Here is a 57,408-nt window from a genome sequence, read left to right on the forward strand (position 1 = left end):
TCGATCCCGAGGCGCCAGACTACGAGAGGTTCCCGCTGGCGCGCCAGGCCGCCACGGTCGAAGTCATCGTCAATCCGGGCGACATGCTGTATGTGCCGGCCGGCTGGTATCACCAGGTGCGGGCGCTGACGTTTTCGCTGTCCTCGAACCGCTGGTCCCGGTCCATGCCGATTGTGCTGAACGGCGATCCGTCGCTAAGGCCCGCTGCGGACTGACTGCTTGGCTCCGTCGCCCGAATCGCGCTGCATCCCGTCAATCCAGCGCCAGCGTCTGGGCCAGATGGCCGAACACCGTCGACACGCGCCGTAGATGGCGCGATTCCGCATGGCTCATCAGCCATAGCTCGGTTTGCGCCTCGTCCAGCACACCGCCCAGTTGCGCCAGATCCTTGCGCTGGCGCGCCAGGAACAGCGGCAGTATGCCGACGCCCAGTTCCAGCGCCACCATCTCGGCCACGCTCAGAATGCTGTTGACGCGGAATTGCGGCGTCACCTTCGGATGATGTTTTTTGCGCCAGATGACTGAAGGATGTTCCGGCAGCGCGTCGTCCGGCGCGATCCATGGCGCCTTGCCGGCGTTGGACTTCTTCCATTTCCCGCCGCGCGCGGCGAACAGCGCCACGCGGATCGGGCCGATATGTTTTCCGACCAGGTGCGCCGGCGGCCGGTTGGTGGCGCGCACCGCGATGTCGGCCTCGTGGCGGCTCAGGTCCGCCAGTCTGTTGCCGGCATCCAGCTCGTAGGAGAGCAGAGGATGGCTGGCCTGCAGATCGCGCAGCGCCGGTGCGACCAGTGCGTGCAATATCGTGTCGGTGCTGGTGATGCGTACCGTGCCCTCCACCTGATCGGGGCTTTGCAGCGCAGCCGAACGCGCCGCGTCCAGCTGCGCTTCCACCAGTTCGCCGTGCCGCGCCAGCGATTGCGCCAGCTCCGACGGCCGATACCCCAGGCGCGAACGTTCGAACAGGCGTGTGCCCAAGCCTTGCTCCATCCGCTGCACCGAACGGAACACGGTGGAGGGATCGACAGCCAGCCGCTCGCCGGCTTCCGCCAGCGTGCCGCCGCGTACCAGCGCGAGGATGATTTCCAGATCCTGCGAGTTCAGTTTGTATTGCGGTTTTGCATAGCCCATCTGCGTGATCGCCTATTTTCATTGCATGTTCGAAATCGTATATTAACGCCATCGACATTCAGTGCGGAGTAAAAAATGGATACGGTCCTGGTCAGCCATCCCTTGTGCCCTTATGTGCAGCGCGCGGCGATCGTGCTGGCCGAGAAGGGCGTGCCCTACGAACGGCGCGATATCGACCTGGCGGCAAAGCCGGATTGGTTCCTGGCCGTTTCGCCGTTGGGGAAGACGCCGGTGCTGCTCACCGGCGGCGCGGCGCTGTTCGAATCGGCGGTGATCTGCGAGTATCTGGACGAGACGCATGCCCCGCGCCTGCATCCGCCGGACGCCCTGGAGCGCGCGCGGCAGCGTTCCTGGATGGAGTTCGGATCGGCGCTATTGAATCTGATCGGCGGATTTTATAACGCCGCGGATCAGCAGGCGCTGGCCGCCAAGGCCGCCGAGATCCACGCGCGCTTCGAGCAGGTGGAGGCGGCGCTGGGGGAGGGGCCGTACTTCATGGGCGGGCATTTCGGCATGGTCGACGCGGTCTTCGGCCCGGTGTTCCGCTATTTCGACGTGTTCGACACGATTGCGGATTTCGGCATGCTGGCCGGACTGCCGCGCACCGCCGCGTGGCGCACCGCGCTCGCCGAGCGGCCATCTGTGCGGCAGGCTGTTTCGGCGGCTTACCCGGACCTGTTGCGCGCCTTCCTGTTGAAGCGCGGCGCGGCCTTGTCGGCCCGGATGAGGTCCGCGCGTGTATTTTTGCGAGATTTGCAATGATATTTTTTTGATATTATCCAGCTCCGTTCCTTCAGGAGTCAGTCATGCGCTTTGCCCCACTCAGCTGCCTTGCCTTGCTTGCCGGTCTTGGACTGTCATGCCACGCGCTTGCCATCCCCGGCAGCATCAAGCCGGTCCACCCGCGTTTGTATGCCACGCAAGCCGATATCGAACAACTCAGGCAGTCGCTGCCCCATGGCGGCCCGTTCCCCCAGAATAAGGGCACGATAGAATTTACGCTGACTGCCGCGCTAAAGGCGGACGGTGATCCGCAAGACGCCATGCTGCTGGGGACCGGCACCACGGCCACAAACGCCATCATGATCCGTCACGTGGACAACGCCGTAGCAGAATCGGGCGAGCATAAATTGAGGATACAGGTTGCGCTCATCAAAGCCGGAGCGGGCTACTTTGCGTTCTCCAATGTCTACGTCAAGCCCGGCGAGCCGACCAGAATCAGGTTGAGCTACGATAGCGTCGCCCGGCATTTCGATGTGTCGGCGGACAAGGCCATTTCCGTGGACGTCGTCAAATATCCGGCTTATGATCCCGCCTACATCTGGCAGCCGGCTAATCAGCGGTTCGATTTTCAGGGGCGCCGGGGCGACGTCGTCAGCGATCTGGTGGTGCAGGATGGCGCCGGCATAACGGTTTGGGGTATGGATCGCGTAGACTATGAATTGGGGAATGCGCGCGTCTCGTTCCTCGCCAATGCCAGTATGATCGCCGGCCGCATCAAGAATACGTGCGCGGTGTCCGCCAGTCCGGTCAAGAATCCTGATGCGCCGGAATGCGATGTCGCGACCGGAGGCCGCAACGTCATCCTCGAAGCAGCCAAGACCCTGGGCCTGGCCTACAAACTGAGCGGCGATCCGCTGTACCTGGAGGCCGCCCGCAAGTATGTCAGCGTCATCTTTGGCATCCAGGACTATCTGGTCGGTGGAGAGTGGTCGATGAACCCGCGTGTCGCGGCGCTGGGAGTGATCTACGACTGGTTCTTCCCGGAGCTCGATGACAAAACCCGCGCCGATATCCGTAGCTATATCCGCAACACGATCAGCGCGGATAACCAGACGGAGAAGGCAAGCAATGATGACCTGATCGCGATGATTTGCGGCAGCGCCGTGAAGCTGAAGACGTCGACCGCGACGCTCGATTGCGACGGCGAACCCGATATCTCCCGCTTTTATATCATGGGCCACAATGCCAGCGCGATGACCGGCGCCGCGCTCGGTCTGCTGGCGATCGTGGACGAAAGCGCCGCCGACGGTGTAGACGTACGGCCGATGATAGACCGCATCTACACCCACCTGGAGAAGGGACTGATCCCGGCGCGCGACTATATCTCGGTCGATGGCGGCCACCAGACGATGTCCGCCTATAACTCCACGGTCGGCGAGATGATAGAACGGCTGATCATGTGGCGGCGGGTGCTGGCGCCGCCGACGGACGCGGCGATCGCCCCCACCCGGTTCGAGTCCAAGGTGATCGAGCCCTTTATCTACGCCTTGCGCGGCGATGGCTCTTTCCCCGCCGGCAGCGATAATTTTGATCTGACGGTCGGCATGCCGTTCGTCGGCTACATGAGCCTGGCCGCGGCCGCCAACGGCGTAGGGACGGGCACCAGTTTTTATCAGCAGTACGTGAAGTCCGCGAGGACATGGGGCGCAGGGCAACTGCTGTGGGATACGCTGTACTTCCCTGGCGCGCGGTCGAACGCGGTCGAGTTATCGACCTTGCCCCTGTCGCGCCACTTCAGCGTCGCTGGCAACGTCTTCATGCGCGACAGCTGGGATTACGCCAACTCGACCCTGCTCGATTTCAAGTCGACCTCCTTCATCAGCGAGAACCACCAGCATCTGGACCAGAACAGTTTCTCGGTGTTCCGGCACGCGCCGCTGCTGGTCGATTCGGGTATCTACGATGCCTACGCCAGCGCCCATTGGAACAACTATTACTACCGGACCATCGCGCACAACAGCCTGATCGTGTTCGATGCCAACGAGGTATTCTCCGACGGCAGCAAGACTTTCAGCAACGACGGCGGCCAGTGGTTCAAGAACGGCCAGTCCCGCTATCCGACGATGGACGAGATCAAGCCGGGTGCGGTCAACGCGCTCGACGGCGTGACGCAGTATGAAGAGGGCGGCGCTTACGCCTTCGTCACCGGCAATGCCAGCAAGGCATATTCGAGCAAGCTGGATCAGAGGGATGGCTTCTTGCGCAGTATTTTCTATCTGCGTCCGAAGGTCGCCGGCGGCAAAACATCCATCCTTGTTTTCGATCGCGTTCACACGGCGGGCCTGCCGGCGACGTCGCTGTTGCACACGGTCGACAAGCCAACAGTGCACGTCGCCTCGACCGCCGGCGACGCGGGTCGCGTCAACCTGGCCGCAGCGCCGGACAACTTCCCGCTGCTGGTGCGTAACGGCAGCGGCATGATGACGATTGAGCCGCTGCTGCCGAAAAACGCCAGCATCAGCATGGTCGGTGGCGAGTCCGGCAACAAGTGCATGCAGGTGACGACCGATAACGTGCCGGCCGCCAGTCCGTACGATTGCCGTTTCACCGTCCGGCAGGCCATTGGGAACGGTCAATTCGCCTGGTACAACTACGCCCCGAAGGCTGGCTTCGACAAGGTCGGCCGGACGGACTTCGGCGGGTGGCGGCTGGAGATCGCGGCCGGACCCGATCAGGGCGCGTCGGCCAAATATCAATGGTTTCTGAATGTGCTGCATGTGGAGGATGAGCGGCCGGAAGCCGATCCGACGGTCAACAGTTCGGTGCTGCTGGATAGTAGCGATGGCAGCGCGGCCGCCGTCGCGGTCGACGCTGGCACGACGGTGGTGTTTGCGAAGTCGTCGGCGCCGGCCGCTGCGCTGCGCTGGAAGTCATCGGCTGGCTACCAGGGCAGCATCCTCGTTGGCGGGCTGCTGCCATCGATGGCCTACGTCCGAAGCTTCGACGTTTCGAAACAGGAAATCGTGCTGCTTGCGGCGGCCAACGCCGGACCCGAGGTGCCGCGCACGTCCAAGGACGGCGTACTCAGTTTGAACATCAATTGAGCTGGCGGGCGGATCGAGGTCCGCTTGCCGGGCGCTGCTGGGCAAGCCGCTGCGATAAGCACTACGGCTTGCCGTCCTTGGCGACATAGCGTCGCTCGCCGGTGCCGGGATCGTACAGGACTTCCATCGCCGCGCCGGATTCGGGGTCGATGAACTGTTCGCCGGTGGCCTGCCAGTTGCCGCCGGGGGCTGGCGGCTTTTGATAGCGCCAACGTTCGAAAAGCACCGCCAGCGCGATCATGACGCTCCAGACGGCGCCCGGCGTCGCCTCCGGGTGGCCGCTCAGCACGGCGATCCCCGCGCCGATGGCGACCAGCAGTGCGATGGCGAGTAAGGCGTTGCGCAGCATGTCAGGCTTTCTCGACCACGACGACCGTGCCGTAAGCGACGATCTCGCTCATGGTCTGGCCGATCTCGGAAGAGTCGAAGCGCATCATGACGACCGCGTTGCCGCCCATTTGCTGCGCGTTCTTGACCATGCGGTCGAGGGCATGGCGGCGCGTCTCTTCCAGCAGGGCGGTGTATTCCAGGATCTCGCCGCCGAAGATGGAGCGCAGCCCGGCCATCAGGTTGCCCGCCAGCCCGCGGCTGCGCACGACCACGCCGAATACCTGACCCTTCACTTCCACTACCCGGTAGCCTGCGACGTTTTCTGTGGTGGTGACCAGCATGACTTTCTTTCGGTGGTTGATAACAGATCTACTTTAACGCATGCCATGGCCGATGCCACGGCAATCGCTTGTGGCTTTCACCGGAAAGTGAGCCGGCGGCTGACCTGACCGGCATTACGGTCATGAAGTTCGCCAAATCGGTCGATGTAGTGTACAGGACCAAGTAGGCTGCTACCTGCAGTTTTGGTCGATGAAGCTGAACACGTCGGCGAACCATATCTCCGCGCCGCGATAGGCGAAGCTGTGGCCATCGGCGGCGCTTTTGCCGAAGGCATCGTAGGTTTTTACCACGGTGATTTTTCCGGCCTGCGTCCGTTCGGCGGACAGCACCTGGCTGGGCTCCAGATTGAAATCGTTCGCGGCCTGGAAGAACATCATCGGACTGGCGGCGCTGCGGACGGCGGCCTTCATCGTCTGCTGAAGCTCGGGCGATTGCGACCAGCTCTCGGCGCCGCCGGATGCGACAACGGCCGCGCAGTAGGGCGCCTTGGCGGCGCCCAGCACCGCCTCCACCCCGCCGAAGGAGTTGCCGGCAACAGCCACGGTCTTCCCGCGCGCGTAGGGCTGCGATTGTATCCATGCCAGCGCGGCCAGCTGGTCGTCGAGATGTTCGGTGCTGAGCAAGCGGGTCATCGTGCGCGAAGCCTCTTGCATGCCGCCGCGCTCTTTCGCCGCATTGATCTCGTCGCCGATGTAAGGGCCGGCGTCGGCGCTGTAGCCCTGGCCGCGCCGGTACGGCATGAAGAATAACCATCCCCGCGCGGCGAACAGAGGTCCGATGATTTTTGCGGCCTGGCTGTTCAACATGCCCGCCGCGCTGCCGTGGTTATACAGCAGCACAGGGAAGGGGCCCTCGCCGGACGGCCGGTATAACTCGCCGCCCAACGTGCCTGACTTGCCGGCGAAGCGGACAACTTCCGGTTCGGCCGCTTGCGCGCCGGCGGCCAGGGCGCAGAACAAGGCAGGCAGGATGACCCGATAGCGCATCGGGCGCATATCAGGCTACAGTCACGCGCGCCGCGCCGTCGGCCATGCGGCCGATGACGGCGGCCTCGCCGAAGCCTTCGCGGCGGAACAACGCCAGCACTTCGTCGACGCTGCCGGCGTCGCACGACACCAGCAGGCCGCCCGAGGTCTGCGGGTCGGTCAGCAGCATGTGCTGCGCCTGCGACACCGACGGCGACAGCTCGACATCCTTGCCGTACGCTTCCCAGTTGCGGCCCGAGGCGCCGGTGAAGTAGCCGTCGTGCGCCAGCTGCTCGACGCCCGGCAGCAGCGGAATCTTGGCCATGTCGAGATGCGCCGTGAGCTTGGCGCCGCGCGCCAGTTCCAGCAGGTGGCCCAGCAGGCCGAAGCCGGTGACGTCGGTCAGCGCGTGCACGCCGGCCATCTCCGACAGCGCCTTGCCCGGTTTATTGAGCTTGGTGGTGTTGGCGATCATGGCCTGGTAGCCGGCGGCGTCCAGCTTGTCCTTCTTCAGCGCGGCCGACAGCACGCCCACGCCCAGCGGTTTGCCCAGCACCAGCACGTCGCCGGCCTTGGCGTCGGCGTTGCGCTTGACCTTCGATGGGTGCACGAGGCCCAGCACCACCAGGCCGTAGATCGGTTCGACCGAGTCGATGGTGTGGCCGCCGGCGATGGGGATGCCGGCTTCGGCGCAGATCGATTCGCCGCCCTTGATGATCTGGCCGATGGTCTCCAGCGGCAGTTTGTTGATCGGCATGCCGACCAGGGCCAGCGCCATGATCGGCGTGCCGCCCATGGCGTAGACGTCGGAGATGGCGTTGGTGGCGGCGATGCGGCCGAAGTCGAACGGATCGTCGACGATGGGCATGAAGAAGTCGGTGGTGGCGATCAGCGCCTGCTCGTCATTGAGCTTGTAGACGGCGGCGTCGTCGGCGGTCTCGATGCCGACCATCAGCTCCTTCGGCACCGGGAAGCCGGATGAATTCTTCAGGATCTCGGACAGCACGCCCGGCGCGATCTTGCAGCCGCAGCCGCCACCGTGGGAGAAGGAGGTCAGTTTGATTGGGTCATTGCTCATGATGTCGTTCCTTGTTTAGACTTGTGCAGCAGATTATCCACCAACTCCAGCAAAGCTGCCTGCTCGGCCGCCGGAGCGAAGAGGGGAGCCCGCGCGTCGCACTGGGCGCGCAGCAGGGCGAGGAAGTCCGGTTCGGCCAGCGCGCGGTCGATCAGCCGGGCCAGCGCGGCGGCGTCGCCGGGCGGGAAGTAGCCGGCGTAGCCGTCGCCCAGCATGCCGCGATTTCCTGAAATGTCGCTCGCCAGCACCGGCACGCCGCTGCAAACGGCTTCGATGATGACGTTGGCGCCGCCCTCCATGTGCGAGGTGATCGCCATCAGGCAGCTGCGCTTGAGGCGCTGCCGTGTGGCCGCATGCGGCAGGGCGCCCAGCCACTGGTAGCGCGGATAGGTGGCGGCCGTGGTCAGCGCGGCCTGTTCCAGCGCCGGCTCCAGCGCGCCGCCGATGTGGACCATGCGCGCCTTGGGTGCGGTGACCAGCGCGGCGGCGCGCATGAAGGTCAGCGGATCTTTTTCGGAGCGCAGGTGGCCGACCATGGTGACGTCCAGGTGCCGCCGCGTCGCGTGCGATGCGTGCGCGGGCCGCAGCGTGGCCGCCGACTGGAAGATCACGCTGGCCTTGGCGCGCAGCGGCGCGGGCAGGGCGTCCATGCCCGCGGGTTGCAGCAGCACCAGCGCGCTGGCCTGGCGCAGCGCCTGCTGCGCGCTGGCGTCGGTCTGGATGTCGCGATACAGGTCGGTCCCGGTCAGCAGCAGGATCGATGGCCGCTGCGGATGCGCATGGACGTAGGCGTCGAGCGACGGCGCGGAGCGGCGCGCATGCAGTGCGATCAGCAGGTCGGGCGCGGCGCCGCCGGCTTCGGGCCACTGTTGCGAAATCGATACCCGATAGCGCGTGCGCAGAAAACGCGCCCAGCGGCTGGCGCTCTGCCAGTTGCCGTTGTTGGCCCGTGCCGAGGCCGGGCTGACGATCCAGATGTGGGGTGCGCTCACTGGTGTTTTGGCTAAAAATCGTTACAATCGGCCCATGACTTCCAACCCAACTTCGTTCAGGACCGCCTCGCCGCAGCAGATGGCGCTGGCACTGCGGCATGCGCGGGATTATACGCTGTCGCTGTTCGACTGCTTCGCCGCCGCCGGCATGGACGTGGCCGAGCGCGTGCCGCAACTGCGCATCGTCAATCCGCCGCTGTGGGAACTGGGCCACACCGCGTGGTTCGCCGAATGGTTCATCCTGCGCGCGGCCGACTCCAGCCATCCGGCCGACGCCCACGGCCACTGCCTGCTCAGCAAGGGCGACGACTGGTTCGACTCTGCGCGGGTGCCGCACCGCAGCCGCTGGTCGCTGGACCTGCCCAGCACCGGCGCGTTGAAGACCTACTGCCACGAAGTGCTGGACCGGGTGCTCGACAAGCTCTCGCGCGAACCGAACGACAACGCGGCGCTTTATCCCTATCGGCTGGCGCTGGCGCACGAGGACATGCATGGCGAGGCGCTGCTCTACACCTTGCAGACGCTGGGCCTTGCCGCGCCGGAGCAGGCCGCGCACAACGGCCAGCCGCTGTTCGCGCCGTCGGAAATCGGCTTCCCCGGCGGGACCATCCAGCTGGGCAGCGCCGAGGGCAATGGCTTCACCTTCGACAACGAGCGCCAGGCGCACGCCTTCCGCGTGGCGCCGTTCACCATCGACAGCGCGCTGGTGACCAACGCGCAGTATGCCGATTTCATCGGCGACGGCGGCTACGACAACCGGCAGTTCTGGAGCGGCGCCGGCGCCGACTGGCTGATGCGGCAGGAGCGTTCGGCGCCGCGTTACTGGCAGCGCGACGGCGGCCAGTGGCGCACCGTGCGCTTCGGCCAGCCGGCGACGCTGGCCGGCGCCGAGCCTGTGCGCCATCTGAACCTGTACGAAGCGCAGGCCTATTGCGCCTGGGCCGGACGCCGCCTGCCCACCGAGGCGGAATGGGAATATGCAGCGCTGTCGGGCCATCCGGCGTTCCGCTGGGGCCAGTTGTGGGAGTGGACATCGACCCCGTTCGAGGCTTACCCTGGCTTCGCGGCGGATCGCTACCGCGAATATTCGGAGCCGTGGTTCTCCACGCACCAGACCTTGCGCGGCGCGTCGTTCGCCACGCCGCAGCGCTTTGTCTCGGCCAGGTTCCGCAACTTCTTCCTGCCTGAACGCGACGACATCTTTGCCGGCTTCCGCACCTGCGCATGGCCCGGATAATTCAACAATAAGAACGTTTTTTTGCGGGCGCTCTGCTATTCTTTTCTTTTCCTAGAAAAGGGCGTCCCGATGAAACTCAAGCATCTCCTGATTTCCGCCACCGTTGCGGCCACCCTGGGCGCGGCCGCGCCATCGTTCGCCGACGCCGGCAAAGTGGTGGCGATACGCGCCGGCCGGCTGGTCGACGTGGTCGCCGGCACGGTGCTCAAGGACCAGACCATCGTCATCACCGGCGAGCGCATTACCTCGGTCGGCCCCAGCGCCTCGGCCAAGGTGCCGGCGGGCGCGCAGCTGATCGACCTGTCGTCGCAGACCGTGCTGCCAGGCCTGATCGACATGCACACCCATCTGACCGGCGACCCTTACCTGGGCGGCTACAACGCGCTGGGCGTGTCGGACACGCGGGCCGCGCTGTACGGCGTGCGCGCCGCGCGCAAGACGCTGGAGGCGGGCTTCACCACCGTGCGCAATGTGGGCGCCGGCGGTTTCGGCGACGTCGCGCTGCGCGACGCCATCAACGACGGCGATTTCGTCGGCCCGCGCATGCGCACCGCTGGTTACGCCATCGGCATCCAGGGCGGCCACTGCGACGAGAACCTGCTGCCGGCCGATATGAAGTTCACCAGCCGCGGCGTGGCCGACGGGCCGTGGGAGGCGCGCGCCAAGGTGCGCGAGATGGCCAAGTACGGCGCCGACGTGATCAAGATCTGCGCCTCGGGCGGCGTGCTGTCCAAGGGCGACGAGCCGGGTGCGCAGCAGTACACGCTGGAGGAGATGCAGGCCATCGTCGGCGAGGCGCATAAGCTGGGCCGCAAGGTGGCGGCGCACGCGCACGGCACCAGCAGCATCCGCGATGCGATCCTGGCCGGCGTCGATTCGATCGAACACGCAAGCCTGATCGACGACGAGGGCATCAGGCTGGCGCGCGAGAAGGGCACTTATCTCGTGATGGACATCTACAACGACGACTTCATCCTGCAGGAGGGCGAGAAGGCCGGCATGCTGCCCGAGTCGATCGCCAAGGAAAAGGTGATCGGCCAGCTCCAGCGCGACAACTTCCGCAAGGCCTTCACCGGCGGCGCGAAGATGGCCTTCGGCACCGACGCCGGCGTTTATCCGCACGGCGACAACGCCAAGCAGTTCGCCTACATGATCAAGTACGGCATGACGTCGATGCAGGCGATCCAGGCGGCCACCATCAACGCGGCCGACCTGCTGGGCTGGAAGGACCGCGTGGGTTCCCTCACCGCCGGCAAGTTCGCCGACATCATCGCGGTCAAGGGCGATCCCACGGAAAACGCGACGGAGCTGACCAAGGTGACCTTCGTCATGAAGGGTGGCGAGGTCATCCGAAAATAAGCGCTTGCCGGCGGCCGCCATGGCGTGTTCTGAGCCGATGGTTCTGTTGCAAACTGTCAACGTAGATGGAAATCCGGGCCTCGGCGCTTGCTAAACCCGCCGCCGCAACGTACCTTGAAGTTGATGAATTTAGTCAACGTGGACGGGGGCGGGGAATGAAAAACATCATTGCGTTATCAGCGATCGCTGTTTCGCTGCAAGCGGCTGCCGCGGAGCCGCCCAAAACCCTGCAGCTGGCCAGTCTGGAGTGGATGCCATTTAGCGGGTCGACTTTGCCGGGCGACGGATTGTCCAGCACCGTCGTCGCGGAAGTGGAAAAGCGGCTGGGCAACAACATCAAGGTCAAATACTTTGAATGGAAGGACACGGTCGCCAAAGGCGAAACCGACCCCGAATATGCCGGATATTTTCCGGTGTATTACACGGCGGAGAGGGCGGAGACCAAATGCTACCTGTCGCAGCCGATAGGGAAGAGTGAAACCGGTATCGGCTATTTGAAAGACACCCCGGTGCTCTGGAAAAAAACCAGCGATCTGGCGGCATTCAAGATCGGCGTGGTGGAGGGCTATGCCAACAGCGCCGAGTTTGACGCTGCCGTCAAGCAGGGGAAGCAGGCGGTGGATGTGGGCAGCAGCGATACGAATAATGTGCGTAAGCTGGTCGGCAAGAAAGTGCCCGGCATCGTCGTCGACAAGCTGGTGCTGCGTTACCTGACGATGCATACCGCAGTCAAGGACAGCGTGATGTTCAGCGACCATCTGCTGACTGAAAACACGCTGCATGTCTGCTTCCGCCGCTCCCCCGCCGGCAAGGCGCTGCAGGAGGCTTTCGACGCCGAACTGAAAAAAGTCGATGGCGCCAAACTGGAAGCGGCTTATCTGAAACGCCTGGAAGCGGGCGCCAAATAGTGCGCGTCTATTCAAGGAAAAATCATGCGCATGAATTTAACCAAGGGTTTTTGGGGCGGTGCGTTGTGTGCGGCGACATTGGCTTGCGGCGCGGCGCGCGGCGGGGACTCGATCCCTTCGCCCTTGAGCATCGGCGGCGCGATACGGTTTAATTACGTCTACAAGAACTGGCAGCCCGACCATCCGCACGGCTTCTTCGGACTGGATACCGCGCGCCTGGACGTCAACTACGACGACGGCCGGTGGATCGGTTCGGGCCAATATCGCTACAACGATTTTCCGCAAGGGCAGGGCGACTACACCGAGCATTTCCTGCATCATGGCTGGATAGGCATGCGCTTTGCCGACAAGAGCACCGTGCATGTCGGGCTGGATAAAATCCCGTTTGGCCTGCAGCCGTTTGCCTCCAATAATTTCTACGAATCGATCGCGTTTTACACCGGGTTTGAGGACATGTATGACCTGGGCGTGACCTACGCCAGTAAGCCCGGCCCGCTGGAATGGCAGCTCGGTTTCTATCCGCGCGATGGCGGATCGTATGGCGGCAGTTCCAACACCGCCGGCGCGTCGAATCGCTACTCGTTCAACATCGTCCCGGACGATAACGCGCAGGGTTACGCCACCGGTCAAAGGGACAGCGAGCGCAATACCTTGGTCGCGCGCGCCGCGTGGCATCTTGGCGCCGGCGAAAAGCAGGAGGTCGGCCTGTCCGGCCTGACCGGCGAAATACGCAACGGCGCCGGCCAGAACTCTCGCCGCAACGCGCTCGCGGTCCACTACAAAGGCGCGTTTGGGCCGGTGGGCGTGATGCTGGAAGCGCTGCGTTACAGCTACCAAACCAGGCACGCGCCGAACCAGACCTACGCCGGCCTGGACCCGAACAGCTTCGTGATGCTGGGTGCGTTCGGTTATCCGTATCCGGTCGCGGCCAAGGGCGATATCTATGTCGCCAACATCAGCTATGACATCCCCGGGACCATCGGGCCGTTCACCGGGTTTAAGATATACAATGACTACAGCGTCCTGAGTAAGCGCATCGGCAATTACAAGGACTCGCAGCAGAACGTGACAGGGCTGAGCTTCGCCGCCGGAAAATGGTACTTCTACGCCGACTTCATGGCGGGCAGGCACCAGCCGTATATGGGACCGGATTTTGGCGGCCTGGGTTCGACCTCCACCAAGTATGATGGTGTTACCCATCGCGTCAATCTGCAGGCGGGCTACTATTTTTAGTTCTTCCCACACCCGGTTGACAGCCTATGGAGATGGCATGATGCGCTCGATGGCGGCGGCCCTGTGTTTGATGCTCGGCCTGAGTTTTGCCGGGATGGCTCGGGCGGAAACGGTCACCATCGCCACCGGCGAATTCCCGCCGTGGACCACCGGCAGCGCGAAGTATGGCGGTTTCGTGAACCGTGTCGTCGCTGCGGCGTTTGCCCGCAGCGGGCTCGATGTCCAATTCACCTATATGCCGTGGAAGCGTGCCGAAACCGAGACCAGGCTGGGACACTACGATGCCAGCGCGGTCTGGTTTGCCAGCCAGGCCAGCGAAGCCGATTTTGTCCTGAGCGAGCCGATCTCCAACCACAAGGAAGTGTTTTTTCATTTGAAGTCCAAGCCGTTTCCTCATTGGGCAAGCCTGTCCGATCTGCGCGGCGTAAAACTGGGCGCCACCCTTGGCTATACCTACACCGGCGATTTCTGGGCGATGGCGCGTTCCGGCAAGCTTCGCGTGGAGGTGGCCACCCGCGATGTACTGAACCTGAAAAAGATGCTGGCCGGCCGGATTGATGCCTTTCCCCTGGATGAGGTGAGCGGATGGCTGCTGCTGGCGAACCCCGAACTTTTTCCGCCCGGGACCAAGGATTTGTTTGCAACCGGATCGCCCCCCTTGCGCTCTACCCCGGGCTATCTGCGCTTCCCCAGGAATCAGGCGCGCACGCCTTATCTGGTGGGGAAATTCAACGCGGGTCTGCTGGAACTCAAGAGCGATGGCAGCTATGACAGGTTTTTCCAGGAGATGATTGCCGGGGTCTATTGAGGTCCTGATCGGCGAGACCCGGCCGCTGGCCGATCAGGTCATCCCGCTGGCTCGCGGGGCCATGCTGTTGTGGCGCGGATGGTATGGGGAGGGGATTGTTTTTCTATATACTTTTCGCTTTCAGACAGTGCACTGTGAGCCAGTATGCGTTTTCAAGCCTTACCCCGCCATCTGGCCTTGCTGGTGCTGGCCTCCGCGTTGAGCGCCTGCGGTGGCGGCGGTTCGCCTGGCGCCACGGCGCAACCTGACGCCACGTCCGCCACCTTCGTCGGCACCGCGCCCGACACCTCCGGCACGATCGCCATCGACGGCGTCCGGCAGACGGTTACGCTGCCGGGCGGCGCCGCGTTGAAAGGCATGGGCGATGCGCTGATCATCGGCGACCATATCGTGGTGCGCTCCTTCTCCGATACGACCGTTATCCAGAACGGCAATCAGGTGCATCCCCGAACGCGATTGAGTGTGCTGGACAAGGACGGCGCTCTGGTGTCCTCCATCGACTACGGCTTCACGCTGGCCGCCGGCTACCTGGGCGAGTGGCAGATGCTGCCGTCGCCGGACGGCTTTGTGATGGTGCAGTCAGGTCCCGGCGCCAAGTTGCTGCACTTCGACGCGCAGGCGAAGCAGATCGGCGGCGCCATTGACCTGTATCCGGCGGTCGCGCCCACGTCGACCACCGAACTGGCCGCCGCCGAAAGCAGCGGTGCGGTGGACGGCAACGGCTTCTGGCTGGTCACCACCTTCTCGCTGCTGCCGGTCACGGACAAGACCCAGTACATGCTCAAGCTGTGCAAATTCGATTTCGACGGCCGGCAGTTGACGCCACCGTTCGAGATATCGACGTCGGCGCTGCATCCGCGCGTGGCGGCGGCGGCCGGCGTGGTGCTCGCCACTTGGCTCGAAGGCGGCGGCGCCATGGTCGGCATGTGGCCCAAGGGGCTGGGCGCGCCGATCCTGCATTCGCTGGGCACCAGTGGTGCGCTGCCTTATCCGGTCGCGCTGGACACCAGCGGCAAAATGGGCGTGCTTTGGAACGGCAAGGCCTCACTCTCCAGCCCTGGCGGCGTAATGGGCGTGGCGCTCGACAAATCCGGCATCGCGGTGCTGCCGGCCGGCCGTACCGACCTGGGTCAGGAAACCCTGTCCAAGGGATGGGCGGGCAGCGGCCGTTCTCCCGACCTCGACGCGCATCTGTACAAGGGTAGCCTGCTGCTGGCCGATGTGGTGGTCGGCTCCTATAAAGTCGGCGATCCGGTGGGCGATGTGCTGGTGCTGGCCGATTACGGCGTCGGCACGGCGGCGCTGTCGGCGCAGAAGTCGACTGTCCTGCGCATCAAGCTGACCGGCACGGACACCGAGTTTGGCGGCACCGCAGTGATGCGGCAGATGGTGTTTGCCGACCACGCCGTGCTGCTGGTCGGCGATGAGCACCGCCTGGTGATGATGCGGATTAACCGCAGCTGAACCGCCTTCGGCTGGCGTTTGAGCTTTTGTTGACATGGTCGAAAAGCTATGCAATGCTTGGGCCATGATGCTGATTGCCCGCCAATACTCGAAGCTTGCGATTATTACCGCCATTTTTCCGATGGCGGGTTAGCTTTTTGCAGCAACGAGGAAGCCCGCCCTGGAGGCGGGTTTCTTTTTTGGGAGCCTGGTCTCCGGGGTTTTAAACCAAGGAGAGTCCCATGAAAACAGCAGTGCCTGAGGTAGCCGATGTCCCGACCCTGCATCTCGTGTGCGGGAAAATCGCCGCTGGCAAATCCACGCTGACCGGCGCGCTGGCGAGTCAGCCGAATACGGTGTTGATCAGCGAGGACAAGATGCTGGCGACGCTTTATCCCGGCGAGATAAAGTCGCTGGCCGACTACGTGCGCTGCACGGCCAAGTTGCGCAGCGCTTTGCATGGCCTGATCCGGGATATCCTGTCCGCGGGCAGTTCGGTGGTCTTGGACTTCCCGGCGAATACGATTGCGACGCGAACCTGGATGAAGTCCCTGCTGGCCGGTACGCAGGCCGCGCACTGCCTGCATTTTCTGGATGTCAGCGATGAGGAATGCAAGCGGCGCCTGAGGCTCCGCAATGAAGAAGGTGTCCACCAGTTCAGCACGAGCGAGGCGGAGTTCGATTTGATTACCCAGTACTTCGTTCCGCCCACGGATGCGGAAGGCTTCAACGTAAAAATCTCTTGAAAGGGCGGGATATGAAAGTCGGCGCGGTGGTCTTGGGAGCTTGTTGCGCCATGGGGCAGGCGCTGGCGGTCGATATTCCGATGGACGCCGGGCTGGCGGCCGGGCGGCTTGAATCCAGGACCTGTTACGCGGTGTTGAAGTACAAGGGCAAGCTGGTAGGCTATGAACTGGGCGGCGATCTGCTCGTTTCGTCCGGCGGCCGCCTGACCACTGTGCCCTCGGCCAGCAGCCACGATGTGGGCGACGGCCAGCCGCGCCGCTACGAAGGCGGCGGGCTGAGTTTCGATATCAAGCCGCTCAGCGACGAGAAGACCGAAACCGTCAAGGACATTACCTACACCATCAAGGAGCGCGCCGCCGCCGTCCTGGTCGAGAAGGGCAAGCGCCGGCGCTTCAGGCTCGATGTGCTCCTAAGCTGCGCCTGATCAGATCAGCGATTCGGCCAGGTCGCGCAGGTCTTCGGCGTATTCCAGCTCGATCAGCTCCTTGCGGGCGACGCCGCTGCGCCAGGCCGCAGTGGCGACCTTCGGCGTGACGCCGCTCAGCAGGCGCGGGTCCAGCAGACCCGGAACCACGTAGTCCTTGCCGAAACGGGCGTCGCTGCGGGCGATGTCGGCCAGCGCCACCACGCAGGCGCGCTTCATTTCCTGGTTGATGGTCGAGGCGCCGCAGTCCAGCGCCGCGCGGAACAGGTAAGGGAAGCACAGCGCGTTGTTGATCTGGTTAGGATAGTCCGAGCGGCCGGTGGCGATGATGGCGTCCGGCGCCACTTCGCGCACCAGTTCCGGACGCAGCTCCGGCTCCGGGTTGGCCAGCGTGAAGACGATAGGGTGGGGCTTCATGCGCTCGATGTCCATCGGCGACAGCACGCCGGGACCGGACACGCCGAGGAACACGTCGGCGCCGTCCATCACCTCGGACAGCTTGCTGGCGCTGGTGTCCTGCGCCCACGCGGCTTTTTCGCCGTCCAGTGCGCGGGCAGTGGTCAGCACGCCTTTGCTGTCGCAGACGTAGATGTTCTTGCGGCTCGCGCCCAGGTCCACCAGCAGTTCCAGGCAGGCGATGGCCGCCGCGCCGGCGCCGGAGCAGACGATCTTCACGCTGGCGATATCGCGGCCGGTCATCTCGATCGCGTTCAGCATGCCGGCGCCCACCACGATGGCGGTGCCGTGCTGGTCGTCATGGAACACCGGTATCGACAGGCGCTCGCGCAGCTTGCGCTCGATGTAGAAGCATTCCGGCGCCTTGATGTCTTCCAGGTTGATGCCGCCGAAGGTCGGATGCAGCGCGGCGACGATGTCGATCAGCTTATCGGGATCGGTTTCGTCGATCTCGATGTCGAAGGCGTCGATGCCGGCGAATTTTTTGAACAGCACCACTTTGCCTTCCATCACAGGCTTGCCGGCCAGCGCGCCGATGTTGCCCAGGCCGAGCACCGCCGTGCCGTTGGTGATCACGCCGACCAGGTTGCCCTTGGCGGTGTACTCGTAGGCCTTGGCCGGCTCGCGCTGGATTTCCACGCACGGCGCGGCCACGCCAGGCGAATACGCCAGCGCCAGGTCTTCCTGGGTGGCGACGCTCTTGGTCACTTCGATGGCGATCTTGCCGGCGCTGCCGGCGCGGTGGTAAGCCAGCGCTTTTTGTTCGATGGTGCTCATGGTGTCCTCGTTATTTTGTTGGGCTCTGAATGCGAAAAACGCCCGCACGGGCCGAAGCCGGTGCAGGCGCAAACTGCTGGGGATCAGTCGATCATGGATACAGGCCGCGTACTTCGCGGGCCTGCAGCACGCGGGTGCACGCCAGGATGAAGGTGGCGGTGCGCAGCGTTACCTTCTTCTCCTGCGACACCGTCCATACGGCGTTGAAGGCGTCCTGCATGATGCGGGTCAGGCGGGCGTTGATCTCGTCCTCGCTCCAGAAGAAGCTGGAGAAGTCCTGCACCCATTCGAAGTACGACACGGTCACGCCGCCGGCGTTGGCCAGCACGTCCGGCACGATCAGCACGTCCTTGTCGGTCAGGATGTCGTCCGCTTCCGGGGTGGTCGGGCCGTTGGCGCCTTCCAGGATGATCTTGGTGCGGATCAGCGGCGCGTTGGCGGCGGTGATCTGCTGTTCCAGCGCTGCCGGAATCAGGATGTCGGACTCGATGCCCCAGAACGCGTCGCGGTCCAGGAAGGCTTCGGCGCCGGCGAAACCTGTCACGCTGCCGCATTCGGCCACGTGCTGGTGCAGACGTGCCACATCCAGGCCACCTTGATTGACCACGGTGCCGGTGTGATCCTGCACGGCGATGACTTTGGAGCCGGCTTCCGCGAACATGGTCGCTGCCACGCCGCCGACGTTGCCGAAGCCTTGGATCGCCACACGAGCGCCTTCGATCGCCACGCCGCGCTTGGCGGCGGCTTCGCGGCCCACCACGAACACGCCGCGGCCGGTCGCTTCGCGGCGGCCCAGCGAGCCGCCCAGCGAGATTGGTTTGCCGGTCACGACGCCGGTCGACAGGTTACCTTCGATCATGGCGTAGGAGTCCATCATCCATGCCATCACCTGTTCGTTGGTGTTGACGTCCGGTGCCGGGATGTCCTTGTTTGGTCCGATGATCAGCGAGATTTCGCTGGTGTAGCGGCGGGTCAGGCGTTGCAGCTCGCCGCGCGACAGGGTCTTCGGATCGACACGGATGCCGCCCTTGGCGCCGCCGTATGGCACGTTGACGGCCGCGTTTTTCACGGTCATCCATGCCGACAGGGCCATCACTTCGGACAGGGTCACGTCCTGGTGGAAGCGCACACCGCCTTTGCCGGGGCCGCGCGACATGTTGTGCTGGACGCGGTAGCCTTCGTAGTGGGCGATGGAGCCGTCATCGCGCTCGATCGGCACGTCGACGGTCAGGATGCGCTTCGGGCGCTTCAGGGTTTCGACCCAGCGCGACAGGCTGCCCAGGTGCGGGGTGACGCGGTCGATCTGCTGCAGGTAGACGCCCCAAGGGCCCAGGTCTTCTGGATTGAGGTAGGAAGGCAGTGCGTGTGCTTGTACAGTGGTCATGCTCAAGTCTCCGTTGAATTCGTGGCTGAAGTCCGCTCGTGGCGCTCTTCAAGTGGGTCGAATCATAGGACGGGAGACTGAAAACGGGCCAATGCTGTATGCGCATTCGGCTATGCAAAAAATGCATAGTTATGGCGGGGCTTATCTTTCCGACACGGCGACGCGGCGTTTGCGGCCGCTGTTTTTCTGCTGCTGTTCGAGGAATTCCCACAGCCGCTCGACGATGGCCTTGCCGCGCCGGTGCACCGACGGCCGCTCGCGGTACAGGCGGATCTCCATCTCGATTTCCCACTCCGATGCGCCGCCGTCGGCGCGCGCCAGCTGCTTTTGCTTGAGCTCCCGGGTGACCGCCGATTCGGGCAGGAAGGCCACGCCGCGGCCCTCCAGCGCCATCATCTTCAGGCCTTCGGCCATGTCGGTCTCGTAGTGCGGGTCCAGGTGCAGCGGCGTTTTTGCGTCGGTCAGGATCAGCTCCACCATGCGGCCCAGGTAGGCGTTGTTGGTGTACGATAAAAACGGCAACGGCTCCTTCTTGGTGCCGGGCAGCGTGAATTCCGGCGCCTTGTTCTTGTCGCAGCGCGCGTAGGCGCACAGCGATTCGCGGCCCATCACCAGCATGTCGTAGCGGCCCGGATCGAGCTGCACCGGCTGGCGCGGATGGTGGTAGCACAGCAGCAGGTCGCAACCGCCTTCGACCAGCTGCATCACCGCGTCGTGCACGTTGAGCGCCATCAGGCGGCTGCTGATCGGCGCGAAGTCCTGCTCCAATGCGGTTAGCCATTTCGGCACGAAGGTCAGCGACAGCGTGTGCGGCACCGCCAGGTCGATGCTGGTCTGCGCGGCGGCGCGCTTGGAGCGCAGCATGTCGCGCGCGCCGTTGATCTGCGCCAGCATCTCCAGCGCCTGCTCGTAGAACACGATGCCGGCCGGCGTCAAACGCGTGGGGTAGGACGTGCGGTCGATCAGGTCCGTCCCCAGCCAGTTTTCCAGCGACTGGATGCGGCGCGAAAAGGCGGGCTGCGTCACGTGCCGCAGCGCCGCCGAGCGGCTGAAATTATTGGTCTCGACCAGCGAGATGAAGTCTTCCAGCCATTTGGTTTCCATGCGCTTTTCCTTTTACTGCGGTTGCGGGGTGTTCGCGGTGTTGTCGCTGCTGATGCTGCGGATCGGCGTGAGCAGATAGGCCAGCGTTGCGAACACCACCAGTATGATGCCACCGCCGAGGAACAATTGCGACAGCGAGATCTTGGTCAGCACCCAGCCGGCGCCGGCGGCCGACAACGGCGCCAGTCCCATGAAGATGAACATGAAGATGCTCATGGCGCGGCCCATCATGTGCGGCGGCACGCGGCGCTGGATCCAGGTGAAGACCTTGATCTGCATGTAGCCCGACAGCAGGCCGAGGGCCAGCATCAGCGCGCAGGCCTGCCACGGCGCCTGCACGGCGCCGAGCGGCATCACCAGCAGGCCGGCGATGGCGTCGCCCGCCAGCAGCACGGTGCCGAAGCTGGCGAAGCGCAGGCGCGCGCCCGCCACCGCCGCCACGGCCATCCCGAGCAGCATGCCGGCGCCGTTGGCGCCCATCAGCAGGCCGAAGGCGGAGGCGCCGTGCAGCTTCTCGCTGGCCAGCACCGGCAGCGCCACCTGCATCGCGCCGCCGATGAACAGCGACACCGTGCCCCAGTAGATGAAGCACAGGCGCAGCGGCACGTCGTTCCACACCATCGCCAGGCCGGCGCCGACGGAGCGCAGCACCGATTGCGGCGCTTCCGTGTGCTCCGGCGCCTTCAGCATGCCGACCTTGGACAGGGTCCACGCGGAGATCAGGAAGCTGAAGCAGTCGAAGCCGAACGCAAAGGCCAGGCCGCGCGCGTCGGCCACCACGCCATCGCCACCGCCGGAGATGGCCAGCAGGCCGGCCGCCAGCAGGGGGCCGATCAGCATCGACACCTGGCGCAATCCCATCAACACGCCGTTGGCGGCCTGCAGGTGCTCGGCGGCTATCGCCTGCGGCATGATCGAGGTGCCCGACGGGATGCCGAACGCCTGCGCCAGGCCGATGCCGAAGGCCAGCACGTAGATCACCATCAGCGTCAGGTGGGCGTTCATGTCGACGGTCAGCGTCAGCGAGTCGCTGAGCGACAGCGTCAGCGTGGGCTGGTTGTTCAGCACCAGCAGCGTGAGCACGCCAAGCAGCAGGGCGTTGGCGTACTTGCTCAACATGAGTACGCGCTTGGGCGAGTAGCGGTCCACCACCGCGCCGCCGATCAGGATGAAGACCGCGCGCGGTATGCTCATCAGCGCGATGACGAAGCCCAGCGCCAGCGTGTCGCCGGTGAGCTTGAGCACCAGCCAGGGCAGGGCCACCATGGTCAGCTGATCGCCCAGCATGGAGATCACGCCGCCGCGCAGCAGCCACTTGAAGTTATGGTCGCGCATCAGGGCCGCGCGTTGCAGTTTTTTGGGATCGTCCATGATGGCGGTCTCTCAGGAGTTGGTGGCGTTCATGCCGGCGATCAGGCCGAGCGCCGTGCTCAGTTCATCGAAATGCGCGGTGGGGCAGTTGCGCAGCAGTTCCTTGCTGATCTGCTCCGCCACGGAGACGGCGTTGTTGAGCAGTTCGCGGCCGGTGGCGGTGATGGCGGCATAGGCCACACGGGCGTCGCGCGGGTCCTGCTGGCGTTCGACCAGGCCGATTTTCTCCAGCGGCAGCAGGGTGCGCGTGACGCCGGACGCGGTCAGCCCCTGGCGCTCGGCCAGGTCGACGCGGCGCAGGCGGCCGCCGGGGGCGCGGTTCAGGTAGTGCAGCAGCATGAAGTCGCCGAAGCTGATGCCGTGGTAGCCGCCCAGCACCTGGTCGAGCCGGCGCACCAGCGTGGCCTGCGCGCGCGCCAGCCGCAGCGCGAATTCCAGGCTGGGGCTGATCTCGGCCGGGGTGTCGTTGATGTTGTCGTTCATGGTGTGCTCCATTGTCAATTAATTCTTGATAAATGCTTGATTGCGCAAGTATATACGAATTGATTGACTGCGCAAGTAGTTTTTGCCAATTAAACGTGGTATCGTTTCCAGCGGCGAAAAATAATTGGAGACAAGATGCACATGGGGACCACCGAAATCTTCCTGATCGCGATGCTGATCATCTTTAGCGTGCCATATCTGATCTGGCGCCTTGGCAATACGGACTACTATGCGCCGCTGGTGGTGGTGCAGATCATCGCCGGCATTTTGCTGGGGCCGGGCATCATGGGGCGCGCCTATCCCGAGTACTACAGTTTCGTGTTCAACCCGCAGGTGGTGCAGTCGCTCAACGGCATCGCCTGGTGGGCGGTGATGATCTTCGTGATGATCGCCGGCATCGAGCTGGACCTGAAAAAAGCCTGGGAACACCGCCGCGAAAGCACCATCACCGCCGGCCTGGCGCTGGGCACGCCACTGGCGTTCGGCTGCGTTGCCGCGCTGGGGCTGCTCGGCTACGCCGGCTGGATGGGGCCGAAGGCGCACAGCTGGCAGTTCGTGCTGGGCGTGGGCATGGCCTGCGCCGTCACCGCGCTGCCCATCCTGATCCTGCTGATGGAAAAGCTGGAGATCCTGCGCCAGCCGATCGGCCAGCGCATCCTGCGCTATGCCAGCCTGGACGACATCGCGATATGGGGCGTGCTGGCGGTGATCCTGCTGGACTGGGACCGCGTCGGCCGCCAGGTCGGCTTTTTGCTGGCGTTCGCCGTGGCGACCTGGCTGTTCCGCAGGATGATGGCGCGCCTGGAAGAGCGCGACCGCTGGTACGTTTCCTTCATCTGGCTGGCGGTGTGCGCCTTCGCGGCCGACTGGGCCGGCCTGCACTACATGGTCGGCGCCTTCCTGGCCGGCGCGGTGATGGATGCCGCATGGTTCAACCAGGAGAAGATGGACTTCCTGCGCGCCAACGTGCTGATGGCCGTGATGCCGGTGTTCTTCCTCAGCACCGGCCTGCGCACCAACTGGGCGGTGGGCGGTTCGGCCGTGTTCATCGTGGCGGCGGTGCTGCTGGTGGCCTCGGTCAGCGGCAAGCTGGCCGGCATCCACCTCGCCGGCAAGATCCTCAAGTGGGGGCCGGGCGAGGCGTCCATCATCGGCTGGCTGCTGCAGACCAAGGCGCTGATCATGATCATTTTTGTCAACATTTTGCTCGACAAGCAGATCATCACCAGCGAGACCTTCACCGCGCTGCTGCTGATGGCCATCGGCAGCACGATGCTGACGGTGCCGATGGTGTACCCGAAATTGCAACGGGTCGCGCAGCTGATCTTCAAAACCAGCTGATATAATTGCGGGATGAACGATACTACTCAACTCCCTCCGCTGCCGGATCGTCTGTCGATCGACCCGCGCAGCAAATTCCACGTTGCCGCCGTGTTCGAACACGATGTGGGCATCCGTTTTAACGATAAAGAACGCCTGGACGTCGATGAGTACTGCATCAGCGAAGGCTGGATCAAGGTCCCGGCGGGCAAGAGCCTGGACCGCAAGGGCAACCCGATGCTGATCAAGCTCAAGGGCAAAGTCGAAGCGTTTTACCGTTAATTCAATCGCAGCACTACAAAAACCACCCGTCGGGTGGTTTTTTTTTGAGGTTACGGTCAGAACTTGTAGTTGTACTGCGCCGTGAAGCGCACCTGCCGTTCCGGTGAGCGGCCCAGCACCTGGTTGTAGTAAGGACTGATGGTGTCCGCGCCCGAGTTGTAGACCGGCTGCGTGGCCAGGTCGGTCTGCTGGTTCAACAGGTTGAAGACGTCGGCCTTCAGGCTCAGGCCCTTGAGCCAGAGCGGCATGTAGGTCACGTTGAGAGCCAGGCGCACGTCGGTCGGCAGCGTGCCGGCCGTGCCGCGCGGCGTCAGTTTCTCGTCGCAATAGAAGGTCGCGGCGCCGTACCAGCCGGCCGGATTGTTGTTGACGTTGAGCGCCTTGGGCAGGTTGCCGATGCAGGACTTCGGCGCGCCGGTGGCGATGTTTACATTGGCGCCCAGCCGCCATTCGGCAGTCAGGTCATAGAAGCCGAACGCCTTAAGCACGTGCGAGTGGTTGTTGGGCAGCAGGCCGTTCGCGCCGGTCATCAGCTCCGGATAATCGAAGGCGGTAGTGGCGGCCAAGTCGGCCTGGCCGATGTCCGACGCCACCTGGCCCTCCATATTGCCCCGGCTGCGCGACCAGGTGTAATTGACCTTGCCGTACCAGCCGTTGCGCAGCGGGTGCTCGACGAAGAAGTCCAGCGCCGTGTAGATGCGCTCCACTTTCGGCAGGCCCATGTCCTCTGCCGACAGCGGCACCGTCACCAGCTTGCCGTCGCCGCGCAGGTCCAGCTCCAGCGTATTGCCGCGTCCTGGATTGATCAGCAGGCAGGGCATGCTGTACTTGCTGGCATTGACGTTGTTGCGGCGCGCCCAGGCATCCACCGGACGCTGGTCGCACCAGTCTTCGATGGTGTTGCGCAGCGTGCGGTAGGTGAACTTGGTGCCAACCGAGTAGTTCGGCGTCAGCGCCGCCTCGAAGCCCAGCGCCAGTTCGTCCTGGTAGGTGGCGCCCAGATTGCTGGCCGCCACCTGGTGCGGGTCCTTGGCCTGGCCGTACTCATTCCCGGCGGAGAAGGGCGGGCTGATTTCGGTCAGGCCGGTCGGCACGCCGGTCTTGGGATCGACGCCGGTGTAGGTGAAGTAGTGGTCGATGTGCACCGGGTTGCCCGCCAGGCGCAGCGCCACGCTGGTGGGAATCTGCAGGTGGTAGCGGCCGGCGTTGGCGAACAGTTTCAGGCTGCTGTCGCCGCGCACGTCCCAGGCCGCGCCCAGGCGCGGCGCCAGCATGTGGCGCTGCTCGGCGTACGGCACGCCGAAGCTGTTCTTGTTGGTGAACTGCTCGTTGCGCAGGCCCAGGTCCAGCAGCAGCCGCTCCGTGATCTGCCAGCGGTCCTGCAGGTACTGAGCGCTCTGGTCGGTCTTGGGCGAGGCCGAATCGCTCTGGTGGTATTCATCCACGTAGTAGCCCAGGGTGCCGTAGCCGCCGCCGGATGCGGGCGAGCGTCCGCCCGGCACCGGCGCATTCGGATTGGAGGAGCGGGAGTAGTACCAGGTGCCACCGCCGGCCAGCGAGGAACCGTTGATGGACGAGACGTTATTGCGGTCGAGGCCAGCGCGCAGCGCATGGTCGCCCAGCTTGTACTCGACGTCCAGGCGCAGCGTGGACTGCTTGTCCTCCGCGTTCTCCACCTGCATGGTGCCGCCTATGGGTTGCGGGTTGTTGTAGGTGAGCCCCGGCACCTGCGCGCGCGCCGGCGCGCTGACCTGGTACACGCCCGGCACGTAGCCTTCCACGCTTTGCGGATAGGTCGACTTGAAGCGGCCCGCCAGCGCGGTCACGGTCAGGCGGTCGGTCAGGAAGCCGGTGTACTTCAGGATAGAGTCGTTGGTGATGGCGCCGTCGCCGGTCACGCCGTCGGCGCGCACGTTGTTGCGCTGTAGCGTGGCGTAGTCGAAGCCGTAGTTCTGCTGCGTCTTCTTGTACTCGTCGTGGATCTGGGTGAACTCCAGGCGGTGGTTGTCGTTGATGTTGTAATCGAGTTTGACCAGGTAGCGCGGCGTGCGGGTCTCGCGCTCGGTCCAGCCGTTGGTCTTGTTGGTCGAATCGGAGTCCTTGCTGATGTAGCCGGAGGTGAAGCGGTCCTGTTCCACGTTGGCGAACACGAACAGCTTGTCCTTGATCAGCGGGCCGCCGACATACGCGCTGCCGAAGACGTCGTTGGCGTTGTTGGCGGCGCGGTAGGTCAGCAACTTGCCGTCGGTGGCCGGGTTGGCGCCGGTTTGCGGATAGTAGGTGTCCTCCGGTTTCGCGCGCAGCTTGTTGGGCGTGTACTGCAGCACCGCGCCGGCTTCCCAGCGGTTGGTGCCGCTCTTGGTCGTGATGTTGACCACGCCGCCGGTGGAGCGGCCGAATTCCGCGCTGTAACCGCCCTGCAGGATCTGCGCCTGCGCGATGGCGAAGAACGGCAGCGTGGTCGAGCCGATCTGCTTGTACACATTGGTGACCGGGAAGCCATTGATGTAGTACGAGTTCTCCGACACGCCGGCGCCGCCGAAGCTGTCGCCGCCGATGCGCGGATTGCCGCGCGAGGTGCCGGGCGCCAGCTGGATGATGCCCGACAGGCTTTGCGCCACCGGCAGCGCCTCCAGTTGGCGCGCGGTGAACACGGCGCCGTTGTTGGTGTTGCTGACGTCGATGGTGCGGCGCCGTGTCGAGACGGTGACCGCCTGCACGCTGTCGAACGAAGCCTCGACGCCCTGGCCGATCAGGGCTTCCACTTCCAGCGTGCGTTCGATTTCGTCGCCGCGCATCAGCATGACCTTATAGGCGCCGGGCTGCATGGAGGTGGCCTGATAGCGTCCGGCGGCGTCGGGATGGACGGTGCGGCGCGCGCCGGTGGCGACGTTCTCCAGCACCACGCTGGCGCCGTTGGCGTTGGCGATCTGGCCGAAGATGGTGCCGGTGGCGTTAGATTGCGCGTAGGCTGGTGCGGGCAGGCTGCCCGATAGCAGGACGCCGCCAAATGCCAGCGCGAGGGCGTGGGCTACCACTGTCATCCGAGTATTGTTGTTCATGATGTCTCCTTATCGTTTTTATGTTGATGGCCGGCTGCCGAAGACAGCCGACGGAGACATACTAGGCAAGGCGCGGATCGCAATCTAATGAATCTTTAACGACTACCGTTGCTGAAAACGATATGCGTCAATCGGGCAGCGTGACCTGCAACGGCGCCTTGCCGTCCCAGGCGCGGTTGAGCAGGGTCTTGCCGTCCAGGCGCACCAGCACGCGTTGTTCCGGCTGTCCCGGTTTCAGGCGCGTGGTGGACAGTTCCAGTCCTTCGCCCTGTTCGCCCGCGCCGAAAGCGCGTATGCGCCGCAAGGCCATGCGCGGCCAGCCCTTGGGCAGGCGTGGCGCGAAACTGAAGCTGCGCAAACCGGTCGGCTCGATGCCGAACAGGCCCTCGGTCATCACCCGCGCATACAGGCCGCTTTCCGCCGACAGGTGGCGCTGCTGGCCTTCCGGCCATGCCTCCACTGCGTATGGCACATGCTCGCCCAGCAGGCGGCGGCCGGAGTAGTAGCGCAGGTAGGGCATGGTGCGTTCCAGTTCGCCCGCCTTCAGCAGGCCGCGCAAGGTGTACAGCGTGGCGCGGTCCCAGAAGGTCTTGTCGCCGGCCTCGGTCAGCACGCCGTTCTCCGACCACAGTTGCGGCGACAGCAGCGCATCGATGGTGCCGCGCTGGCGTTCCGTGATGCCGAGCGCCAGCGGCAGCGCGATCCACGCGCGCAGCTTGTCGTTGCCGGCGTAGTAGCGGTAGGTGTCGTAGCCGCCGATGTTGGTGCCGAAGTAGCGCTCGATGGCGGCGCGCTGTTCCTGCGCCTCGTGCTGTAGCACTGCGGCGCGCTGCGGCTCGCCCAGCGCGGCGTTCAGGCGCGCGGCGCCGGACAGGCCGCCGTAGGCCAGCACGTTGGTCGAGAGGTTGGCTTTGCCTGCCGGGAAGCGGCCTTCCAGTTCATCGCTGTCGGAATGGACGATGCCGTCGGCGTCGCGCTGGCGGCGCGTGAATTCAAGACACCAGTCGATCAGCGGCAGCAGCTGGCGCGCAGTGCCGGCGTCGCCCTGCGCCAGCGCGAACTGGCTGGCACCGTAGGAGATCATGGCGCAGTCGCCGCGGTCGCCGGCGCCGTTCCAGTAGCTGCGGCCCTCGGCGACGATGGAGGAGGGCAGCGGCTTGTATTCGGGATTCATGTAGCGGGCGAACAGGCCGAAGCTGGTGACCGCGCTCTGCACGGCGGCGCGGTCGCCCAGGTAGGGGAAGAAGGGATTGACGTACTCCGCCTGGTCGTTGGCCCACACGGCTGCGTAGTAGCGCGTGCCGCCCGGCCCGTGCAGCAGGCCGCCGCGCGTGGCGAACACGCTTTCGGCGGCGCGCACCTTGGAGAAGGCGAACATGGCGTCGAGCACCGGGTCCGGCGTTTCCAGTACCAGCTCACCGCGCCATTGCGCCACCTTACGGGCGCGCGCTTGCAGGGCTTCTTCGCCGTCAACGTAGACCATTTCGTTTTGCAGGCGGCCGCTGATGATCACGTCCACGTGCACGCGCGCGCCCGGCGCCAGCGTGCCTTCGCGTGCGGGGGACTGCACGGCGATCACATAGGCGCCGTGCGTGCCTTTGTCGGCGGGCGTGGTCTCGCTGGCGTCCAGCGCGGCGAAGCTGTAGCGGCGGGCGGTCTTGCCGTTGTTGACCAGTTCCAGACGCTCCACCAGCGCCGGTTCGTCCGGCGACGGCGTCAGTGTACGGGTCAAAAGCAGCCCAGGCGCCAGCTGGGATTGCAGCGCGAGGCGGCCGTCGAAGCGCACCTGCCGCAGGTGCTCGGCGGCGGTCGGCGCGCCGTCGATCGCGATGGCGGGCGTGGCTTCCGGGCCGAACTTGCGTATCAGGCTGGCGTGCGTGTCGTCGGGGATGGTGCGCAGCATCGGCCACACCACGGTGCGCGACAGCAGCAGCGTGCCGTCGGCCTGGCTGCCGTAGTCGATCACCGCCGACACCTGCCGGCCGCTCATCTCCAACTGGTCGCGATGGGTGTCGCCGACCTGCCAGCGGATGGCGTTGCCGTCGATCTGCCAGCGCGGCGTGAAGGCCGGCGGCGCGGCCTGCGCCAGGCTGGCTGCGAATAGCGCCGCGGCCATGGCGACGGCGCGCGTGCGTAATGTCATGTGCATGCGGTTCTCCTTATTTCGCAGGCTTGGCGGGGCGGATAATCGCGGCCCAGCCGCCGCCTGGCGCCAGCTGCATGGTCAGGCGGCTGGCGCGGGTGACGCTGGCGCTGCCCGCCTGCACGTCGGTGGCGAAGATGGCCGCGTTCGGGCCGTCCTCCATGCTGTTCATCTGGTAGCTGCCTTCGCCCAGGAAGGACAGGTCGAGCGCCAGTTCGCGGCCATCGGCGCCGGTCATCGCGCCGACGTACCAGGTGTCGCCGTGGCGGCGCGCCATGGCCACGTAGCGGCCCAGGTCCGCGTGCAGCACGCGGCTTTCGTCCCACTCCACCGGCACCTGGCGGATGAAGGCCAGCGACGATGGATTGGCGCGGTATTGCGACGGGCTGTCGGCCAGCATCTGCAGCGGGCTTTCGTACACCACGTACATCGCCAGCTGGTGGGCGCGCGTGCCCTGGCTCATCGGACGGTCGAAGCTGGCCACGAAGTCCTTGCGGTGGGCGTTGCTCATGGCTCCCGGGGTGTAGTCCATCGGCCCGGCGAACATGCGGATGAAGGGAACGGTCACGTCGTGTTCCGGCGTCTGCTTGTCGGTCCACTTGTCGTTCTCCAGCCCTTTCACGCCTTCGAAGGTGAGCACGTTGGGCCAGGTGCGTTGCAGCCCGCTGGGCTTGAAGCTGCCGTGGAAGTCCACCAGCAGATGGCGCGCCGCCGCTTCGCGCGCCACGCGCTCGTAGTAGTTCACCATCCACTGGTCGGCGCGCTGCATGAAGTCGACCTTGATGCCGGCCGCGCCCCAATGCGCGAACTGGTCCAGCGCCGCCGTCATCTGCGTGTCCAGCGTCTTCCACGACACCCACAGGATGATGCCCACGCCGCGCTCCTTCGCATGCGCCATCAGCGCCGGCATGTCGATGGCCGGCTTCACCGCCAGCAGGTTGCCCAGCTCATACCAGCCTTCGTCCATGATGATGTATTCGAGGCCGTTCTCCGCCGCGAAGTCGATGTAGTGGCGATAGGTGCGCGTGTCGATGCCGGACTTGAACGGCACGTTGTACAGGTGGTTGCCGTTGTACCAGTCCCACGCCACCTTGCCCGGCTTGATCCAGTCGGTCTGCTTCAACTCCTGGGCGTCGGCCAGCAGGTAGGGCATCTGGTTGAGCAGCAGGCCGCCGGCGTCGGCGGCGATGCCCAGGATGCGCCACGGGTAGGCGCGCGTGCCGGCGGTGCGCGCGATGTAGGGCGCCTCCTGCGTCACCGGCACGTTGCGGTCGTCGCGCGCGGTGTCGGCCAGCGCCACTTTCGGGAACACGGCGCGCAGGCCATCCGCCTCGCCGTGCAGGTACATGCCCGGATAGTCGCGCAGCCCGGACTCGGTGAGCACCAGATGCGCGCCGCCGCCGCGCACCAGCGCCGGCACGCCGACCAGCTTTCCGGCCGCATCGCTCACGGCCAGCGCCTGGTAATAGTGCTCGTTATGCGACTGCATGGACTTCTCCTGCGGCCAGTACAGCGTGTCCTGTGCGCGCATGTGGACGCCCGCCAGTTCGTCCTCCACCGTCACCTGGCCGGGCAGCTCGGTGCGGAAGCGGTAGGCGACGCCTTCGTCGTAGGCGCGCACCTCCAGCGCGTAGCCGCCGGCGAAGTCCAGCCGCAGCGCGTTGTAGTGGTCGCGCACCTGGCGCGACTTCTGCGCCACCACCGGACGCACCGAGGTGTCGATGCTCACGCGCTGCTGGCCGGTCAGGCGCGGGCGCTCACCCAGCGTGCCGATGCCGCTTAATTTCAGGCCGATCGGCGTGGGCAGCACCAGCTGGGTGTCGCCCAGGCTGACGGCGAGCGTGAGTTGTTCGCCGGTGTCGATGACGACGCGCAGCTGGCGGTCGGGCGAGCTCAGTTCCAGCGGGGCGGCGGCATGGCCGGCCAGCGGCGCGATCAACAGCAGCGCGCCGGCCAGGCGGCGCGCGAGGGATGGATGGTTCAAGGCAGGTCTCCGTAGGTGTTTTGGCCATGCTAAACGCGCGGGACGATGGCGGTCCATTCACCTTTTAAGCGGCTGCTATGTCAAACACGGTATGGCTGGCGCGGCCTGGCGCCGTATCGCCTGCAGCAGCAGTTCCGCGCCGGGCGAGAGCAGGCGGTCGCGCCGGCGGATGATGCCGAAAGGGTCCATCTGACACGCCAGTTCGATCGGCAGCACCACCAGCAGGCCCAGCTCCCGGTAGTGCTGCGCGACGTCGGCCGACATCACGTTGAGCGCGTCGCTCATCTGCAGCATGCTGGTGATCAGCACGATCTCGCTGGTGTCGACCACGTCGCTGGGCGGCTCCAGGCCGGCGTTGTGGAACAGCTGGTCGAAGCGCAGGCGCAGGATGCTGCCGGGCGGCGGCATGATCCACGGCGCCTGCGCCAGCTCGCGCAGGGACAGCTGCGAGCGACCAGGCCGTAGGCGGGCGGTGCGCGTCCCCCCCACCACCGGCTCGGCTCCCAGCTCCTCGTATTGCAGGTCGGCGCTGTCGGGCAGGCTGGTCATGCGCGCCAGCAGGAAATCGAAGGCGCCGCGCAGCAGGCGGTCCAGCAGCACGGTGCTCGATTCGATCTGCACGCCGATGCGCAGCTGCGGCGCCTGCCGCTTGATGCGCGTGATGGCCAGGGGCAGCAGCCGCATGGCCGGCGTCATGATGCTGCCGACGTCGACCTGGCCGGCCAGGCCGGAACGCAGCGCGACGATGTCCTCGTGCGCGCGCGCCAGGCTGGTGAGCGCCATGCGCGCGTGGCGTATCATGCTTTCGCCGTAGATGGTGGGCTCCATGCCGCGCGGCAGGCGCTCGAACAGCGCGATACCCAGCATGTCCTCCAGCTCCCTGAGCTGCTTGGAGGCGGCCGGCTGGGTCATGCACAGCACCTCGGAGGCGCGGCTGAGCGTGCGCTCGTCGTCGAGCGCGATCAGCAGCAGCAACTGGCGGGTTTTGAGCCGCGCGCGCAGGAACCAGTTGGGATTCGGCGCGTTCATGCCGGCGCGTAGCTATTCGATTTCGTCATGGTATCTCCCTTATAGTTGTGAAAAAAAGTATAGGGGAGCAGACATAGCCGATCAATGACGGAATCGAGGGGATTGATAACTAAATCGGCATAGCCGGCCTGTCAATCAGTCCGTTTGGACTGATGTCTATTTACGCATGGCAAGACATAATATAAGGATATTGTTGCCATTTAGGGCAAGGCATCTGCGCGCACGTTGCGGCGCGGAGGCAGCAGAGCTGTGCCGTTTCTCATGTTGCCGGATGCCGATGGCGTTCTTGACGAGGGGACTGGCATGGTGTGGTGGAAGTTTAAACAAGCGGCGCCCGTAGCGGCGCGCGCAAACCAGCCGGCGCGGCTGTTGTTGCAGGCGCTGGAACCGCGCCTGATGTTCGATGGCGCGGCGGTGCAGTCGGCCATCGCGGCCCTGCATGCCGACGCGCCGCATGCGGCCGGCGTCGAGGCGCCGGTGGAGCGCTTCCAGCAAGGCGCGGCGCCGCAGGCCAACTCCGTGGGCGTGACGGCGCAGCCGGTGACGGGCGTCAGCGATTTCAACCAGGTCGGTGGCCCCGTCATCGCGTCGGGCTCGTCCGCCGGCGACGGACTCTCGGTCTTGAACGTCGACGGTTGGGATTTCCTCTTGAAGAGCAGTTCGGCCACCAACTGCTATATCGGCGCGGAAACGCTGACGGGGCAGACCATCGTCATCAACGGCGTTACCAACGACGGATCGCCCTTGAGTTATCTTCAGGTGAGCAGCGACAACAACACCCGCTTCACGCTGGCCTCGGTGGATATCGCGATGAGCGGCCCATCGGTCGGGAGCAACGGCGTCATGCGGCTGCAGGGCTATCGCAATGGCGCCGCCGTCTCGGGCGCGACCATGAGCCTGATGGTCACCGACGCGAATTTGGGCGGCCAGCTGATCACCTTCAATGTCAGCAACAACAGCAATTTCCAGGGCATAGACGCGTTCCGCGTGCAGTCCGACAGCAGCTTCCAGGTGACCGGCGCGATCGGTGTCGACAATATCGTGGCGACGGACTTCTTTCATCCGGGGCCGGTGCTGGCCGGTAGCGGCGGCAGCGCCGCCTACCGGGCCGGCGATGGCAATGCCGTCGTCGTCGATGGCGGCATCACGCTGTCGAGCACGGGCGGCGACAACCAGGCCAGCGCCACCGTGGCGATCACCGGCAACTTCCACAGCGCCGAGGATCTGTTAGCGTTCACCAACAGCGACGGCGCGCAGTTCGGCAATATCGCCGGCAGCTACAACAACGCCACCGGCGCACTGACGCTGACCTCGAGCGGCGCCAGCGCCACCAACGCGCAGTGGCAGGCGGCGCTGGAGGCGGTCACCTATCGCAACAGCTCGCTTACCCCGCTCAGCGATACGCGCACCGTCAGCTTCGCCATCACCGACAATGGCGGTGTGACCAGCAGCACGGTGATCAAGGCGGTGACGGTGAGCCCCGACGTGGCGCCGGCGATCGGCAATCTCCATGGCGACAATGTCAGCTTCACCGCCGGCGGCGGCGCCGTGCACCTGGACAGCGGCGCGGCGGCCATCGTCAGCGACAGCGACACGCCCAACTTCAATGGCGGCTGGGTCGCGGCGCGCATCGTGGCCAATGCCCACAGCGCCGAGGACGTGCTGGGCATCGACGGCAGCGGCGCCGTCTCGCTCAGCGCCGGCACCGCCGTCGGCAGCACGGTCTCGGTGGGCGGCGTCGCCATCGGCGCCATCGCCAGCAACGGCGACGGTGCGGGCGGCCATGACCTGATCGTGACGTTCAACAGCAACGCCAGCGCGGCGCGGGTCTCGACGCTGGTGGACGCGCTGACCTACAACGACATCGCCGGCTCCCCCAACACCGCCACCCGCACCGTGCAGGTGGTGGTCAACGACGGCCATGGCCAGAGCAGCGCAGCCGCGAGCATCACGGTGGCGGTGATCAACGCGCCCGTGCTGACTCCGAGCGGCGGCAGCGCGGCCTTCAGCGCCGGCGACAATGTCGCGTCGACGCCGGTCGCCATCGATGGCGGCATCACCGTGGCCGATCCGGGCAGCGCCACGCTGGCCAGCGCCTCGGTGGCGATCACCGGCAACTTCCGCAGCGGCGAGGACGTGCTGGCGTTCGCCAACGATGGCGGCAGCATGGGCAACATCGCCGGCAGCTACAACAGCGGCAGCGGCGTGCTGACGCTCACCTCCAGCGGCGCCACGGCCACGCTGGCGCAGTGGCAGGCGGCGCTGCGCGCGGTGAAATACACCGACACCGCGGTCACGCCGAACACGGCCACGCGCACCATCAGCATCCAGGCCACCGATGGCAACGGCCAGAGCAGCGGCGCGGTCGCGCGCACGGTCACGGTGGCGGCCACCGACCAGACGCCGATCGCCACCGCCAGCGGCGGCAGCACGGGCTACAGCGGCGGCGACGGTGCCATCGGCACGCCGGTGGTGGTGGACGGCGGCCTCACGCTGTCCGACCTGGACAACACGACGCTGGCCAGCGCCACGGTTGCGGTCACCGGCAATTTCCGCGCCGGCGAGGATGTGCTGGCCTTCAGCAACAACAACGCCGCGCTGTACGGCAATATTGTCGCCAGCTACAACGGCGGCAGCGGCGTGTTGACGATGACATCGTCCGGCGCCACGGCCACGCTGGCGCAATGGCAGGCCGCGTTGCGGGCGGTGAGTTACGGCGACAGCGCCGTCGTGCCGAACACGGCCACGCGCACGGTGAGCTTCGCCGTCAACGACGGCAGCAAGTCCAGCGCCGCCGCGACCCGTGCGGTGACGGTGGCCGCCGCCGCGCAGACGCCGGTCCTGACCGTCAGCGGCGGCAGCGCCGCCTTCACCGCCGGCGACAACGCGCCGGCCACGCCGGTGGCGGTGGACGGCGGCTTGACGCTGTCCGACCTCGACAGCGCGACGCTGGCCAGCGCCACCGTGGCCATCACGGGCAATTTCCGTTCGGGCGAGGACAGCCTGGCCTTCAGCAACGGCAACGCCACGCTGTACGGCAATATCGGCGCCAGCTACAACAGCGCGACCGGCGTGTTGACGATGAGCTCGTCCGGCGCCACGGCCACGCTGGCGCAATGGCAGACGGCCTTGCGCGCGGTGACGTACAGCGACAGCGCGGTGACGCCCGACAGCTCGACGCGCACGGTGAGCCTGGCCGTCAGCGACGGCGGCAAGACCAGCGCCGGCGTGACCAGGACCGTGACCGTCGGCGCCACCGACCAGACCCCGATCGTCGTGGGCGGCGGCGGCAGCACGGCCTACGCGGGCGGCGACGGCGTTGTCGGCACGCCGGTGGTGGTGGATGGCGGCCTCACGCTGTCCGACCTGGACAACACGACGCTGGCCAGCGCCACGGTGGCGGTCACCGGCAACTTCCAGGCCGGCGAGGATGTGCTGGCCTTCAGCAACGGCAACGCCGCGCTGTTCGGCAATATCGTCGGCAGCTACAACGGCGCGACCGGCGTGCTGACGATGAGCTCGGCCGGCGCCACGGCCACGCTGGCGCAATGGCAGGCCGCGCTGCGGACGGTCAGCTACGGCGACAGCGCCGTCGTGCCGAACACGGTCACGCGCACGGTGAGTTTCGCCGTCAACGACGGCAGCAAGACCAGCGCCGCCGCCACGCATGCCGTGACGGTGACGGCACCGGACCAGACGCCGGAGCTGGCCGCTTCGTCCGGCAGCGCGCACTTCACGGCGGGCGACGGCGTGCCGGCCACGCCGGTGGCGGTGGACGCGGGCCTGACGGTCGGCGACCGCGACAACACGACGCTGGCCGGCGCCACCGTGGCCATCACCGGTAATTTCCACGCGGGCGAGGATGTGCTGGCGTTCACCAACAACAGCGCCGCCACGTTCGGCAACATCACGGCCAGCTACGCGCCGGCCACCGGCGTGCTGACGCTGGCCTCGTCCGGCGCCACGGCCACCTTGGCGCAGTGGCAGGCGGCCCTGCGCGCGGTCACCTACACCGACAGCGCCGACACGCCCAACCTGGCCAACCGCACGGTGAGCGTGACGGTGTCGGACGGCAGCAAGAGCAGCACCACCGTCGCGCGCGGCGTGGCGCTGGCGCTGCCGGACTACACGCCGGTGGTGGGCGCCAGCGGCGGCCAGGCCCAGTTCCTCGTGGGCGCCGGCGCGGCGGTGGTGGACGCCGGCCTGCAAGTGTCCGACCGCGACAGCGCCACGCTGGCTGGCGCCACCGTCGCCGTCAGCGGCAACTTCCATGCGGGCCAGGATGTGCTGGCCTTCACCAACAACGACGCCACGCGCTACGGCAATATCGCGGCCAGCTACAACAGCGGCACAGGCGTGCTGAGCCTCGGTTCCAGCGGCGCCACGGCCACCGTGGCGCAATGGCAGGCGGCGCTGCGGGCGGTGAGCTACGCCAACAGCGCCGGCGTGCCGGACATGGCGGCGCGCACGGTCAGCTTCACCGTCAACGATGGCGGCCGCAGCAGCCAACTGGCCTCGCGCAATGTGCAACTGGCCTTGCCGGCGCCGCAGATCGCCGGCCTGGCCGCCGGCAGCGACAGCGGCGCCAGCGCCAGCGACGGCGTCACCGCGCATACCCGGCCCACCGTCAGCGGCACGGCCTTGGCCGGCGCGCTGGTCACGGTCACGGTGGACGGCACGCTGGACGGCACCGTCGTGGCCGACGGCGGCGGCGTGTGGAACTACGCGCTTGCCAACGCGCTGGTCGACGGCACCCACCAGGTGAGCGCCACCATCGGCAGCGGCGGCGTCAACAGCCCGGCGTCGGCGCTGCTGACGCTGGTGATCGATACGCAGGCGCCGGCCAGCCCGGCCGATGTCCGCCTCGCCAGCGGCGCCGGGCCGCGGCCCGCCGTCAGCGGCACGGCCGAGGCAGGCAGCACCGTCGCCGTGTTCCTCGACGGCGTGCAAGCCGGCACGGCGCAGGCCGACGGCCACGGCGCCTGGACCTGGCAGGCCGGCACGTCATTGGCCGACGGGCAGCACAGCGTGCGCGCGGTCTCGACCGACCTGGCCGGCAATGCCAGCGCGGCCTCGCCGGTGCTTGGTTTTGTGGTGGACACCAGGGTGCCGCCGCCACCGGTACCCACGCTGGGCCTGGCGCCCGGCTCGGATAGCGGCAGCAGCGCCAGTGACGGCCTGACCAAGGAGAACCGTCCCACCGTCAGCGGCACGGCGCAGGCCGGCAGCACGGTGACGGTGTCGGTCGATGGCGTGGTGGCCGGCACGGCCGGCGTCGGCGCCGACGGCGGCTGGCGCTATACGCTGGACGGCGGCCTGGCCGACGGCGCGCACAGCGTCACCGCCGTGGCCGCCAACGCGGGCGGGGCCAGCGCGCCATCGGCGGCGTTGAACTTGACCATCGACACGGCTGCGCCCGGCGCGCCGGTGGTCGCCGTCGTGGGGGGCGATGTGGCCCAGCCGCAAATCAGCGGCAGCGCGGAAGCCAACAGCACGGTGATCGTGTACGTGGACAATGTGCAGGCCGGCGCGGTCCAGACTGATGCCGCTGGCAACTGGACTTATCGCCTGTCCGGCAAGCTGGCCGACGGCGTGCATGCCGTGCGCGCCACGGCCAGCGATGCGGCCGGCAATACCGGCGCGTCGTCGGCGGCGCGCAGCTGGACCGTCGACACGGCGCCGCCGGTCGTGCCGGCCGGCCTGTCGCTGGCGGCCGGCTCGGACACGGGCGGCAGCGCCACCGACGGCGTGACCGCCTCGCGCCAGCCGCTGATCCAGGGCACGGCCAGGGCGGGCAGCCGCGTGACCGTCAGCGTAGACGGCGTTGCGTTGGGCAGCGCCGTGGCCGACGCGCAGGGAACGTGGAGTTGGCGTCCCGGCGCAGCGTTGGCGGACGGCCAGCACCGCGTGACGGCGGTGGCGGCCAATGGAGCGGGCGTGAGCAGTGCGGCCTCGGCGCCGTTGCTGATCACCATCGACAGCGGCGCGCCGCAATTGGTGGCGATCAAGGCGCTCGATGCGGCGACGGCCCAGGCGGGCAGCTTGCGTTATGAGGTGCAGTTTTCCGAGCCGGTGCAGCTGGCGGCCGATGCGTTTGGCATCGCGCTCGGCGGCGGTGCGCAGGCCAGCGTCGCGTCCGTCGTGGCGAGCGGGGAGGGGCGCTATATCGTGCAGCTCAACGCCAGCGGCGTAGGCAGCGTGGCCTTGACCTTGCGTGCGGGCGGCGCCAGCGATCTGGCTGGCAATGCGTTGGCGCAGGGCGGCAGCGGTAGTGCGTACCAGTTGCAGGCGCCGACGCCGACGCCAACGCCGACGCCGACGCCAGCACCAACCCCAACGCCGACCCCGACACCAACGCCGGCGCCGTTGCCGGTACCGATGCCGGCGCCAATGCCGGCTTCGCCATCGCCGGCGCTTGACGCTATGCCGACCGTCGACATCCCGACCGTGGGAGACGGCGGGGCCTCGCCGGCCCTGCCGGGCGCTTCGGCTCCGGTGCTCAGTACCGTGGCCGCCGGGCCTGCTGGGAGCAACCACCTTGCGGCTGCCGGACAGTCGCCGTTGCCTGTCCTGGCGCTGCCCGCATGGGGGCAGGACCGCTTTGCCGGCAACGGAGCGGCCGACGTCTTCGCCAGCAACAGCGGACGCGACGTCCAGGACGTGGGTGCGCGCATGCTGGAAGCGGGCCGTCCGTTCGCACTGCGCCTGCCAGCCCAATACGGCCAGCAGCTCCAGGTGCGGCTCAGCGACGGCCGTCCTTTGCCCGCCTGGATACGCTTCGATCGCGAGACGGGCGCCATCAGCGGCGCCGTGCCCGCGGATTGGAAGGACGATTTGACGCTGGAAGTACGGACCAGGGATGCGGCCGGCCGCGAGCACATCAGCCACCTGCATCTGCGCGCCGCCGACGTGAGCGAGGCGAAAGCCGCCAGCGGCAAGCCGGCCCCCGCCAAGGAGGCCAAAGCGGCCCCCGCCAAACCGGCGAAACCGGCGCCGGCCAAGGCGGCCTTCAACGATCAGATGCGCCATTACGGCAAGGACGGCTTCGAGCAGCAACTGGCGGCCTGGCTGGCCAGCGAGGACCAGGCATGACCGATCAACAGACCAGGAATCAGACCCACTATCAGGAAAACCGCATGGATCAACAAGCTATACTTTCGCCGGCCGCTGGCCGTAACCGTTGGGCAGCGGTGGCCGCCGCGCTCGTGTTGAGCGGCTGCGCCGTGACGTCCGCCCCGCTGACCGTCGGCGAGCGCCAGGCCACGCTGGGCGCCGATCGCGCGGCGATGCTGGGCGGCCAGGAAGCGTTGAGCGGCCCTGTCAGCCTGCAGGAAGCCATGGCGCGCGCCCTCAAGTACAACCTCGACTACCGCGTCAAGATGATGGAAGAAGCGCTGGCGCAGCGCCAGCTCGACCTGTCGCGCCTCGACATGCTGCCCAAGCTGGCCGCCGGCGCCGGCTTCACGGCGCGCAGCCGCGACCTGGCCTCGTCGTCGCAGAACGTGGCCACCGGCGCACAGTCGCTGGTGCCGTCCATCTCGACCGAGAAGCAGCAGCACATGGGCGACTTGAGCCTGAGCTGGAACGTGCTGGACTTCGGCGTCAGCTATTACAGCGCGCAGCAGCAGTCCGACCGCGTGCTGATCCTGCAGCAGCGCCAGCGCAAGGTGGCGCAGCAGCTGATGCAGCAGGTGCGCGAGGTGTGGTGGCAGGCGGTGGGCGCGCAGCGCCTGCAGGATCGCATCGACGCGCTGCTCAAGGAAACCGAGGCGGCGCTGGCCGATGCGCGCCAGGTGGAGCAGCAGAAACTGCGCTCGCCGCTGGAAGCGCTGAACTACCGTCGCCAGCTGCTGGACGTGATCCGCCAGATGGGCATCGCCCGCAACAACCTGGCCCAGGCCAAGCCGCGCCTGGCCGCGCTGATGAACCTGCCCGCCGGCCAGGACTTCCAGGTGGCGGTGCCGGATGGCATGCCGGTGCCCGCCCTGGGCCTGGACCTGGAGCGGATGGAGGACATGGCCCTGCTGAACCGTCCCGAGCTGGCCGAGGCGCGCTACATGGAGCGCATCGGCGCGCTGGAGATACGCAAGGCCATGGCCAAGCTGCTGCCGGGCCTGGAGTTCAGCGTCGGCCAGCACTATGACAGCAACAAGTTCCTGGTCAACCATTCGTGGAGCGACGCCGGCCTGCGCGTGAGCTGGAACCTGCTCAACCTGTTCAACGCCGGCGCCATCAAGGGCAGCGCGCAGGCCCAGCTCGACCTGGCCAAGGCCCAGCGCCTGGCCCTGAACATGGCGGTGCTGACCCAGGTGCATGTGGCCTACCTCGATCTGCAGGGACGCAGCCGCCAGTTCGCGCTGGAGCAGGAATTGAGCGACGTCGAGCAGCGCATCTTCGAACAGAACCGCAATGCCAGCGCCAGCGGCGCCCAGGGCCGTTTGCCCGCCATCCTGGCCGACGCCAATGCCGTGTTCTCCTCGCTGCGCCTGTATCAGAGCTATGGCGATCTGCAGAACGCCTACGGTTCGCTGGGCGCCAGCCTGGGCATCGATCCCTTGCCGGAAAGCGCCGCCAGCCACGAGCTGCCGGCCTTGACCGCCGCGTTCGCAGGCGCGGAAACCCAGTGGCAGGCCAAGGTGTCGGCGGCGAGGGTGGCGCAATGATGCGGCCTGCGTTGATGGCGCTGGCCTGCGCGCTGGCGGGGCCCGCGCTGGCCGCGTCGGCGGGCTCTCAGGCGCCGGCAGCGGCACGTGCATCGGCACCAGCATCGGTACCGGCGTCGGTACAGGCGTCGGCACCGGCACCGGCGGCGCCCGGCGACGGCCGCGTGCGCGTGCAGATGATGTCGCGCCAGGCGGTCACGCTGTCGGGCGAGGTGGCGGCGCGCATCGCCGCCTTGCCGGTGGCCGAGGGCGGCAGCTTCAAGCGCGGCCAGACGCTGGTGGAATTCGATTGCGGCACCTACCGCGCCCAGCTCAACAAGGCACAGGCCACGCTGGAGGCAGCCAACCGCCTGGCCGAGGTGAACAGCCAGCTGGCCAAGCTGAATTCGGCCGGCAGCCTGGAGGTGGCGCAGGCCCAGGGCCGCGCCAAGGAGGCGGCGGCCGAAGCGAACTACATGCAGACCGTGGTCGGCAAATGCAGCATCGCCGCGCCGTTCGCGGGACGGGTGGCGCGCCGCGTGGCGGCCGTGCACCAGTACGTCAATCCGGGCAATCCGGTGCTCGACATCGTCGACGCCGGGCCGCTGGAATTGCGCATGCTGCTGCCGTCCAAGTGGCTGGCCAGCATGAAGCCGGGCAGCCGCTTCACGGTGGTGGTCGACGAGCTTGGCGCCAGCTTCCCGGCCCGCATCGAGCGCCTGGGCGCGCAGATCGATCCGGTCAGCCAGTCGATTCCGGCGGTGGGCGTGATCGACGGCGGCGCTGCCGCGCTGCTGCCCGGCATGAGCGGCTGGGCCAGCTTCAAATAGGAGACCTCATGGCGCATGCCGATGGAAGCCGCGAACTGGCGGCGCTGATCGCCCTCATGCATCGGGCGCGGGCGGCAGGCGACGCGGCCGAGCTGGGCTTTGTGATCGTCAACGAAAGCCAGCAGATGCTGGCCTACCGCCAGGCGGCACTGTGGCGCGAAGGCCTGCAACGGCAGGTGGGTGCGCTGTCCGGCCTGTCCGAGCTGGAGCCGACCGCGCCCTATGTGCAATGGCTGGGCGGGCTGTTTCGCCACCTGGCCGCGCAGCCGGGGCCGGACTGCCGGCTGTTGAGCCCCGATCAACTGCCAGCCGCCTTGGCCGACGACTGGGCATCCTGGCTGCCGGAGCAGGTGCTGTGGCTGCGCCTGGGCGACCAGGGCGCGCTGCTGCTGGCGCGCGCCGAGGCCTGGAGCGCGTACGAACAAAAGCTGGCGCAGGAACTGGCGCACTGCTACGGCCACGCGCTGACGCTGTTCGCACCGCGCCGCGACCTGCGCCAGCTGGCCTGGGACTGGCTCAAGCCGGGACCGCGCCAGCGCAGGCTGCTGCTGGCCTTGGCACTGCTGGCCTGCGTGCCGGTGCGCCTGAGCGTGCTGGCGCGCGGCGAGGTGGTGCCACGCGATCCCTTGCTGTTGCGGGCGCCGTTGTCGGGCGTGATCGCCAGCATCGCCGTGCAGCCGAACCAGCGCGTGGCCAAGGGCGCGCCGCTGTTCGCGCTGGACGCGACCCAGCTCTCCGGCCAGTACGCGCTGGCCAGCCGCGAGCGCGACGCGGCCCAGGAAAGCTACCGGGTCAGCGCCCAGCTGGCCGTGACCGACGACAAGGGCAGGCTGGCGATGGCGCAGGAACGCGCCCGCCTCGAAGAAAAAAGCATCGCCGCCGACTACAGCGGCCGCGAGCTGCAGCGCCTGCAGGTGACGGCGCCGCAGGCCGGCGTGGTGGTGTTCTCCGACCGTAACGACTGGCAGGGCAAGGCCGTGGCGGTGGGCGAGAAGGTGATGACGCTGGCCGATCCGGCCCAGGTGGAGCTGGCCGCATGGCTGCCGGCCGCCGAGGCGATCGACGTGGCGCCGGGCGCGCGCATCGTGCTGTATCCGAACGGCGACCCCACCGCCACCCACGAGGCCGAAGTGCTGCGCGTGGCGTACAAGGCGGAAGTGGCCGAGGGTGGCCTGCTGGCCTACCGCCTGCAGGCGCGCTTTGTCGAGCGCGTGCCGCCGCGCCTCGGACAGATGGGCACGGCCAAGGTGTATGGCGACTGGGTGCCGCTGGCGTACTACGTGCTGCGCCGGCCGCTGACGGCGGCGCGCCAGTGGCTGGGATGGTAGGCGTGGAAGCCCGCGCCTTGCCCGTCCTGCGCCAGGAGCTGAGCCTGCATCCGGGGCCGGTGCAGGCCGATGGTTCGCCCAGCTGGACCTTGCACGATCCCAGCGTCAACCGCTTCTACCAGCTGGGCTGGGCCAGCTTCGAGATCCTGCAGCGCTGGCACCTGGGCAGCGCCGAGCGCATCCTGGCGGCGCTGCGCGCCGAGACCACCTTGCAGCTGGAGTTGGACGACATCGACGCGGTGCTGGCCTTCCTCGGACGGCACGAGCTGCTGGTGGCCGCCACGGCTGAACAGGGCGCGCAGCTGTGGCGCCGTCGCCAGGCGGGCCGGCCAAGCCGCGCCATGTGGCTGCTGAAAAACTACCTGTTCTTCCGCGTCCCGCTGCTGCGGCCGGAGGCGCTGCTGCAAGCCCTGCTGCCGTACTGCGCCTGGCTGTTCCGGCCGCGCTTCTGGTGGGCGATGGGCGGCGCGCTGCTGCTGGCGCTGGGCCTGCTGTCGCGCCGCTGGGACGAATTCACCCACACGTTTTCCAACTACGGCGGCTGGACCGCCGCGCTCGGCGTGGGCGCCGCGCTCAGCCTGGCCAAGGTGCTGCATGAACTCGGGCATGCGTTGACGGCGCGTCGCTACGGCTGCCGCGTGCCGGCCATGGGCGTGGCCTTCCTGGTGATGATGCCGGTCCTGTACACCGACACCAACGACGCGTGGAAGCTGCGTTCGCGCCGCCAGCGCCTGCTGATCGGCGGCGCCGGCATGCTGGCCGAGCTGGTGCTGGCGGTGTGCGCCACGCTGCTGTGGTGCGTGCTGCCGGACGGGCCGCTGCGGGCCGGCGCCTTCCTGCTCGCGTCCACCACCTGGCTGGCGACGCTGGCGGTCAACGCCAGTCCCTTCATGCGCTTCGACGGCTACTTCCTGCTGGCCGACTACGTGGGCTTGCCCAACCTGCACAGCCGCGCCTTCGCGCTGGCGCTGTGGCGGCTGCGGCAGTGGATGCTGGGCCTGGACGATCCCGCGCCGGAACACTTCCCGGCGGCGACCCGGCGCAAGCTGATCCTGTTTGCCTGGGCCACCTGGCTGTACCGGCTGGTGCTGTTCCTGTCCATCGCGCTGCTGGTCTACCACCTGTTCTTCAAGGCGCTCGGCATCCTGATGCTGTTCGTGGAACTGGGCTGGTTCATCGCGCGTCCCGTCGTGGGCGAGCTGATGCTGTGGTGGCGCCGACGCGCCGAACTGCGCTGGTGCCGCGCCAGCCGCCGCAGCGCGCTGTTGCTGGCCTTGCTGACGGGTTGGCTGGTCCTGCCGTGGCAGGCCGAGGTGGCGGCGCCCGCCGTGCTGGGCGCGCGCCAGTCGCAGGGCTTGTACGCGCCCGCCGTGGCCGAGGTGGAAGCGGTCTGGGTGCGCGCCGGCCAGCAGGTGCGGGCCGGGCAGGTGCTGGCCCGCCTGCGCTCGCCCGTGCTGGCGACGCAGCTGGCGCAGGCCGAGGCGCGCGAGCGCCAATTGGGCTGGATGGCGCAGCAGCAGGCCTTCCACAGCGACCTGCAGCAGCAGGGCGCGGTCTTGCAGCAGCAGTGGCTGGCCGCGCGCGAGCAGGTCGACAGCCTGCGTCAGCAGCAAGCCCGGCTGACGCTGCAGGCGCCGTTCGCCGGCCGCGTGGCGGAGTTGAGCGAGGCGCTGCGTGCCGGCACGGTGATCGCGGAAGGGGAGCATCTGCTGGACGTGCTGGGGCCGCGCGGCGCGCGCGGCGAAGCCTTTGTCGGCGAGGCGCAGTTGGCCATGCTGAAGGGCGGTGTGACGGCGCGTTTCGTGGCTGATGGCGGCCAGCACAGGACGGTGCAATGCCGGGTCAGGGCGATCGACGATTTGAATCTGCCGCTGCTCGATCAACCCTTGCTGGCGTCGGTCCATGGCGGCCCGCTGGCGGTCGAGGCGCGTGAGCGGGGGCTGGTGCCATTGTCGGCCCTGTTCCGCGTGCGGCTAGACGACTGCGACAGCGGGGAAGCGCCGGCGCGTGAAATGGCCGGCGTGGCGCGCCTGCAGGGCGAACGCCGGAGCCTGCTGGGCGAGGGCTGGCAACGCGGGTTGGCGTTGCTGCGCAAGGAGGGGGGCTTGTGAGGCGGGTAGAGCGACAGGCCCCTCCGGCGCTTATTGCGCCCGCTGATCGCCGCGCAACTTGTCTAGCATTTGCAGGGTCGTAGGCAGCAGGTTCATGATGCCGTGGTAGGCGCAGTATTCACAAAATGCTTCTTCCGGACTCATGGCGGTGATGCTGGCGTCCGAGTGGCCGCGGCGGCGCAGTGCGCGTAAGCAGGCTGCGTCCATATTCCTGGCGTTCATGCGCTGATTCCCTTTCGAATTGGTATGGTTGGAGGGGTGGTACCAGCGCAATTATATGTCCAAAATAGTGCTGTGTGGCAACTATATTGGATTTTCTTAATTTCCGAAAGCAATTTGCTATGACACCCCTCCACCCTGGAGGGATCAGGTCGCGGCCTGCGGCACGGGCGCCGCTGCCGGGGCGCGGCTCAGGCGCCACAGCAGGGCCAGGCCGACCAGCGAGGTGCCGACCATCACGTAGCCGATGTGATTGAAGTGCTGCAGCTGGCCGCCGGCGCTCTGCGTGACGATGTGGCCGGCCACCACCGAGGCCAGGCCGCCCGACAGCTGCTGCACCGAGGCGCTGATGGCGTTGAACGAGCCGCGCTGGGTCTGCGGCGGCACCGTCGAGACGATGGCCTGGAACGGGATCATGCGCGAGAAGATCCCGATGAACATGATGGTGTTGATGACGATGAGCACCGGCAGCGAGGTCGGGCCCAGGTTGGTGTAGATCAGCACCATGGTGACGGTCAGCGCGGTGCCGAACATGAACACGCGGAACTTGCCGACCGCGTCGGCCACCCTGCCGATCAGCGGGCCGATGAAGATGGTGCACAGGCCGGTGACCAGGTAGACCGTCGGCAGGTGGTGCAGGTCGATGCCCAGGTTGTTGACCACGTAGGCGCTGCTGAACGGCATCAGCATGAAGCCGCCGGTGGTCAGCAGCGCGGTGGTGGCGAAGGCCAGCAGGTGGCGCCGCTCGTTCACGGTATGGAACAGGTGCATCCAGGCGCCGTGCTCCTGCGGCTTGCCGAGGTGGGCGTCGACCGGCTGCAGCCGCCACGCGACCAGCAGGCCGCCGGCCAGGCCGAAGGCGGCCATGGCGGTGAAGGGCACATGCCAGTTCCACTGGTTGGACAGGTAGATGCCGGCCGGGATGCCCAGCACCTGGCTGGCGGCGAACGCGGTCTGGATCAGGCCCATGACGCGGCCGCGCTGCTGCGGCAGGAACAGGTCGGTGGCGATGGCCAGCACGACCGAGCCGATCACGCCGCCGAACAGGCCGGTGACGATGCGCGCCGCCAGCAGCGACTCGAAACTTTGCGCCAGGCCGCACCACAGCGTGCCCAGGATGAAGCCGGCGTAGAAGAACAGCAGCAGCTTCTTGCGGTCGAAACGGTCGGCGAAACCGGCCGTCAGCAGGCCGGACGCGGCGGCGCTGAAGGCGTAGGCCGAGACCACCAGCCCGAATTGTTTGGGGCCGATGTGCAGGGCCGGCATGATGACCGCGCCCAGCGGCGACATCAGCATGAAATCGAGGATGACGGCGAACTGCAGGAAGGCCAGCATCGCCACCACGGTTTTTTGATAGCCGGTGAACGGCGTTGGTACGGGTTTAGTCATGTGTCGGTTCTTTGTGCGGACGGCAATAGGCGCTGCGGTCTTTGTGGAATTGTGCGCGCTCTTCGGGCGTCATGGCCTGCCAGCGCTGCCAGCGTTCGCGGCCGTGGAAGCCGCCGCCGTGGCGGCCGCGGAAACCGCCGAACAGAATCCGGCATAGTACCAGCAGACCGAGCGCGCGCCAGTAATCGATTTGCATGCTGTTGGCGAACACCCCGGGCATGACCCAGTTCCATAACATCATCACGACCCAGGCCAGCAAGGCCACCCCCAGCAGGATCATGGGCAGGAACAGCAGCTTTCTTTTCATTTCAGATTCTCCTTTCGTTTCATTCGTTGTCGTACAGGGTTTGCAAGCGCGTGCGCAGGTACAGGACCGCGTAGCGTTTGCGCGCCAACAGGGTGTTGATCGATACGCCGCTTTGCGCGGCCATTTCCTTGAAGCTGGCGCCGTCCAGTTCGTGCGCGACGAACACCTCGCGCTGATTGGCCGGCAATTCCTCCAGCGCCGTTTGCAGTTCCTCCAGCAGCGTGGCGCGGGCGTAGGCGTCTTCCGGGCTGCCGTCCACCGAGGGCAGCAGCAGGTCCAGGCGGCAGTCCTCGCCCTCGTCGTCGCAGCCCAGGTCGTCGAGGCGCACTTCCTTCTTCTTGCGGAAGCGGTCGATGATGCGGTTGCGCGCCACCCGGAACAGCCAGGCGCTGGCCTGCTCGATCGGCTCCGGCAGGCGGTAGGCCTGGACGAATTCGTAGAACACGTCTTGCAGGATATCGTCGGCATCGGTCGGGTCGCTGACGCGGCGCCGGATAAAATTCCCGAGGCGTGAGCGCTCCCGCAGCACGGTCGCAGCGATGTCCTGTTCGGTGGTTGAATTCGGTGGTGTCATGCCTTTGTAGACGGCCCACGGCTGCGCTTATTGTGGCAAATTGCAAATTATTTCGCTGCGGACGTTATACAGCAACGCCGCACATCAGCGCGCGTCGGCGCGGATGTCCCATAGGGCGGCAGTGTAGCGCACCCGGTCGCCGTGCACGTAGGGTTCGAAGGCGGCGCGGGCGACCCCGGCCACTTGGTGGCGGGTGGACTCGTCCGCCGTTTGCAGCAGCCTGCCTACCGGGCCCATGTGGGTGATGTAGTGCAGCAGGTCCTGCTTGGGGAAGCTGCAGTCGACGTCGAGCGGCGCGATGTCGATGTTGTGCCAGCCGCTTTGTTCCAGTATTGCCTGCACGTGGTGGCGGCTGGCGAAACCGAACTGGCCCGGCTCGTCCGGCACGCGCACGGGCAGCTGGGGCAGCAGGGCGGCCGCGCTTTGCTCGGCGGCGGTCATGAAGGGATTGTCTTCCGGGCCGCGCCAGGCGATGCAGCGCAGCGTGCCGCCGTCGCGCGTGGCCAGCCGCAGCGCGCTGAACGCGGCCACGGGATCGTCGAAGAACATCACGCCGAAGCGGGAGATGACGGCGTCGAAGCTGGCCGGCTCGAAGGCGTGGCGCTGGGCGTCGGCCTCGATGAAGGTGGCGCTGGAGCCGGATTGCGCGGCGCGGGCGCGGGCGGCGGCGATCATCGGGCCGGAGATGTCGACGCCGGTGCAGCGGCTGTCCGCGCCCAGCCGGCGGGCGGCGGCCAGCGTGGTGGCGCCGGTGCCGCAGCCCACGTCCAGCAGGTTTTGCGTGGCGGGCGGGATGGCTTGCATCAGCAGATCTTCGATGGGCTGGAACATGTGGTCGAGCAGGGCTTGCGCCGCGACCCAGGTGTTGCCGCCCGCGCCTTGCCATAGTGAGCTTTGCTGCTGGTTCATGGTTGGTCCTTTCGCTTGTCGTGGAAATGCGGAAGTGCTACTGTGCCACTTCAAGTCAACTTGAGGTCAAGCGATGGCGGGCATGGACATAGCCGAAGTGGTGCGGATCTCGGGCATGCCCGCGTCCACCTTGCGATTTTACGAGGAAAAGGGGCTGATCTGTTCGATCGGGCGGCAGGGCTTGCGCCGCATATTCGACGCCGGCGTGGTCGAGCGGCTGGCCTTGATCGCGCTGGGCCGCGCCTCGGGTTTTTCGCTGGACGAGATCGCGGGCATGTTCGGCGCCGACGGCGAGCTGCGCATCGACCGCCATCTGCTGAGCGCCAAGGCGGACGACCTGGACCGCACCATCAAGAAACTCACCACCATGCGCGACGGCCTGCGGCACGCGGCGGTGTGCAAGGCCGCCAGCCACATGGAGTGCCCGACGTTCCGACGGATCTTGCGGATCACGTCGCGAAAGTAGGGTGCCGTTTTACCTCATTGTGCAGGCACACCACACCTGACGCAAAAACCTTGCTCTTCACCTGCGTGAGCGCGGTTCTGTCCTGAATGTTTTTGAATAAGGGAATACCCCGCCCCAGCAGAACTGGATTGATGAACAGCCAATATTCGTCGACGAGGTTTTCCGCCATCAGCGCGTGAGTGGCGGAGGGACTGCCAAACACTAAAATCTCGCTGCCCTCGCTGTGCTTGAGCTTGTTGATTTCCTCGCTTAAATTGTGGCTGATGATTTGGGTATGGGAATGATCTCTTTCCTGCAGGGTTTTCGACAGCACAATTTTGCGGGCGCTCTTATACCACCGTGAATGCGTGTGGTCATGCGGGCTGGCGTGGGGTTGCTCGGCGGCGGTTGGCCAATACGACTCCATCATCTGGTAGGTGACCCGGCCGTACAATGCAGTGTCGGTCTGCAATATCCGCTGCTCCACATATTCAAACAATTCGTCGCTCAAACTGATCCAGTTCAGGCTAGCGACGCCCTCATCGGCAGAGGCAACAAAACCATCCAGTGACAGGTGTGCAAACGAAACGATTTTTCGCATGATTTCTCCTTGATTGTATGTTGCCGACTTGGCTTGCAAGGGGCGCCAGCGTTCGGTCCAGGAGGAATTCTAGCTCACCGCGCAGGGATTTTTGAAATGTGTGGCGCGCAAAGTAAAAAGCCCCCGCCGGCACTGGGCGCGATCTTGAGCGCGTCCAGGCAGGCGGGGGCTTTTTTAGTTCAGCGGACTAGCGATTAACGGTCGCCGTAGCTGCGGCGTGCGCCGTCGGTGCTGCGTGGGTTGCTGCCCTTGTAGCCGCCGCCGGTGCTGCCTTCCTTGCGCGGTGCGCCCGGCTTGCTGAACGTGCGCTGGCCAGGCTTGGCGCCGCCGCGGTTGTCGCCCGGCTTCCAGCCGCCTGGACGCGGCGACGAACGCGATGCCGACGCGGTCTTCTTTGGCTCGTAGCCTTCGATGACGTTGACCGGAATCAGCTGCTTGGTGAAGCGCTCGATGCGCTTGACGTTCATGCCTTCGGCGTGGTTCACCAGCGAGATCGCCAGGCCGTTGCGGCCCGCGCGGCCGGTGCGGCCGATGCGGTGCACATAGTCCTCAGGGAACTTCGGCAGGTCGTAGTTGAACACGTGGGTGATGGTCGGCACGTCGATGCCGCGGGCGGCAACGTCGGTGGCGATCAGGATCTTGACCTGGCCGCGGCGTAGGCTGTCGAGCGTGCGGTTGCGGGCGCCCTGGTGCATGTCGCCATGCAGCGCGGCGGCCGAGAAACCGGCGATGTTCAGGCGGTCGGCGATGGTGTCGGCGTCACGCTTGGTGGCGGTGAAGACCACGGCCTGGTCCAGCGAGTCGTCGCGCAGCAGGTGGTCCAGCAGGCGGTTCTTGTGCGACAGGTCGTCGACGAAGTGCACGCGCTGGGTGATGTTCTCGTGCTTGTTGGCGGCGCTGACGATCTGGATGATCTGCGGATCCTTGGTGATGCGGCGCGCCATGTTGCCGACCACGCCGTCCAGCGTGGCCGAGAACAGCATGGTCTGGCGGGTCGACGGGGTGGCGTCGACGATTTTTTCGATGTCGTCGATGAAGCCCATGTCCAGCATGCGGTCGGCCTCGTCCAGCACCAGGATTTCCAGCTGCGAGAAGTCGATCTTGCCCGATTCCATGTGGTCGATCAGGCGGCCTGGGGTTGCCACCAGAATCTCAGGATTCTTGGCCAGCAGTTGCATCTGTTTTGGATAAGGCATACCGCCCAGGATCGACACGGCCTTGATGCGGCGCAGGTTGACGCTGTACTTGTCGGTATTGGTGGTCACTTGCAGGGCCAGTTCGCGGGTCGGGGTCAACACCAGCATCTTTGGCTGTGCAGCTTTGAAACGTGGGCGCTCGCCGCGCGCACGGGCGGCTTGCATTTCTTGATTCGGAGTCTTGCCGGCGGCTGCCGGGTCGATCTCGGACAAACGGTGCAGCGACGGCAGCATGAACGCTGCAGTCTTGCCGGAACCGGTTTGCGAGGAAACCAACAAGTCCTTGCCTGCGATCGCCGCAGGGATAGCCTGCTGCTGTACCGGGGTCGGCGCGGTGTAGCCGGCGTCGGTCAGGGCTTTGATGATGGACGTGTTGAGACCAAGTGCTTCAAATGTCATGCTGTTCTTTCGTAAAAAACCGGCGTTCGTGCAAAAGCCGAACGCGAAATAGCTACGCCTACCAAAACGAAATGACTCAATCAAAATCGAAAGAAATTTCGGCACAAAAGCTTTGCGCCGGGACGGTGTCAGGTGCGACACCAAAGGCGGGAGGGCTTTATAAGCGACATCAGGATGATGCGCTAAGGCTTGCGAAGCTGCTAGTAATACCTGGCTGATCAATCGGCGCTGCTGTTTGTTGCAGCGCGCTCATTGCAGCGCACAGGCGACACTATACAGCGTTTAGGCCAGTCTGTATAGGTCAATCCCCGGCTATTGTGCAGTGCCGCGCAAGATGATTAGAGGTGGCCCACGACTTTGTCGATATCGGAGAAGCAAGCTCTGCGGTATATTGCTGCGTGTTATCTATTTAATAAACTTAAAAATGCGTACAGCTTATCTGGTGGTGGCGGTGATGGTGGGGGCGGGCCTGTCGGCTTGCGGTGGCGGCGGGGCGGGCAGCGGGGGCGCGTCGCAAACGGCGGCGCAGCCGGTGACGGCGGTGCCGGGCGCTCCGGTGGCCGTTGCCCCGGGCGCGGTGCACACCATGGCGGCCAACGAGACCGTGCTGGTGCCGGCCGGCGCCGTCGTCAGCGGGCCGGATGGTTCGGTTATCACCATCAACGGGCAGTCCAACACCATCAACGTGCTGGCCGGAGCGGTGGTGACGGTGCCGGCGACCGCGACCGGCGCGGCCAGCAACCAGGTGGTCGCCAGGGCCGCGCCGGCCGCGGCGATACTGGTGTCCGAGCCGATCGCCGGCGGCGGCATGATAGGCGGCGAGACGCCGGTGGACGGCGTCGGCAGCCAGGCCCGGTTCGGCGGCATCCATCAGCTGGTGGTCGACCGGGCCGGCAATTTCTTTGCGTCGGATCGCAACGGCATCCGCCAGATCACGCCCCTGGGCACGGTGACGACCCTGTCCAGCACGCCGGCGGCAAGCTTCGACGGTTTGGCCCTGGACGCGGCCGGCAACTTCTACGGCGCCGGCAGCAACGACGACACCATCTATCGCCGCACGCCCGACGGCGCGGTCAAGCCCTGGTTCAGCGGCTGGAATGGCGGCGTCAAGCCGCAGACCAGCGTGCGGCTGGCGGTCGACGGCGCCGGCAATGTCTACCTGGCCGATTACGCCGGCAAGCGCATCCTGAAGTTCAGCGCGGCCGGCGTGCGCAGCGTGCTGGCCGGCGGCGGCAGCGGCGACGGCAATGACGGCGTGGGCGCGCAGGCGGCCTTCCACGGCCCGTCCGCGCTGGCGTTCGACGCCTCGGGCGCCCTGCTGGTCAACGACAGCGACGCGCTGCGCCGGGTGCTGCCGGACGGCACGGTGAAAACCGTGGCGCGCATCCCCAAGCGCATCATCCCGCCGGACGGCCCGATCGCGGTGGACGCCGCCGGCAACGCCTACCTCGCCGGCGACGGCGAGCTGCGCCGGGTGAAGCAGGACGGCAGCGTCACGCTGCTGAACCTGATGGGCGGGCTGCCGTACACCACGGCGCTGGCGATAGGCGGGGACGGCAGGCTGTACGCCGGCACCGGCTGGGCGGCGCCGGTGCAGCTGTGGAAGATCTCGCAATAATGAAAAACGCCCTGCATGCAGGGCGTTTTGTTTGGGCGGCGCGGGCTGCGGCTTAGGTGTAGTCTTCCGCGTTCAAGCCCATGACGTGCGAGAAGCCGCCGTCGACGTAGGTGATCTCGCCGGTGATGCCGGAGGCCAGGTCGGACAACATGAAGGCGGCGGTGTTGCCCACTTCCTCGATGGTGACGTTGCGGCGCAGCGGCGCGTGCGACGAGGCAAAGCCCAGCAGCTTGCCGAAGTCCTTGATGCCGGACGCGGCCAGGGTTTTGATCGGGCCGGCAGAGATGCCGTTGGCGCGGATGCCCAGCTTGCCCAGGTTTTCCGCCAGGTAGCGCACCGACGCCTCCAGCGAGGCCTTGGCCAGGCCCATGGTGTTGTAGTAGGGGATGGCGCGCACCGCGCCCAGGTACGACAGGGTCAGCAGCGACGAGCCGTCCTTCAGCAGCGGCAGCGCGGCCTTGGCCATGGCCGGGAAGCTGTAGGCCGAGATGTCGTGGGCGATGCGGAAGTTCTCGCGGGTCAGGCCGTCCAGGAACTCGCCGGCGATCGCCTCGCGCGGCGCGAAGCCGATCGCGTGCACCAGGCCGTCCAGCTGCGACCAGCTCTTGCCCAGGTCGGCAAACAGGGCGGCGATCTGCTCGTCGCTCGACACGTCGCAGTCGTAGACCATGTTGCTGCCGAACTCGGCGGCGAATTCGGTGATGCGGTCCTTGAAGCGTTCGCCGACGTAGGTGAACGCCAGTTCGGCGCCTTCGCGGTGGCAGGCCTTGGCGATACCGTAAGCGATGGAACGGTTCGACAGCAGACCGGTGATGAGGATTTTTTTGCCTTGCAAGAACGCCATAGTGACTCCGATTGCAACTGCGCGCCTGGGCTTGCCTTGATAAGCTGGCTGGCGACGTCAGTGGGGTTGTTATTTGTTGAGAGGCCCGTTGCCGGCCGCCGCAAGACCAAGATTGTAGGGCGACTGGGCCGCGACTGCAACCTTTGATCGCTGCGGCAGCCCCGGCGGCATGCGCGCAAACCGGGGCTGGGCGGGCCGGTTTGGCCGTTTAGTTGCTGCTGCGGTGGCGGGACTTGCCCTTGACGGCGTCGCGCGGCACGCGCGCCTTGACCAGCGCCACCGGGCTCGATTTGGCGGCCTTGCCGCCCTTGGCCAGCTTGTAGCCGGACTTGCCGGTGGTGCGCTCGCGCTCGGCCTCGAAGGCGACGGTGGCGTTGCGCTCCACTTCCGGCGAGATATCCACGCTGGCCGAGGTCGAGATCTTCGGCACCAGGATGGTGGAGCCGGCCTTGAGCAGCGTCTTCTGCGGAATGTTGTTGGCCTGGCGTATCACTTCCGGCGTGGTGTGGAAGCGCGAGGCCAAGGTGCCGATGCTTTCGCGGGCGGTGGTGATCTTGTGCGTGGTCCAGGTCGACAGTTCCTTGCCCCACTGCGCCAGGTTCAGGTGGAACTTGTCGGCGTTTTCCTTGGGCAGCAGTATCTTGGTCTGCTCATCGCCGGTGATGACCGGGCGCTTGAACTGCGGGTTGAGCGCCTTGAACTCGTCGACCGACAGCTCCGCCAGGTGGGCGGCGATGGTCAGGTCGATGTCGCTGGTCTTGTCGACCGCGGTGAAATACGGCGTGTTGTCGATGGCCGGCAGGTTCAGGCCGTACTGGGCCGGATTGGCGATGATGTTCTTGACCGCCTGCAGCTTGGGCACGTAGTTGCGGGTCTCGGCCGGCATCAGCTCGGCCAGGCTTTCGAAGTCGGTCGGCTTGCCGGCCGCCTGGTTGCGCTTGATGGCCTTCTGCACCGAGCCTTCGCCCCAGTTGTAGGCGGCCAGCGCCAGTTGCCAGTCGCCGAACATGTCGTACAGGCGCTGCAGATAGGTCAGGGCGGCGTCGGTCGAGGCCAGGATGCCGCGCCGTTCGTCCTTGAAGGCGTCCTGCTTGAGGTTGAAGTCGCGCCCGGTGCCCGGCACGAACTGCCACATGCCGGCGGCGTTGGCGCTCGACAGCGCCTGCGGGTTGAACGCGGACTCGATGAAGGGCAGCAGCGCCAGCTCGGTCGGCATGCCGCGTTTTTCCAGCTCGGTGACCACGTGGAACAGGTAGCGCGAGGCGCGCGCCGTGGTGCGGCTGATATAGTCGGGACGGGTGGCGTACCAGTTGACGTGCTTGGCCACCAGCTCGTTGTTGATGTCCGGGATGGCGTAGCCGCTGCGGATGCGGCCCCAGACGTCTTTTTCGCGGAAAGCATCATCCTCGGCCGCTTTGGCCGGTTTGGCGATTTTCAGGGAGGAGACATCGAGGGCGGGGGATTTTGGCAGGGCGGACAGCGGCATCGACGCCGCCGGCGGCAGGCCCGGCGCTTCATCGTGAGCCTGGACCATCGCCGGCGCCATCAGCGCCAGCAGCGTCGCCAAGGCGGCGGATTTAGAAATACGTGCTTGCATAGTTTTCCATTGTTATCGACGAGCAACATCGAGCGGACTATGAATAAACGTGGAGTGTACGAAGGTCGCCGGGTCGAGTCAAGAAATATGTCAGCAGGATGACGAATTCTTTTATGCAATCGTTCCGGGTAAATAGGCGGCAGATGGCGGCAAAATCGCGGAAGTATGAGTTCGCGCAAAGAGTGCGTACAATTCTGTATTTAAGCAGTCATCAAGGAATTGAATTATGAGTAGCCCCGCCATCGATCACGACGCCGTCGTCGCCGAGACCGTCAATTGGGTGGAGAAGGCCGTCATCGGCCTGAACCTGTGTCCGTTTGCCAAGGCCGTGCATGTGAAACAGCAGATCCGCTACGTGGTCAGCGACGCCGACACCCCGGAGGCGCTGCTGGCCCAGCTGCTGGAAGAGCTGGAATACCTGGCCGAGGCCTCGCCGGACAAGGTCGACACGACCATGCTGATCCATCCGAACGTGCTGGCCGACTTCGAGGACTTCAACGAGTTCCTGGACGTGGCCGACGCCGCGCTGGAGGACGTGGAGCTGGACGGCATCCTGCAGGTGGCCAGCTTCCACCCGGACTACCAGTTCGCCGACACCCACCCGAACGACATCGAGAACTACACCAACCGCTCGCCGTATCCGACGCTGCACCTGCTGCGCGAGGACAGCGTGGAGCGCGCGGTGGAAGCCTTCCCCGAGGCGGGCGACATCTTTGAAAAGAACATCGAGACGCTGCGCGCCCTGGGCCACGACGGCTGGGACAAGCTGATGCAGGTGAAATGATGGCCGACCTGCCGGTACGGCCGGACACGCCCTGCGTGGCGGTGTGCTCGACCACCTTCGACGAGATCTGCCGCGGCTGCGGCAGGTCGGTGGTCGAGGTGGCGCACTGGGTGTCGATGAGCGCCGAGCAGAAGGAGCTGGTGTGGCAGCGCATCCTGGCGCAGGGCTACCCGCGCCGCAACAGCTGATTAAAAGCTGCCGATGAAGTCCTTCTTGCCGATCTCCAGGCCGTTGTGGCGCAGGATGTCGTAGGCGGTGGTGGCGTGGAAGAAGAAGTGCGGCAGCGCATAGTGGAACAGATAGGTCTGGCCGGTGAAGTGCTTGGTCTTCTCGCCGCTGCCGGTGGTGATGGCGCGCGTTTCGCTGCCTTCGATGGCGCTGGCCGGCACGCTGTCGATGTAGGCCAGGGTCTTGGCGATGCGCGCCTTCAGTTCGGCGAAGCTGGTTTCGCTGTCCTCGTACGACGGCACGTCCAGGCCGCCCAGGCGCGCGGCGGCGCCTTTCGAGAAGTCGCAGGCGATCTGGATCTGGCGGGTGAACGGCAGCATGTCCGGGAACAGGCGGTACTGCAGCAGCGCGTTGGGATCGATCTTTTTCTCGGCCGCGTGGGTTTCGGCTTTGTCGAGGATGGCCAGCAGACTGTTCAGGATCTGTTTGAACACGGGGATGGAGGCGGAGTACATGGAGAATGTGGTCATGGCGGAGCCCTCTGTTGAATGGAGTCGCGATGATAGCCTGCCTGTGGGATTTTTGCTGGGAGCATGACTTTTTCGCCAGTTTCCGTGCATAATTCCAGTAAGTAACCCTAAAGTTTGCGCGACCACCCAATTACACACATGATGCAAACTTATCAAGACGGCGTACCGGTGCATGATTAGCACCCTTTATCAACGGCTGCGTACCCGGCTCAGCGCCCTGTACGGTCTCTCGATCTATGGTGCGCTGTTGCTGGTGGTGTTCGGCGGCCTGGTGATCCCGGCCATCATCGGCAGCTATCTGCTGATCGGCGTGCACGAGCAGCAGTCGGCGCGCGTGGCGCTGAACGAATCGCTGCAGCGCAACGCCGACATCCTGGCGCTGGGCATGCAGGAATCGCTGTGGAATATGAACGCCGAGTCGGCCCATTCGCTGGTCGAATCGGTGATGCGCGACCGCTCGGTGCTGCAGGTCGAGGTGGTCGGCCAGGCCGACACCCAGTTCATGAGCGTGCATTCGCCGCGCCAGGCGGCCGGCAACGTGTTCCGCGCCGAGCGCGAGATCCTGGTGCGCGGCGAGCGCATCGGCCGCATCACGGTCGAGATGGACGACGCCCGCAGCCAGCAGGAGCTGCGCGAGAAGCAGCTGTCCTACGTGTTCGTGCTGGCCGGGCAGCTGATGGTGTCGCTGCTGCTGATCG

At 66.1% G+C, this 57,408-nt stretch carries 48 protein-coding genes (2 of these 48 only partly in view); 23 read left to right on the forward strand and 25 right to left on the reverse strand.

The features are described from left to right. Window positions 1-215, forward strand: the 3' end of a protein-coding gene (locus AC07WS_RS15145) for a cupin-like domain-containing protein (RefSeq protein WP_494729880.1). The gene continues 712 nt to the left of window position 1, outside the view; only the last 215 of its 927 coding nucleotides appear in the window; the start codon falls outside the window, past its left edge; it ends in the stop codon at window positions 213-215. A 37-nt stretch (window positions 216-252) separates the two neighbouring features. Here the strand turns inward: AC07WS_RS15145 and AC07WS_RS15150 are convergent, their stop codons facing one another. After that, window positions 253-1,131, reverse strand: a complete 879-nt coding sequence (locus AC07WS_RS15150; protein ID WP_494729881.1) for a LysR family transcriptional regulator — start codon at window positions 1,129-1,131, stop codon at window positions 253-255. A 75-nt stretch (window positions 1,132-1,206) separates the two neighbouring features. Here AC07WS_RS15150 and AC07WS_RS15155 point away from each other — a divergent pair, with 75 nt between their 5' ends. Further along, entirely contained in the window at window positions 1,207-1,893 is a 687-nt protein-coding gene (locus tag AC07WS_RS15155; RefSeq protein WP_494729882.1) for a glutathione S-transferase family protein, read from the forward strand. A 44-nt stretch (window positions 1,894-1,937) separates the two neighbouring features. Further along, window positions 1,938-4,958: a heparinase II/III domain-containing protein gene (locus AC07WS_RS15160; RefSeq protein ID WP_494729883.1), complete on the forward strand. Its 3,021-nt coding sequence runs from the start codon at window positions 1,938-1,940 to the stop codon at window positions 4,956-4,958. Between the two features lie 61 nt (window positions 4,959-5,019). Here AC07WS_RS15160 and AC07WS_RS15165 read toward each other — a convergent pair whose 3' ends face one another. From AC07WS_RS15165 to senB, 5 genes are all read right to left on the reverse strand, one after another. After that, window positions 5,020-5,307: a hypothetical protein gene (locus AC07WS_RS15165; RefSeq protein ID WP_494729884.1), complete on the reverse strand. Its 288-nt coding sequence runs from the start codon at window positions 5,305-5,307 to the stop codon at window positions 5,020-5,022. Window position 5,308: 1 nt separating this feature from the next. Further along, window positions 5,309-5,629, reverse strand: coding sequence for a heavy metal-binding domain-containing protein (locus AC07WS_RS15170; RefSeq protein WP_486069318.1), 321 nt, complete (start codon window positions 5,627-5,629; stop codon window positions 5,309-5,311). A 171-nt stretch (window positions 5,630-5,800) separates the two neighbouring features. Further along, window positions 5,801-6,616, reverse strand: coding sequence for an alpha/beta hydrolase family protein (locus AC07WS_RS15175; RefSeq protein WP_494729885.1), 816 nt, complete (start codon window positions 6,614-6,616; stop codon window positions 5,801-5,803). Between the two features lie 10 nt (window positions 6,617-6,626). Beyond that, window positions 6,627-7,673 carry a selenide, water dikinase SelD gene (selD, locus tag AC07WS_RS15180; RefSeq protein ID WP_494729886.1) on the reverse strand — a complete coding sequence of 349 codons (1,047 nt, stop codon included), beginning with the start codon at window positions 7,671-7,673 and terminating at the stop codon, window positions 6,627-6,629. Beyond that, window positions 7,670-8,665 (reverse strand): selenoneine biosynthesis selenosugar synthase SenB, encoded by a 996-nt coding sequence (gene senB / locus AC07WS_RS15185; RefSeq protein WP_494729887.1) that lies wholly within the window; start codon window positions 8,663-8,665, stop codon window positions 7,670-7,672. The genes selD and senB overlap by 4 nt, the downstream gene beginning before the upstream one ends. Before the next feature lie 34 nt (window positions 8,666-8,699). On the opposite strand from senB, the gene senA reads away from it, so the two are divergent. The 8 genes from senA to AC07WS_RS15225 all read left to right on the forward strand — a co-directional run bounded on the left by senA (window position 8,700) and on the right by AC07WS_RS15225 (window position 16,824). Further along, entirely contained in the window at window positions 8,700-9,902 is a 1,203-nt protein-coding gene (gene senA / locus AC07WS_RS15190) for a selenoneine synthase SenA (RefSeq protein ID WP_494729888.1), read from the forward strand. Between the two features lie 69 nt (window positions 9,903-9,971). Next, window positions 9,972-11,261, forward strand: coding sequence for a Xaa-Pro dipeptidase (locus AC07WS_RS15195; RefSeq protein ID WP_494729889.1), 1,290 nt, complete (start codon window positions 9,972-9,974; stop codon window positions 11,259-11,261). Between the two features lie 155 nt (window positions 11,262-11,416). Next, window positions 11,417-12,169, forward strand: coding sequence for a substrate-binding periplasmic protein (locus AC07WS_RS15200; protein WP_494729890.1), 753 nt, complete (start codon window positions 11,417-11,419; stop codon window positions 12,167-12,169). A 24-nt stretch (window positions 12,170-12,193) separates the two neighbouring features. After that, a complete protein-coding gene (locus AC07WS_RS15205) occupies window positions 12,194-13,402 on the forward strand; it encodes a hypothetical protein (RefSeq protein WP_494729891.1) in 1,209 nt (402 codons plus the stop codon). 37 nt (window positions 13,403-13,439) lie between these two features. Beyond that, window positions 13,440-14,210: a substrate-binding periplasmic protein gene (locus tag AC07WS_RS15210; RefSeq protein ID WP_494729892.1), complete on the forward strand. Its 771-nt coding sequence runs from the start codon at window positions 13,440-13,442 to the stop codon at window positions 14,208-14,210. 144 nt (window positions 14,211-14,354) lie between these two features. Beyond that, the gene (locus tag AC07WS_RS15215) at window positions 14,355-15,674 is read left to right on the forward strand and encodes a hypothetical protein (protein ID WP_494729893.1); all 1,320 of its coding nucleotides are present in this window, start codon (window positions 14,355-14,357) and stop codon (window positions 15,672-15,674) included. 221 nt (window positions 15,675-15,895) lie between these two features. Next, complete coding sequence (locus tag AC07WS_RS15220) at window positions 15,896-16,399, forward strand: P-loop nucleotide/nucleoside kinase family protein (protein ID WP_494729894.1); 504 nt, start codon at window positions 15,896-15,898, stop codon at window positions 16,397-16,399. Between the two features lie 11 nt (window positions 16,400-16,410). Continuing rightward, on the forward strand, window positions 16,411-16,824 hold the full coding sequence (locus AC07WS_RS15225; RefSeq protein ID WP_494729895.1) for a hypothetical protein: 414 nt from the start codon (window positions 16,411-16,413) through the stop codon (window positions 16,822-16,824). Here the strand turns inward: AC07WS_RS15225 and AC07WS_RS15230 are convergent, their stop codons facing one another. The 5 genes from AC07WS_RS15230 to AC07WS_RS15250 form a co-directional block, all read right to left on the reverse strand. Continuing rightward, window positions 16,825-18,057 (reverse strand): malic enzyme-like NAD(P)-binding protein, encoded by a 1,233-nt coding sequence (locus AC07WS_RS15230; protein ID WP_494729896.1) that lies wholly within the window; start codon window positions 18,055-18,057, stop codon window positions 16,825-16,827. Window positions 18,058-18,148: 91 nt separating this feature from the next. Continuing rightward, the gene (locus tag AC07WS_RS15235) at window positions 18,149-19,441 is read right to left on the reverse strand and encodes a Glu/Leu/Phe/Val family dehydrogenase (protein WP_494729897.1); all 1,293 of its coding nucleotides are present in this window, start codon (window positions 19,439-19,441) and stop codon (window positions 18,149-18,151) included. 141 nt (window positions 19,442-19,582) lie between these two features. After that, the gene (locus AC07WS_RS15240; RefSeq protein ID WP_494729898.1) at window positions 19,583-20,545 is read right to left on the reverse strand and encodes a LysR substrate-binding domain-containing protein; all 963 of its coding nucleotides are present in this window, start codon (window positions 20,543-20,545) and stop codon (window positions 19,583-19,585) included. Window positions 20,546-20,557: 12 nt separating this feature from the next. Beyond that, window positions 20,558-21,916 (reverse strand): MFS transporter, encoded by a 1,359-nt coding sequence (locus tag AC07WS_RS15245; RefSeq protein WP_494729899.1) that lies wholly within the window; start codon window positions 21,914-21,916, stop codon window positions 20,558-20,560. 12 nt (window positions 21,917-21,928) lie between these two features. Then, window positions 21,929-22,399: a MarR family winged helix-turn-helix transcriptional regulator gene (locus AC07WS_RS15250; RefSeq protein WP_494729900.1), complete on the reverse strand. Its 471-nt coding sequence runs from the start codon at window positions 22,397-22,399 to the stop codon at window positions 21,929-21,931. Window positions 22,400-22,534: 135 nt separating this feature from the next. Here AC07WS_RS15250 and AC07WS_RS15255 point away from each other — a divergent pair, with 135 nt between their 5' ends. Both AC07WS_RS15255 and AC07WS_RS15260 read left to right on the forward strand, forming a co-directional pair. Further along, window positions 22,535-23,740 (forward strand): cation:proton antiporter, encoded by a 1,206-nt coding sequence (locus tag AC07WS_RS15255; protein WP_494729901.1) that lies wholly within the window; start codon window positions 22,535-22,537, stop codon window positions 23,738-23,740. A 12-nt stretch (window positions 23,741-23,752) separates the two neighbouring features. Next, window positions 23,753-24,001, forward strand: a complete 249-nt coding sequence (locus tag AC07WS_RS15260) for a DUF3297 family protein (RefSeq protein ID WP_117009826.1) — start codon at window positions 23,753-23,755, stop codon at window positions 23,999-24,001. Window positions 24,002-24,057: 56 nt separating this feature from the next. Here AC07WS_RS15260 and AC07WS_RS15265 read toward each other — a convergent pair whose 3' ends face one another. From AC07WS_RS15265 to AC07WS_RS15280, 4 genes are all read right to left on the reverse strand, one after another. Further along, window positions 24,058-27,063, reverse strand: a complete 3,006-nt coding sequence (locus AC07WS_RS15265) for a TonB-dependent receptor (protein ID WP_494729902.1) — start codon at window positions 27,061-27,063, stop codon at window positions 24,058-24,060. 127 nt (window positions 27,064-27,190) lie between these two features. Continuing rightward, entirely contained in the window at window positions 27,191-29,212 is a 2,022-nt protein-coding gene (locus AC07WS_RS15270) for a glucosidase family protein (RefSeq protein ID WP_494729903.1), read from the reverse strand. Window positions 29,213-29,222: 10 nt separating this feature from the next. Continuing rightward, a complete protein-coding gene (locus tag AC07WS_RS15275; protein WP_494729904.1) occupies window positions 29,223-31,190 on the reverse strand; it encodes a glycoside hydrolase family 97 protein in 1,968 nt (655 codons plus the stop codon). Window positions 31,191-31,265: 75 nt separating this feature from the next. Beyond that, a complete protein-coding gene (locus AC07WS_RS15280; protein WP_494729905.1) occupies window positions 31,266-32,219 on the reverse strand; it encodes a LysR family transcriptional regulator in 954 nt (317 codons plus the stop codon). Between the two features lie 303 nt (window positions 32,220-32,522). On the opposite strand from AC07WS_RS15280, the gene AC07WS_RS15285 reads away from it, so the two are divergent. The 5 genes from AC07WS_RS15285 to AC07WS_RS15305 are packed head-to-tail and all read left to right on the forward strand — an operon-like array spanning window position 32,523 to window position 45,130. Further along, window positions 32,523-39,311, forward strand: a complete 6,789-nt coding sequence (locus AC07WS_RS15285; RefSeq protein ID WP_494729906.1) for an Ig-like domain-containing protein — start codon at window positions 32,523-32,525, stop codon at window positions 39,309-39,311. 44 nt (window positions 39,312-39,355) lie between these two features. Then, entirely contained in the window at window positions 39,356-40,882 is a 1,527-nt protein-coding gene (locus tag AC07WS_RS15290; RefSeq protein WP_494729907.1) for a TolC family protein, read from the forward strand. Beyond that, the gene (locus tag AC07WS_RS15295) at window positions 40,843-41,691 is read left to right on the forward strand and encodes an efflux RND transporter periplasmic adaptor subunit (RefSeq protein WP_494729908.1); all 849 of its coding nucleotides are present in this window, start codon (window positions 40,843-40,845) and stop codon (window positions 41,689-41,691) included. Before AC07WS_RS15290 ends, AC07WS_RS15295 begins: the two co-directional genes overlap by 40 nt. A gap of 8 nt (window positions 41,692-41,699) precedes the next feature. Continuing rightward, on the forward strand, window positions 41,700-43,019 hold the full coding sequence (locus AC07WS_RS15300) for an efflux RND transporter periplasmic adaptor subunit (protein ID WP_494729909.1): 1,320 nt from the start codon (window positions 41,700-41,702) through the stop codon (window positions 43,017-43,019). Then, entirely contained in the window at window positions 43,013-45,130 is a 2,118-nt protein-coding gene (locus tag AC07WS_RS15305) for a site-2 protease family protein (protein ID WP_494730015.1), read from the forward strand. The genes AC07WS_RS15300 and AC07WS_RS15305 overlap by 7 nt, the downstream gene beginning before the upstream one ends. A 30-nt stretch (window positions 45,131-45,160) precedes the next feature. On the opposite strand, the gene AC07WS_RS15310 is transcribed toward AC07WS_RS15305, so the two are convergent. The 5 genes from AC07WS_RS15310 to AC07WS_RS15330 form a co-directional block, all read right to left on the reverse strand. Further along, the gene (locus AC07WS_RS15310; RefSeq protein WP_494729910.1) at window positions 45,161-45,352 is read right to left on the reverse strand and encodes a hypothetical protein; all 192 of its coding nucleotides are present in this window, start codon (window positions 45,350-45,352) and stop codon (window positions 45,161-45,163) included. 144 nt (window positions 45,353-45,496) lie between these two features. Beyond that, window positions 45,497-46,738: an MFS transporter gene (locus tag AC07WS_RS15315; protein ID WP_494729911.1), complete on the reverse strand. Its 1,242-nt coding sequence runs from the start codon at window positions 46,736-46,738 to the stop codon at window positions 45,497-45,499. Then, window positions 46,731-47,045, reverse strand: coding sequence for a hypothetical protein (locus tag AC07WS_RS15320; protein WP_494729912.1), 315 nt, complete (start codon window positions 47,043-47,045; stop codon window positions 46,731-46,733). The genes AC07WS_RS15315 and AC07WS_RS15320 overlap by 8 nt, the downstream gene beginning before the upstream one ends. A gap of 19 nt (window positions 47,046-47,064) precedes the next feature. Then, a complete protein-coding gene (locus AC07WS_RS15325; protein ID WP_494729913.1) occupies window positions 47,065-47,619 on the reverse strand; it encodes an RNA polymerase sigma factor in 555 nt (184 codons plus the stop codon). Between the two features lie 84 nt (window positions 47,620-47,703). Further along, complete coding sequence (locus tag AC07WS_RS15330) at window positions 47,704-48,528, reverse strand: class I SAM-dependent methyltransferase (protein ID WP_494729914.1); 825 nt, start codon at window positions 48,526-48,528, stop codon at window positions 47,704-47,706. Between the two features lie 73 nt (window positions 48,529-48,601). Between AC07WS_RS15330 and AC07WS_RS15335 the strand changes: the two genes are divergently transcribed. Further along, complete coding sequence (locus AC07WS_RS15335; RefSeq protein ID WP_494729915.1) at window positions 48,602-48,994, forward strand: helix-turn-helix domain-containing protein; 393 nt, start codon at window positions 48,602-48,604, stop codon at window positions 48,992-48,994. On the opposite strand, the gene AC07WS_RS15340 is transcribed toward AC07WS_RS15335, so the two are convergent. Next, entirely contained in the window at window positions 48,978-49,574 is a 597-nt protein-coding gene (locus tag AC07WS_RS15340) for a dihydrofolate reductase family protein (RefSeq protein WP_494729916.1), read from the reverse strand. The two genes, AC07WS_RS15335 and AC07WS_RS15340, sit on opposite strands and share 17 nt — an antisense overlap. A gap of 194 nt (window positions 49,575-49,768) precedes the next feature. Further along, complete coding sequence (locus AC07WS_RS15345) at window positions 49,769-51,169, reverse strand: DEAD/DEAH box helicase (RefSeq protein WP_494729917.1); 1,401 nt, start codon at window positions 51,167-51,169, stop codon at window positions 49,769-49,771. A 424-nt stretch (window positions 51,170-51,593) separates the two neighbouring features. Between AC07WS_RS15345 and AC07WS_RS15350 the strand changes: the two genes are divergently transcribed. After that, window positions 51,594-52,787, forward strand: coding sequence for an NHL repeat-containing protein (locus AC07WS_RS15350; RefSeq protein ID WP_494729918.1), 1,194 nt, complete (start codon window positions 51,594-51,596; stop codon window positions 52,785-52,787). Window positions 52,788-52,839: 52 nt separating this feature from the next. Here the strand turns inward: AC07WS_RS15350 and fabI are convergent, their stop codons facing one another. Continuing rightward, window positions 52,840-53,631 (reverse strand): enoyl-ACP reductase FabI, encoded by a 792-nt coding sequence (fabI, locus tag AC07WS_RS15355; protein WP_494729919.1) that lies wholly within the window; start codon window positions 53,629-53,631, stop codon window positions 52,840-52,842. 208 nt (window positions 53,632-53,839) lie between these two features. Next, window positions 53,840-55,228 carry a transglycosylase SLT domain-containing protein gene (locus AC07WS_RS15360; protein WP_494729920.1) on the reverse strand — a complete coding sequence of 463 codons (1,389 nt, stop codon included), beginning with the start codon at window positions 55,226-55,228 and terminating at the stop codon, window positions 53,840-53,842. 226 nt (window positions 55,229-55,454) lie between these two features. On the opposite strand from AC07WS_RS15360, the gene AC07WS_RS15365 reads away from it, so the two are divergent. After that, window positions 55,455-56,012, forward strand: coding sequence for a DUF1415 domain-containing protein (locus AC07WS_RS15365; protein WP_494729921.1), 558 nt, complete (start codon window positions 55,455-55,457; stop codon window positions 56,010-56,012). Continuing rightward, window positions 56,009-56,200 carry a DUF1289 domain-containing protein gene (locus AC07WS_RS15370; RefSeq protein ID WP_494729922.1) on the forward strand — a complete coding sequence of 64 codons (192 nt, stop codon included), beginning with the start codon at window positions 56,009-56,011 and terminating at the stop codon, window positions 56,198-56,200. The genes AC07WS_RS15365 and AC07WS_RS15370 overlap by 4 nt, the downstream gene beginning before the upstream one ends. Here AC07WS_RS15370 and AC07WS_RS15375 read toward each other — a convergent pair whose 3' ends face one another. Beyond that, entirely contained in the window at window positions 56,201-56,710 is a 510-nt protein-coding gene (locus tag AC07WS_RS15375; protein ID WP_494729923.1) for a DUF1993 domain-containing protein, read from the reverse strand. It lies immediately after the preceding gene. Window positions 56,711-56,882: 172 nt separating this feature from the next. Here AC07WS_RS15375 and AC07WS_RS15380 point away from each other — a divergent pair, with 172 nt between their 5' ends. Continuing rightward, a protein-coding gene (locus tag AC07WS_RS15380) for an EAL domain-containing protein (RefSeq protein WP_494729924.1) crosses the window boundary here: on the forward strand, window positions 56,883-57,408 show its 5' end (the start). The gene runs 2,594 nt beyond the window's last position; only the first 526 of its 3,120 coding nucleotides appear in the window; the start codon lies at window positions 56,883-56,885; its stop codon lies beyond the right edge, outside the window.

The organism is Duganella sp. GW821-FHT01E12, from assembly GCF_059422325.1.

Excerpts from the sequence above, each read along its gene's own strand:
- AC07WS_RS15210 (WP_494729892.1), top strand. The coding sequence starts at position 13,440 with ATGATGCGCTCGATGGCGGCGGCCCTGTGTTTGATGCTCGGCCTGAGT.
- AC07WS_RS15315 (WP_494729911.1), bottom strand. The coding sequence starts at position 46,738 with ATGACTAAACCCGTACCAACGCCGTTCACCGGCTATCAAAAAACCGTG.
- AC07WS_RS15200 (WP_494729890.1), top strand. The coding sequence starts at position 11,417 with ATGAAAAACATCATTGCGTTATCAGCGATCGCTGTTTCGCTGCAAGCG.
- AC07WS_RS15350 (WP_494729918.1), top strand. The coding sequence starts at position 51,594 with ATGCGTACAGCTTATCTGGTGGTGGCGGTGATGGTGGGGGCGGGCCTG.
- AC07WS_RS15230 (WP_494729896.1), bottom strand. The coding sequence starts at position 18,057 with ATGAGCACCATCGAACAAAAAGCGCTGGCTTACCACCGCGCCGGCAGC.
- selD (WP_494729886.1), bottom strand. The coding sequence starts at position 7,673 with ATGAGCAATGACCCAATCAAACTGACCTCCTTCTCCCACGGTGGCGGC.
- AC07WS_RS15280 (WP_494729905.1), bottom strand. The coding sequence starts at position 32,219 with ATGAACGCGCCGAATCCCAACTGGTTCCTGCGCGCGCGGCTCAAAACC.
- AC07WS_RS15165 (WP_494729884.1), bottom strand. The coding sequence starts at position 5,307 with ATGCTGCGCAACGCCTTACTCGCCATCGCACTGCTGGTCGCCATCGGC.
- AC07WS_RS15265 (WP_494729902.1), bottom strand. The coding sequence starts at position 27,063 with ATGAACAACAATACTCGGATGACAGTGGTAGCCCACGCCCTCGCGCTG.
- AC07WS_RS15235 (WP_494729897.1), bottom strand. The coding sequence starts at position 19,441 with ATGACCACTGTACAAGCACACGCACTGCCTTCCTACCTCAATCCAGAA.
- AC07WS_RS15175 (WP_494729885.1), bottom strand. The coding sequence starts at position 6,616 with ATGCGCTATCGGGTCATCCTGCCTGCCTTGTTCTGCGCCCTGGCCGCC.
- AC07WS_RS15330 (WP_494729914.1), bottom strand. The coding sequence starts at position 48,528 with ATGAACCAGCAGCAAAGCTCACTATGGCAAGGCGCGGGCGGCAACACC.
- AC07WS_RS15250 (WP_494729900.1), bottom strand. The coding sequence starts at position 22,399 with ATGAACGACAACATCAACGACACCCCGGCCGAGATCAGCCCCAGCCTG.
- AC07WS_RS15170 (WP_486069318.1), bottom strand. The coding sequence starts at position 5,629 with ATGCTGGTCACCACCACAGAAAACGTCGCAGGCTACCGGGTAGTGGAA.
- AC07WS_RS15245 (WP_494729899.1), bottom strand. The coding sequence starts at position 21,916 with ATGGACGATCCCAAAAAACTGCAACGCGCGGCCCTGATGCGCGACCAT.
- AC07WS_RS15220 (WP_494729894.1), top strand. The coding sequence starts at position 15,896 with ATGAAAACAGCAGTGCCTGAGGTAGCCGATGTCCCGACCCTGCATCTC.
- AC07WS_RS15240 (WP_494729898.1), bottom strand. The coding sequence starts at position 20,545 with ATGGAAACCAAATGGCTGGAAGACTTCATCTCGCTGGTCGAGACCAAT.
- AC07WS_RS15205 (WP_494729891.1), top strand. The coding sequence starts at position 12,194 with ATGCGCATGAATTTAACCAAGGGTTTTTGGGGCGGTGCGTTGTGTGCG.
- AC07WS_RS15155 (WP_494729882.1), top strand. The coding sequence starts at position 1,207 with ATGGATACGGTCCTGGTCAGCCATCCCTTGTGCCCTTATGTGCAGCGC.
- AC07WS_RS15270 (WP_494729903.1), bottom strand. The coding sequence starts at position 29,212 with ATGCACATGACATTACGCACGCGCGCCGTCGCCATGGCCGCGGCGCTA.
- AC07WS_RS15300 (WP_494729909.1), top strand. The coding sequence starts at position 41,700 with ATGGCGCATGCCGATGGAAGCCGCGAACTGGCGGCGCTGATCGCCCTC.
- AC07WS_RS15305 (WP_494730015.1), top strand. The coding sequence starts at position 43,013 with ATGGTAGGCGTGGAAGCCCGCGCCTTGCCCGTCCTGCGCCAGGAGCTG.
- AC07WS_RS15150 (WP_494729881.1), bottom strand. The coding sequence starts at position 1,131 with ATGGGCTATGCAAAACCGCAATACAAACTGAACTCGCAGGATCTGGAA.
- senA (WP_494729888.1), top strand. The coding sequence starts at position 8,700 with ATGACTTCCAACCCAACTTCGTTCAGGACCGCCTCGCCGCAGCAGATG.
- AC07WS_RS15340 (WP_494729916.1), bottom strand. The coding sequence starts at position 49,574 with ATGCGAAAAATCGTTTCGTTTGCACACCTGTCACTGGATGGTTTTGTT.
- AC07WS_RS15255 (WP_494729901.1), top strand. The coding sequence starts at position 22,535 with ATGCACATGGGGACCACCGAAATCTTCCTGATCGCGATGCTGATCATC.
- AC07WS_RS15285 (WP_494729906.1), top strand. The coding sequence starts at position 32,523 with ATGGTGTGGTGGAAGTTTAAACAAGCGGCGCCCGTAGCGGCGCGCGCA.
- AC07WS_RS15215 (WP_494729893.1), top strand. The coding sequence starts at position 14,355 with ATGCGTTTTCAAGCCTTACCCCGCCATCTGGCCTTGCTGGTGCTGGCC.
- AC07WS_RS15345 (WP_494729917.1), bottom strand. The coding sequence starts at position 51,169 with ATGACATTTGAAGCACTTGGTCTCAACACGTCCATCATCAAAGCCCTG.
- AC07WS_RS15375 (WP_494729923.1), bottom strand. The coding sequence starts at position 56,710 with ATGACCACATTCTCCATGTACTCCGCCTCCATCCCCGTGTTCAAACAG.
- AC07WS_RS15225 (WP_494729895.1), top strand. The coding sequence starts at position 16,411 with ATGAAAGTCGGCGCGGTGGTCTTGGGAGCTTGTTGCGCCATGGGGCAG.
- fabI (WP_494729919.1), bottom strand. The coding sequence starts at position 53,631 with ATGGCGTTCTTGCAAGGCAAAAAAATCCTCATCACCGGTCTGCTGTCG.
- AC07WS_RS15160 (WP_494729883.1), top strand. The coding sequence starts at position 1,938 with ATGCGCTTTGCCCCACTCAGCTGCCTTGCCTTGCTTGCCGGTCTTGGA.
- AC07WS_RS15290 (WP_494729907.1), top strand. The coding sequence starts at position 39,356 with ATGGATCAACAAGCTATACTTTCGCCGGCCGCTGGCCGTAACCGTTGG.
- AC07WS_RS15365 (WP_494729921.1), top strand. The coding sequence starts at position 55,455 with ATGAGTAGCCCCGCCATCGATCACGACGCCGTCGTCGCCGAGACCGTC.
- AC07WS_RS15260 (WP_117009826.1), top strand. The coding sequence starts at position 23,753 with ATGAACGATACTACTCAACTCCCTCCGCTGCCGGATCGTCTGTCGATC.
- AC07WS_RS15335 (WP_494729915.1), top strand. The coding sequence starts at position 48,602 with ATGGCGGGCATGGACATAGCCGAAGTGGTGCGGATCTCGGGCATGCCC.
- AC07WS_RS15310 (WP_494729910.1), bottom strand. The coding sequence starts at position 45,352 with ATGAACGCCAGGAATATGGACGCAGCCTGCTTACGCGCACTGCGCCGC.
- AC07WS_RS15320 (WP_494729912.1), bottom strand. The coding sequence starts at position 47,045 with ATGAAAAGAAAGCTGCTGTTCCTGCCCATGATCCTGCTGGGGGTGGCC.
- AC07WS_RS15325 (WP_494729913.1), bottom strand. The coding sequence starts at position 47,619 with ATGACACCACCGAATTCAACCACCGAACAGGACATCGCTGCGACCGTG.
- AC07WS_RS15360 (WP_494729920.1), bottom strand. The coding sequence starts at position 55,228 with ATGCAAGCACGTATTTCTAAATCCGCCGCCTTGGCGACGCTGCTGGCG.
- AC07WS_RS15195 (WP_494729889.1), top strand. The coding sequence starts at position 9,972 with ATGAAACTCAAGCATCTCCTGATTTCCGCCACCGTTGCGGCCACCCTG.
- AC07WS_RS15370 (WP_494729922.1), top strand. The coding sequence starts at position 56,009 with ATGATGGCCGACCTGCCGGTACGGCCGGACACGCCCTGCGTGGCGGTG.